This window comes from Microbacterium sp. bgisy203 (assembly GCF_965345155.1).
Classification (GTDB): domain Bacteria; phylum Actinomycetota; class Actinomycetes; order Actinomycetales; family Microbacteriaceae; genus Microbacterium.
This window is the reverse complement of sequence record NZ_CBDRLZ010000006.1, coordinates 1-55605: the sequence shown is the minus strand read 5'-3', so window position 1 is coordinate 55605 and position 55605 is coordinate 1. Positions and strand designations below refer to the sequence as shown.

Genomic DNA, 55605 nt, shown 5'->3' with positions numbered 1-55605 from the left:
ACCGTCTCGTCGCTCATGGCGGGGACGTACGCGCCGCCCGCGGTCGATGACCCCATGACCGACGCGATCTGCGCGATGCCGTCGCGCGACATCCGCGCCTGGTTGTAGAAGATGCGCCCGAAGTGGTCGCGGTCGGGGAACACCTCGTCCTGCAGGGGCAGGAACGCCCCGCCCGAGTCGACGAGATAGATGCAGGGCAGACGGTTCTCGGCGGCGACCTCCTGCGCGCGCAGGTGCTTCTTGACCGTCATCGGATAGTAGGTGCCACCCTTGACGGTCGCGTCGTTCGCGACGACCATCACGTGCCGTCCGTGCACGAGGCCGATGCCCGCGACGACGCCTGCGGACGGCGCGTCGCCGTCGTAGAGCCCGTCGGCGGCGAGCGGTGCGAGCTCGAGGAACGGGCTGCCGCGGTCGAGGAGCGTGTCGATGCGATCGCGCGCGAGGAGCTTCCCGCGAGAGACGTGGCGCAGGCGGGATGCCTCGGGCCCGCCCGCCGCGGCCCGCGCGCGGCGTGCGCGGAGCTCGTCCACGAGGTCGCGGTAGCTCGGCGCCGGACTGGCGGACGCATTCGCGGAGGGATTCGTCGTCATCGACATGGCATCCTCTTTCGGTTATCGACTGATAACTGAACTCAGGGTAGCGCGCGGCGGCTCTCCCGTCCACCCTCGAAGGGATGCCGGCTCCCGCGCCGATCTCGGGTGAGAATGGAGGGGATGAGCACGAGCCCCGAACAACCCGCGTCCTACTGGTACGTCGACGACGACGCGCGCTCGACCTCGGTGATGGAGGCGATGCGCTCCTACCGCGCCGCCGAGGTCGCGATGCGTCGCCGCACCCAGCAGACGATGGACATGGGGGAGAACGAGCTGCTCGTCCTCCGCTTCCTGGCACGCGCGCGCCTCCGCGACGAGCTGGTCACGCCCGTGACGCTCAGTCGCTACCTCGGCATCACGTCGGCCTCGACGACGGCGCTGCTCGACCGGCTCGAGAAGTCCGGCCACATCGTCCGCACGCCGAACCCCCGCGACCGTCGCAGCGTCGTGATCACTTCGAGCGAGAAGTCGGACGACGAGGTGCGTCACACGCTCGCCGCGATGCACGACCGCATGATGTCCGTCGTCCGCGACTTGACCCCCGACCAGCGCGCGACGGTGATCGGATTCCTCGACGCGATGCGCGAGGCGGTCGACCTCATCGACGGGTAGCGTCGGGCAGGCCGCGGCGAGGCCCGTCAGGACGCGAGGTCGCGGCGGGCGAGCGGGGCAGCGGCGACGTCGTCGGATGCCGCGGTGATGGCGTCGAGAAAGGCCACGACCGCGCGGCGGCCGTCGTCGCCGAGGGCGTCGACCGCGGATTCGATGCGCGACTCATAGGCATCCACGAGATCGGCGACCTCGTCGAACGCGCGGTCGGTCGGTGCGATGAGGATGCTGCGTCGATCCGTCGGATGGCTGACGCGCTGGACGCTGCCCTGGCGCTCGAGGCGGTCGAGCAGCGCGGTCGTGGAGGCCGAGCTGATGTCGAGATGACGGGAGATCTCGCTGGGCTTCACATCGAAGCCTTCGCGTCGTCGCAGGAGGAGGAACTGCAGTGCGCGCAATTCGTTGTCGCCCAGAGACGCGATTGTCCGTACGCGCTGGTGCATCTGAGCATCGGAGGCCCGGAAACGCGCCAGGGCGTGCAGAACGCTCGCAGGGTCGCTCGATGTCGTCATGTCCTCACCCATGGTCTTCCGGTCAACCCAATATATCTCCCTTGGTGCGTAGCTCGAAAAATATCTCGCTTGACTAACTACTTTCCTTCGGAATAACCTTTCTCGTGACCGAACCGGCCATAGAGCGAGGAATCATCATGGGACGTCTGTACTACGGCAACAGCATCGACGCGATCGAGGTCGATGACCGCGAGCTCGCCCACCTGAAGATGGTGACGACGACCAAGCTCCGCCGGTCCGAGGGCTTCAGCGTCTCGTTCTCGTCGGCACGGGCCGGGCGGTCGACCGTGTGGGTCCACTGCGCGATCCCTCTCCGATTCGACTTCGACAGCGCCGAGCCCATCCGCCTCGACCCCGCCTACGTCAATGAGCTCGCGCAGGCGGCGGCATCGGCCATGGGCATCGTCATCGACCTCGACGCCGCGGTAGCCGCGACCAAGCCCGAACTGGCGGTCGTCGCGTGACGAGCGTGCTGCCCACGAGGGCCGCGGCGTCCCACGTCACGTGGGCGGCCGTCGAGCCGGGCTTCCACGTCGCGTCGCGGGACGGCGAGTACGTCGGCTACGCGGAACGCACCGTCGACGGCCACTTCGTCGGCTTCGACGGGCGATCGACGCCGGTCGGCCGCTACATCTCTCTGGCCGAGGCCCAGCGCGCCGTCGAATCGGCCCCGGCCAACGAGGATCAGCCGGTGCTCTCCCGTCGCGCCCAGGGTGCGTTCCAGGCGGCGGCCGCGCTCAGCGGCATCGTCGCGATCGGCACGTTCGCCGCGGCGGTGTTCACCCTGCCGATGCTCTGAGGATGACCCGCTGAATCGGCATCCGCTGATCCGGTCGGGCGCGTCCGGTCAGGCCGCCATCGCTTCCTCGGTGCGTCCCTGCAGGTATCCGCACAACTCCGCGAGACCCGCGAGGTCGGCGGCGAGAGCCGCTACCTTTGCGGCATCGAGGTCCATCGCCTCCGACCGCGGTTCGAACGTGACAAGCCACCGCGGTCCCAGGTCGTCGACGACGGCCTGGATGTACGTCACCGTCGACGCGTTGTTGAGCGATACGACCACCATCCCCGATTCGGGACCCGGCGTGAAGTCCTTTTCGAGGACCGTGATCGACGACGAGTAGGCGGGGTGCGCGGCCAGATAGTCGTCGATCCATCCCTGCACCGTGGCCTTGCTGCGGTAAGGCATCTCTCCCCAAATCATCGGGCGCCGAACGGCGCCCTCCCATTATGCCTTGCGGCGCCCGCACGCCCGGCGGCCCTATGCGGGGCCGCACGCTCGGCGGCCGCGTGCTCAGTGACGCCCGTGCGGGTCGATGACGACGATGGAACCGTCGTCGCGGACCGATGCGGCATCCTGCACGGCGCCGAGCGCGGGTGTTGCGACGACGGCGACCAGCGCAGCGGCCGCGACGAGCGGGAGGACAGCGGCGGAGCGGCTCGGCGCGGACGGATGCCGCTGCTCCATCGCGACGAGCGCGGCGGTCGCGACCAGCAGCGCGACTGCTGCCGCCGCGCCGATCACGCTCGAGCGCGCCGGCTGCAGCGCGACGGTGGTGGCGACCGCGAGGATCGCGGTGATCACCGCAGCGGTCGCCGCGCGCGGCGCGATCAGCGTCCCGCGCGCGAGGCTGACGGCGCCCCAGACGAGCGCGGCGACCCCGAGCGCGACGAGGACGATGCCGCTTGAGAGCGACAGCGCCGTCGACGCGCGGACCGCGCTCGCGCCGCCCATCCCGGCGAGGACGAGGCCGCCGCCCCAGGCGAGCGGAGTCGCCCACGACCGACGCCATGCGGCTCGGGCCGTGGACGACGCCACCTCGTCCGTCACGCGCCGACCGCGCGGACGGCGGCGTCGGAGCGTTCCGCCCCCAGGCCGACCGCGAGCAGAACGATCGCGCTCCCGAGGTGGAGGAAGTGGTCCGGCACGTTCAGCGCGAGGAAGTTCGCGCTCGTCCCGACGAGGAAGAATCCCACGATGCCCAGCAGCAGGTATGCGGCCCCGACCACGATGTTCACGATCTTGGCGGCGCGCACGCTCGTCAGGCCGGCGATCAGAAGTGCGCCGCCGATCAGGAGGTGCGCGATGTTGTGGAGCGGGTTGACCGCGAAGATCCCGAGGAGGAGCCCTCCCTCGGTCGCGAGGAAGCCTACCCCGCCGGTCACCGCGAATCCGAGCAGTCCGACGAGGACGTACACGGCTCCGAAGATCGTGGCGACCAGTCGATTGGGTGATGTGCGCATGATGCTCTCCTCAGTCCTGACCCGGCGGATGCCGGATATGAAGACTGTTCGGCGCGGTCCGCCGATCGGATGGGTCGCGGCGATCGGGTGATCGTCGACCGGCGCGACCGCGCGACCGGCGACCGAGCGTCAGGCCATGCGGCGGCGCTCGTCCCGTGCGATCTCGGGAACGGACACCTCGGGGAGGCTGATCGGTGTGGTGCCGGCGACCTCGTCGCTGAACTCCTCGGGTGCGACCACCGTGAGGGGGCGCGTCTCGTCGAGCGAGAGGGCGAAGCGGCGCGACTCGCTGCGGTGCAGGCGGCCCGAGACCACGAGCCACACGAATCCGATCGCACACGCGAGGAACGCGGCTCCGGCGCCGAGCCAGATCGCGGCGCGGGGGCCGTAGGCATCCGCCACCCATCCGACGATGGGGGCTCCGAGGGGCGTCCCGCCCATGAGGATCGCCATGTAGAGCGCGAGGACGCGGCCGCGCAGGGCCGGATCGGTGGTCGTCTGCACGTAGCCGTTCGCCGTGGTCATCGTCGTCACGACCGCGAAGCCGGTGAACATGAGCGTGACGGCATACAGCCAGTAGGAGGGCATGAGGGCCGATACGGCGCCGGCGAGGGCGAACAGGCCGGTCCCGACGATGACCAGGCGGATGCGCGCGCGGTCGCGCCGTGCGGCGAGCAGGGCGCCGGCGAGCGAGCCGATGGCGAGGATCGACGAGAGGAGTCCGTAGCCGTCGGCATCCTTTCCGAACTCGAGCGCCATCGTCGACGCGAAGATCGGGAAGTTCATGCCGAACGCGCCGAGCAGGAACACCATCGCGAACGTGACCATGAGGTCGGGACGCCCGCGCACGTAGCGGAACCCGTCGGCGAGTCGGTTCGAGCCCGTCGCCTTCGCGCGCGGGACGAGCTCGTCGGTGCGGATCAGGCGGAGCGCGACGATCATCGCGAGGAAGGTGACGGCGTTCAGGAGGAACACCCATCCCGTGCCGACCGCGACGATCACGATGCCCGCGACGGCGGGGCCGATCATGCGGGCGGTGTTGAAGGATGCCGCGTTCAGCGCGACGGCATTCGACGCGTTCTCGCGGGCGACGAGGTCGGAGACGAAGGCCTGCCGCGTCGGGTTGTCGAACGCGGCGACCATGCCGAGCACGAACGCGAACGCGTACATGAGGGGGAGCGTCATGACGCCGGTGAGGACGAGCACGCCGATCACGGCGCCGATCGACATGAGGAGCGACTGCGTGACGAGCAGCAGCCGTCGCCGATCGAAGCGGTCGGCGACCCACCCGGTGACGCCGACGAGCAGGAGCGGCGGCGCGAACTGCAGCGCCATCGTGATGCCCATGGCGCCGGCGTCGTTGTCGGTCAGCTGGGTGAGGACGACCCAGCTGAGGGCCGTCGCTTGCATCCACTGGCCGACGTTCGAGACGAGGGCGCCGATGAACCAGACGCGGTAGTTGAAGACGGAGAAGGAACGGAACATGGCGCTCATCTGGCGGCCACCTCCCGCATGATCGCGGCGGCGTCGTGCAGCGTCTCGCGCTGGGCCGGCGTGAGAGCGGCGAGGGATGCCTCGAGCCACTCGTCGCGGCGACGCACGGTCTCGTCGACGACGGTGCGGCCGGCGTCGGTGAGGGCGATGTTGACCTTGCGGCGGTCGTCCTCGTCGGGGGTGCGGCTGAGGTAGCCGCCCTCTTCGAGGCAGTTGACGGTGCGGTTCATCGACGGTGCGGAGACGCGCTCGCGGTCGGCGAGCTCGCCGAGGGTGTGCGGGCCGTGCACGGAGAGGGCGGCGAGTACGGCGAACTGGCCGTCGCTCATCGAGTCGACGGAGCGCTGCGAACGGAGGCGCCGCGCGAGACGGAAGGTCGCCATGCGCAGGTCGGATGCCTCGGTGGCGAGGTTGGGGGAGGTGTCGGCGCGCTCAGGAGTGGGGCTGGGGGGTGTGACAGTGGGACTCATTCTTTTCGTTAGCTTAGCTCATTAGCCTTGCTAAGTAAAGGGCGGGGCGGGAGTGAGGAGTGGTGAAAATAGAAGAAAAATACGATCTGGCTCTGGAGCTGGTGGCGGTGCGGGTTGCGCAGCGTCAGGCGGCGCGCTCGGGTCGGGGGCGCGCCGGCGATGTGGGTGATTCGATCCCGTTGCGTGAGGTGATGGCGGAGCTCGCCGCGGCGATGCGGATCGGGGAGCGGACGATCTCCTCGTGGCTTGGTGACGGCGCCGCGCTCGTAGGCGCCTACCCGGCCACGCTAGAGGCGCTCCGGGAGGGGCGGATCGATGAGCGGCACGCGTCGGCGATCATCGACGCCGGTGCCCCATTGGATGCCGGGAACCGTGGCGTGTTCGAGGAGCTGATCCTGCCGGTCGCCGAGGTCGACACGGCGGCGGCGGTGCGGGAGCACGCCCGGGTGATCGCGGCGCGACTGCAGCCGGAGATCGTCGAGGCGCGGCATCGCGAGGCGCTCGCAGCCCGGCAGGTGAAGACCTACCCTCTGCACGACGGGCTCACCCGACTGCTGCTCGATGGTCCGGCGGCGCTGATCCAGGGTGTGTTCGAGCGTGTCACCGACCTGGCCGCCGCCCTCGCCGGCGACGACAGCGCCGGCGACGGCGAGGGGGACGAGGCCTGCGGCCGAGACGGGCAGCACAGGGGCGACTCAGACGCCGACGGCGACGCCGGCGGGCCGGATGCCGGCGGGCCGGATGCCTGCACGCCCGACGAGCGCACGCTCGACCAGCGGCGCGCGGACGTGGCTCTCGATCTCCTGCTGACCGGTGCTCCGACCGGCCACAATGACGCGGACGACGACGGGAGCGCGTTAGGCGCGATCCGTGCGACGGTGCGGGTCACCGTCCCGATCCTGACCGTCATGGGCGAGAGCGACGAACCGGCGCTCCTCGACGGGCATGGGCCCATCGATGCAGACACCGCTCGCGTCCTGGCCGCGGGCGCGTCGTGCTGGGAGAGGGTGATGATCCACCCCCTCACCGAAGAGCCCCTCCGGCTCGACACCTACCGCCCGAGCGCGAGGCTTCGCCGCCTGCTCGATGCGCGGGATCAGTGCTGCCGGTGGCCAGGATGCCGCCGCCCCGCCGTCGGGAGCGAAGCCGACCACACCGTCGCGTTCTCCGACGGCGGGAAGACCCACGCGGGGAACCTGGCGATCCTGTGCAAGAAGCATCACCGCCTCAAGCACGCCTCGCCATGGACGATCACGCACCTCGGCGGCGAGGTGCTCGAGTTCACGTCCCCGACCCGGCGGCGCTATCGCAACAATGCACCACCGGTGATCCAGGCCGCCACGAACAGGGTGAAGGACCCGCCCTGGCGGCGGCTCCTCGACGCCGCCTACGACTCGGTCGGAGCCCCCGCGCCCTTCTGATCGGACGCGCCCGCCTCGGACGCGCCCGCACCCGCGCCGCGGGCACCCGGCTGACCACGGGTCCTCGCCGCGCCCTCCGCATCTCCCTCGCGCCGCGAGCGTCCCAACGGGATCGTCGCGACGAGACCGATGACCAGGAATCCCGCCGCCGTGAACGCCGCGAGGCGGGTGCCGTCCGAGAACGCCTGCTTCGCGTCGGCGCCGATCTCCGCCGTCTGCGGGTTGTCGGCGAGCCCGGAGATCGCCGCACCGGCGCTGTCGACCACGGTCGACACCACCTGGTCGCGCTGCGCCTCGGGAAGACCCCGATCCTCCAGCGACGACGACAGGATCCCCGCCGTGCTCGAGAAGAGCACCGTCCCGAGGATCGCGATGCCGAGCGCCGAGCCGACCTGCCGAGCCGTCGACTGCGTCCCCGACCCCTGTCCCGACAGCTCGACCGGCACGTCCTGCAGGACGACTCCCGTCAGCTGCGCGGTCGCAAGCCCCACGCCGAACCCGTAGACGAACAGCGCCGGCAGGAGCCAGCCCCAGGCATCCCCCGCTCCGGCATCCCACCCGACGACGACACCGACCCCGGCGACGCCGATGATCTCCGCGACGAGGCCGATCCGCACGACGAGCACCGGGCTCACCTTCCCGCTCGTCGCGCCGGCGAAGCCGCTCGCCACGAACGATCCGATCGCGAGCGCCAGCAGCACGAGACCGGTCTGCAGCGCGCTGAATCCGAGGACGAACTGCAGCCACAGCGGCAGCGACAGGATGATCCCGAACTCCCCGAGCGCCACGACGAGCGCCGCCACGTTGCCGCTGCGGAACGTCGCGATCGAGAACAGCCGGGGGTCGAGCAGCGTCTGCTTGCCCGCCTTCGCGCGGCTGCGCGACCACGCGATGAACGCGACGAGCGAGAGCGCCGCGAGGAGGAACGCGATCGGCACGGGCGATACGTCGAACGGCCACGTCCAGTCCCCGATCGTGAACGGGTCGTTCACCGCCCACCAGCCGAGGGTCCGCCCCTCGATGAGCCCGAAGACGAGCGAACCGAACAGGATCACCGACAGCACCGCGCCGACCCCGTCGATCCGGCCGTACGACTCCGCGCGCGATTCGTTCACCGCCCACAGCACCCCGATGATGATGAGGATGCCGAGCGGCACGTTGATCCCGAACGCCCACCGCCACGAGAAGGCGGTCGTCAGCCACCCGCCGAGGAGGGGCCCGACCGCGGCCATGCCTCCGATCGTCGAGCCCCACACCGCGAACGCGATGCCGCGCTCTCGACCCCGGAACGTCGCGTTGAGCAGCGACAGGGTGCTCGGCAGCATCATCGCCCCGCCGACGCCCTGCACGAGCCGCGCACCGATCAGCAGGTCGGCGCTCGGCGCGAACGCAGCGCCGACGGATGCCGCGGCGAACAGCACCACGCCGATGAGCAGGAGTCGTCGCCGCCCGAACCGGTCGGCGAGGCTTCCGAACAGCAGCAGTAGTGAGGCGAAGACGAGGGTGTACGCCTCTTGCACCCACTGGACCTCGGTCGACGACAGTCCGAGCTCGTCGACGATGGCGGGAACCGCGACGTTGACGATCGTCGAGTCCACGATGATGAGCGCCACGGCGAGGCTGATGAAGACCAGCCCGAACCAGCGCAGCGATGTTTTGTCCCTCACGAAACGCTAGATTAGCTAGCAATCTTCCCGTCCGGAAGTGGATGCTCGAGCTCGTCGCCACGGCATCCGTTCCTCTAAGCTCGCGAGCATGGCAGAGGCGACCGAACGCACCTACACGGACGCTCGCGGCGTCGAGATCGTCTTCGACCACTACGCCGCCGCCACCGAGCCGAGAGCCGTCGTCCAGCTCCTCCACGGCATCGGCGAGCACGCGCGTCGCTACGGCAACCTCATCGACGCGCTCACCGCCGACGGGTACGTCGTCTACGCCGACGATCACCGCGGCCACGGGCGCACGGGCGAGCGCCAGCACGGCGGGGACCCCGACAAGATCGGGCACCTCGGCGTCGGCGGCCTGCGGGCCACGGTCGACGCGCTCTGGCAGTTCACCCAGCTGATCCGTGCCGAGAACCCCGACCTGCCGCTGATCATCCTCGGCCACTCGTGGGGGTCGTTCATGACCCAGCGTTTGTTCGACAAGCACACCGACAGCTACGACGCCGTCGTGCTCAGCGGCTCCGCCTACCGCATGCTCGGCTACATGAACGTCGGCAACCTCAACAAGCGGTGGGAGTCGAAGACCTCCAACGGCACGGAGTGGATGGCGAGCGACCCCGCCGTCGGCGAGGCGTTTCTCGCCGACCCGTACGGCACGACCGAACCCATGCAGCGGCTGTTCAGCCTGCCCGACCAGATGCGCATCCTCGGCCGCCCCGCGAGGGACATCCGCCCCCAGCGCCCGGTGCTGCTGATGGTCGGCGAGGACGACTCGCTCGGCGGACCGCGAAGCATCAACAAGCTCGCCGACGTGTACCGCACCCGCTCCGGGCTCGACGACGTCACCGTCATCGTCTATCCGGGCGCGCGCCACGAGATCTTCAACGAGCCGATCCAGGGAGACGTGCGCGACGACCTGCTCGCGTGGCTCGACAAGCGGATTCCCGTCCGTGACTGAGCGCGCCGGCACACTCGCGACCCGGTACGCGGACCACTGGGCGCGGCCGCTGCGGTGGATCATCGCCCTGACGGTCGTCGGCGCGCTCGCAGGGCTCCTGCCGATGCTCGCTTCGACGGACTCCTTCGACGTCGTCATGCCGATCGTTCTGGCGTTCGGTGCGGCGGGGGGCATCGCCGGAGGGCTGCGCTTCTTCTTCCTGCCCTGGGGAGATGTGGGAGACCCGCGGCTCGGCGGAGATTTCGACGACACCCCCATCTGGGCGGGATACCGCGGGGTGCTGCGCGATTACCTCTGGGCCCTCGCCCTCTGGCTCGTCGGCACCCTCGGCGTGAGCATCGCGGTCGCCGTCATCGCGAAGGACGCGTCCGCGATCGTGTTCCTCCCGCTGCTTTTCGGCTTCGTATGGTCGATGGCGTACGGCCTCGCCGCCCTCGCGGTCGGCCTGCTCGCGATACCGATCGTGACGCTCGTTCGCGCACGGGCGGCGCGGCGCGCGGGCCGCGCGATCAACCCGTGGTGGTACTTCATGACCCTCTATCTCGTTGTCATGCTCACCGCCGTGGCGTCGTACGTCATCCTGCTCTCCCTGGCCCCGCAGCTCATCGGGGTCACCGGCGAGAGCGTCGTCGAGGTCCTGTTCTGGTCCGACACCGCGGATTTCACGCTGGGGCAGACCGTGGCGCTGTGGGCCACCCGCGTGCTCGCGGTGGTCATGCTGGGTCTGATGATCGTCGCGGGCGTGATCGGTGAGCGCCGCCTGCGCGAGGTGATGGCGATGACCGACGAGGCGGCTCGGTAGGCGCACCGTGTACTGACCTAGGCTGAAGACATGCACGGTGAGTACAAGGTCCCCGGGGGCAAGCTCGTCGTCGTCGACCTCGAGGTCGAGAACGGCCGCATCGCCGACTTCCGCCTGGCGGGCGATTTCTTCCTCGAACCCGACGACGCTCTGGCAGACATCGATGCCGCGGTGACCGGGCTGCCGGTGGAATCGGATGCCGCGGCCATCGCCGCCGCCGTCCGCGCCGCGCTCCCCGAGGGGGCGCAGCTACTCGGCTTCACCCCCGAATCGGTCGGCACCGCCGTCCGCCGCGCGCTCGTCACCGCCCCCGGGTGGAAGGACTTCACGTGGGAGATCGTCCACGAGAAGGCGGTCTCACCGCGCATGAACCTCGCCCTCGACGAGGTGCTCACCGCGCGCGTCGGCGCGGGGCTCCGGAACCCCACGCTCCGCATCTGGGAGTGGGACGAGTCGGCCGTCGTCATCGGATCCTTCCAGTCCTACCGCAACGAGGTCGACCCCGAGGGCGCCGCCCGCCACGGCTACGACGTGGTCCGCCGCATCTCGGGCGGCGGCGCCATGATGATGGGCGCCGATTCGATCGTGACGTACTCGCTGTACGTTCCGGCATCCCTCGTCGCCGGCATGACCTTCGCCGACTCGTACGCGTTCCTCGACGACTGGGTGCTGCAGGCGCTGCGCGCCCTGGGCGTCGACGCGACCTACCAGCCGCTCAACGACATCGCCTCGCCGAAGGGCAAGATCGGCGGCGCCGCGCAGAAGCGGCTCGCGGGCGGCGGCGTGCTGCACCACGCGACGATGTCGTACGACATGGACGGTCAGGTCATGACCGAGGTGCTGCGCATCGGTCGCGAGAAGCTGAGCGACAAGGGCACGACCTCGGCCGCGAAGCGCGTCGACCCGCTCCGCGCCCAGACCGGCCTTCCGCGCGAGGCGATCATCGAGAAGCTGAAGCAGACCTTCACGAGCCTCTACGGCGCCCAGCCCGGACGGATCACCGACGAGGAATACGCCGAGGCCGAGGTGCTGGTCGCCTCGAAGTTCGCCACCGACGCGTGGCTGCACCGCGTGCCGTGACCGACGCCCCGCCCGCGCCCGGGGCGGTCGAGATCGTCCACGGCGACAATCTCGCGGTCGCGCGCCGTCTGCCCGACGCCTCGTTCACCCTCATCTACCTCGATCCGCCGTTCAACACCGGCCGGTCGCGCAGGAGGGCGGTCGAGCGCGCGGTCATAACTCCGGAGAATCGCGCGATCGACCCCGGCCAGGACCCCGATCCGGCGGCGCGCGACGCGGATCTCCGGAGTTCTGAACGCGCGCCGGTGAAGACCGGCTTCCGCGGCACGAGCTACGCGCGCCTGCGCGGCGACCTCCGCGCGTACGACGACCGGTGGGGCGACTACTGGGACTTCCTCGAGCCGCGCCTGCGTGAGGCGTGGCGCCTGCTCGCCGACGACGGCACGCTCTACCTCCACCTCGATTACCGAGAGGCCCACTACGCCAAGGTGCTGCTCGACTCCCTTTTCGGGCGCGACTGCTTCCTCAACGAACTCGTCTGGGCCTACGACTACGGCGCGAAGTCTCGCCGCCGCTGGCCGACCAAGCACGACACGATCCTCGTGTACGTGAAGGATCCGGATGCCTACTGGTTCGACTCCGAGGCCGTCGACCGCGAGCCCTACATGGCGCCCGGGCTCGTCACGCCCGAAAAGGCGGCGCGGGGGAAGCTGCCGACCGACGTCTGGTGGCACACGATCGTACCGACCGGCGGGCGAGAGAAGACCGGCTATCCGACCCAGAAACCCGAGGGGATCCTCCGCCGCATCGTCCAGGCATCCAGCCGCCCGGGCGACCGCGTCCTCGACCTGTTCGCCGGCAGCGGCACGACCGGCGCGGTCGCGTCGGCGCTCGGGCGCCACGCGATGCTCGTCGACGACAACCCCGACGCGATCGAGGTCATGCGGCGGCGGATGCCGGACGCGATCGTCCGCTGACCAGCCCATCGCACCCCTCGCGCTGGGCGCCGAGCTTTGCCAGCATGGCCGCATGACCGCTTCGCAGTCCGCACCATCGCACACCTCCGCCCTCGACGACACCGTCGCCCAGCTCACGCGAGAGGAGAAGGCCTCGCTCACTAGCGGTGCGGATTTCTGGCACACCCAAGCGATCGAGCGCGTCGGCATCCCGTCGCTCATGATGACCGACGGTCCGCACGGCCTGCGTAAGCAGGAGGGCGCGGGCGACGCGCTCGGCCTCGGCGCGAGCGTGCCCTCGACCTGCTTCCCGCCCGCGGTGGGCATCGGATCCGCCTTCGACCCCGACCTCACCGCCCGCGTCGGCGCCGCGATCGCGCACGAGGCGATCGTGCAGGACGTGTCGGTCGTGCTCGGCCCCGGCATCAACATCAAGCGCTCGCCGCTGTGCGGGCGCAACTTCGAGTACTACTCCGAAGACCCGCTCGTCGCCGGGGTCGTGGGGGCGGGGTTCATCCGCGGTCTCCAGGCGGAGGGGGTGGGCGGCTGCGTCAAGCACTTCGCCGCGAACAACCAGGAGACCGACCGCATGCGCGTGAGCGCCGACATCGACGAGCGGCCGCTGCGCGAGATCTACCTGCGCGCCTTCCAGCAGGTGATCGAGCTGTCGCATCCCTGGACCGTCATGTGCTCGTACAACCGGATCAACGGCGTCTACTCGTCGGAGAATCCCTGGCTGTTGACGACGGTGCTCCGCGACGAGTGGGGCTTCGACGGATTGGTGATGTCGGACTGGGGTGCGGTCGACAACCGCGTCGCGGGCCTTCCCGCCGGCCTCGACCTCGAGATGCCCTCGTCGGGTGGGGCGAGCCCGGCGCTCATCGTCGCGGCGGTGGAGCGGGGTGAGATCGCCGAATCGGCGCTGGATGCCGCCGCGCGCCGCGCCGTCCAGCTGACGCGCCGCGCGGCGGAACGTCCCGCCGCGGGCGGGGAGATCGACGTCGACGCCCATCATGCGCTCGCCCGTGAGGCGGCCGGCCGCTCGATCGTGCTGCTGAAGAACGAGGGCGATCTGCTGCCGCTCGACCCGAAGGATGCCGCGGCATCCTTCGCCGTCATCGGTGCGTTCGCGAAGCATCCGTGCTACCAGGGCGCAGGTTCCAGCCTCATCAACCCCACACGGCTCGACACCGCGTGGGACGCCATCTCGGAGGCCGCCGCGGGCACCGTCACCTACGCGCCCGGATTCGTGCTCGCGGGCGCCGACAGCGCGAACGGCGACCCCGACACCCTGCGCGAAGAGGCGGTCGCCGCCGCCGGTACCGCGGACGTTGCGATCGTATTCGCGGGACTGCCGGCCGCGGCGGAATCGGAGGGCTACGACCGCACCGACATCGACCTTCCGGCAGACCAGCTCGCCGTGATCGAGGCGGTCGCCGCCGCGAACCCCCGCACCGTCGTCGTCCTCTCCAACGGCGGCGTCGTGCTCCTGCCCTTCCGCGGCGCCGTCCCCGCGATCGTCGAGGGCTGGCTCCTCGGCCAGGCGGGGGGCTCCGCGACCGCCGACGTCCTCTTCTGAGCCGTGAACCCGTCGGGAAAGCTGACCGAGACGATTCCGCTGCGCATCCAGGACACCCCCTCGTACGGCAACTTCCCCGGTGAGGCCGGGCACGTCCGCTACGGCGAGGGCATCTTCGTCGGTTACCGCGGCTACGACCTGAAGCAGCTCGAGGTCGCGTATCCGTTCGGCCACGGACTGTCGTACACGACGTTCCGCTACGGCGACGCGCACGCGGAGGTGACGGATGCCGGCGACATCGTCGTCACGGTCCCGGTGAGCAACGGGGGCAATCGTCCGGGCCGCGAGATCGTGCAGGTCTACACGTCGCTCCCGGGCTCGGCGATCGAGCGCGCGGTGCGGGCACTCTCGGGCTTCGCGACCGTCGAGATCGCGCCCGGTGACGAGGCGCAGGTCGAGATCACGCTTCACCGGAACGACCTGACCGCGTGGGACGTCCGCCAGGGCCGCTGGGTGCTCGAGGGCGGCGACTACACGATCGAGGTCGGGGCATCGAGCCGCGACATCCGCGCGACGACGACCGTGACGGTCGCCGGCGATGACACCTCCGTGCCGCTGACGCTCCACTCCTCGGTCACCGACGTGCTCGCCGACCCCGTCGCGGGGCCGCCGACGCGGAAGGCGATGGGCTCGTTCCTCTCCGGTGACGAGGCATCCGACGCGGCCACGCTGAAGGCGATGGAGGGCTTCCCCGTCGGCCGCATCGTCGGCTTCACCGGCCCCGAGGTGACCGTTGAGAGCCTTCAGACGCTCCTCGACGAGGCCAACGCGGCCGCCCGCCCCGCGACGAAGTCGTAGAAGGTCAGCGCGAGGCGGAGAGGGCCGAGTTCGAGCGGCCGGTAGTCGCGCGTCGGACGGAGCCGCCGCCACAGTTGCGGCTCGAGGGCGCGCAGATATTGTCGCGCGCGTCGCGCGTGGGCGGTGTTCGACGCGATGCGGATCGTCCGCGCGCCCTCCAGCCACGGCAGTGACAGCGTCAGGTTCTCGTGCGTCGAGGTCGCGTGCGGCTCGATCGCGATGTCTGCGGGGCGGATGCCGAGGCGCTCCGCGCCGAAGCGTGCCATGACCTCGGCCTCCGGCGCCGACCCGCGCACGGCGCCGCCGGAGAAGACGTAGAGCGCTCCCGGCGGCGCGGAGCGCACGGCGATGCGCGTCCGCCACGCCTGCAGTGCGTTCGGGCGCCCGTCCTCGCGGGAGCGGAATCCGAGGACGAGGACGACGTCCCGCCCGTCCCGTGGCCCTGTGGTCGCCCCGGTGGTCGCGTCGGCTGGGGTCGGGTAGTCGGCGCGCGACGCGCGGAACGCCTGCGCCTCACCGAAACCCAGGAGTGCCGCGCCGAGGCCGGCCGCCGCGAACCACGGCATCCCCCGCCGCAGACGCGCGGACGCGCGGCGCGTCACGAACGCAGGAACGCCAGCAGCGCCTCGTTCACCTCGGCGCCGTGCGTGCGCAGGAGCCCGTGCGGTGCGCCCTCGATCTCGACGTAGGTGAGCGGGGTCGCGTCGGGCACGAGGTCCTTGAACCGCCGCGCCGTCGCATCGATGGGCAGGATGTTGTCGGCCGTCCCGTGCACGATCAGGGTCGGGACGGTGATGGAGGGGATGTCGCCGCGGAAGTCGGTCGGCCAGGTGAGGGGAGCGGCGGCGATCGCGGCGTTCCCCGCCTGGTTCGCGACCTGCACGCTCGCGTCGACGGCTTCCTGCGAGATGCGCTCGCCGAGGAGGTCGTCGAGGTTGTAGAAGTCGCGGAAGAACCCGGTGAGGAACGCGTACCGGTCCTCCGCGACCGCCGCGGCCGTGCCGTCGAAGAACGCCTGATCGCCGGCTCCGTCGGGATTGTCGGAGGTGATGAGCAGGTAGGGCTCGAGCGAGCCGAAGAACGCGACCTTCGCGATGCGGCCCGCGCCGTAGCGGGAGGTAGCGGGCGATCTCGCCCGTTCCCATCGAGAACCCCACCAGCACGGCATCCTCGAGTTCGAGCTCATCGATGAGCGCGTGGAGGTCCGCCGCGAACGTGTCGTAGTCCGAACCCGACGCCGTCTTCGAGGAGGCGCCGAACCCGCGCCGGTCGTACGCGATCACGCGGTAGCCCGCCGCGAGGAGCGCGCGCGCCTGCAGGTCCCACGATTCGCCGTTCAGCGGGAACCCGTGGATGAGGACGACCGGCTGACCGTCCGAGGGGCCCTGATCGGTGTAGAAGATCTCGACGTCGGTCGAGTTCTCGGTCGCGACGGTGACGTAGGCCATGGTCAGTGCTCCCTCGGGGGTGTGCGGGTGATGGTGTGCGGGCGATCGTGTACGGGCAGTGGTGAGACAGCCGGGCGGATGCCGGCGACTGGATTCGACGCTACGGGCGACGCCGCGAGGATGCCAGGGGGTTGCGTCATCTGACGCGCCGCGCCCATGGTCCTGTCAGGCGTCGCGTCGTGCCCCGTCGGAGGGGTGCACGGTGAAGATGTGCGGCGCCGTGAAACCGGCGTCGGCGAACGCGGTCTCGATCGCGCTCGTCGCCGCCGGGACGAGCTCGTGATCGATGAGGGCGATCGCGGCGCCCCCGAATCCGCCGCCGGTCATCCGTGCCCCGACGGCCCCCGCGGCGCGGGCGGTGGTGACGGCGAGGTCGAGTTCGGGCGTCGAGATCCCGAAGTCGTCGCGCATCGACGCGTGCGATGCGTCGAGGAGGGGCCCGACCGCACGGGGGCCGTCGCCCTGCAGCGTCCGCACGGCATCCAGCACCCGCTGATCCTCGGTGACGACGTGGCGGACGCGGCGGAAGGTGACGTCGTCCATCAGCTCTTCGGCGCGGGGGAGGTCGTCGACGGATACGTCACGCAGCGCGGGAACGCCGAGGAGCGCCGCGCCCCGCTCGCACGCCTCGCGGCGCTCGCGGTACCCGCCGGTGGAGTGCGCGTGACTCACCCGCGTGTCGATGACGAGCACCTCGAGGCCCGCCGCGGCGAACCCGAGGGGGATGATCTCGGCATCCAGCGTGCGGCAGTCGAGGAAGATGCCGGCATCCGCCCGCCCGCGCATCGCGGCGGTCTGGTCCATGATGCCGGTGGGTGCGCCGACGGCGTCGTTCTCGGCGCGGCGCCCGATGCGGGCGAGCGCGACCGAGTCGAGGCCGAGATCCCAGACGTCGTTCAGGGCCGCGGCGGTCGCGCCCTCGATCGCGGCGGACGATGAGAGCCCCGCTCCGACGGGCACGTCGGAGGAGAAGAGGAGGTCGACACCGGTGACGGATGCCGGGTCGGTCTGCGTCTCGTCGAGGAGCGCCCAGGCGACGCCGAGGGGGTAGCGTGCCCACTCCGTGATCTCGTCGCGGCGGGCGGGGAAGAGCGCGTCGAGCTCGGCGAGCGGCAGCTCCACCGGGTCCGGCGCGAACGAGGACCGCACGCGGATGACGCCGTCGCGACCGGTGGTGAGGTCGACGCGGGTGCGGTGTTCGATCGCGAAGGGGAACACGAACCCGTCGTTGTAGTCGGTGTGCTCACCGATGAGGTTGACGCGCCCCGGCGCCGACCAGGTGCCGGCGGTGGGGACTGCGGGGGAGGGCGACGTCGCGGTCACAGGGTCACTCCTTCGATGGCCGCGCGGAGGCGCTCGGCCGCGGTCTCGGGGACGAGATCGCCGATCCAGGCGCCCATGGCGGCCTCCGACCCGGCGAGGAACTTGAGCCTGTCGGCGGCGCGGCGCGGGCTCGTGAGCTCCAGCCGCAGCCGCACGGTGTCACGGCCGACGCGCACGGGCGCCTGGTGCCAGGCAGCGATGTACGGCGTCGGGGTGTCGTACAGGGCATCCACTCCTCGCAGCAGGCGCAGGTAGAACGGGGCCAGCTCGTCGCGTTCGGCGTCTGTGAGACCCGCGAGGTCGGGGACGTGCCGGTGAGGGAGGACATGCACCTCGATCGGCCAACGGGCCGCGAACGGCACGAACGCGGTGAAGTGCTCACCGCGCAGCACGACCCGCGGACCCCGCTGCTCGAACTCGAGGATGCGCTGAAACAGGTCGGGCGGGGTGCTGTCGATCTGCTCGAGCAGGCGCTGCGTACGCGGGGTGATGTACGGGTACGTGTAGATCTGCCCGTGCGGGTGCTGCAGCGTCACCCCGATCGCCTCGCCGCGGTTCTCGAACGGAAAGACCTGCCGGATGCCGGGGACCTCCGACAGCACCCGGGTGCGGTCGGCCCACGCCTCGATCACGGTGCGGGCGCGGGTGACCGACTGCGTGCCGAACGACCCGGTGCGCTCGTGGGAGAAGCAGACGACTTCGCAGCGCCCGACGCTCGGCCGGGCGAGACCGAGAGCCGTGTCGCCGGTGTCGTCGTCGCGGGCATCGGCCGGGTCGCCGAGCGCCGGACCGAAGGAGGGGGAGCGGTTCTCGAAGACCGCGACGTCGTAGAGCGACGGGATCTCCGACGGGTTCGACGGCGTCTGCGGGGCGAGCGGGTCGAGCTCGGCGGGAGGCAGGAACGCCCGGCCCTGCCGCGCCGCGGCGATCGAGATCCAATCCCCGGTGAGCACGTCGCGCCGCATCGTCGCGGTCTCGGGCCGCGCATCGAGCACGCGCGTATCGGCGGCACGCTCAGGTCCGAGCGTCGTGTCCGGGTCGTCGTAGTAGATCAGCTCGCGGCCGTCGGCGAGGTGCGTCACGCGCTTGACGACACCGGCACCGAGCCGCGCGGATGGCGTCGTCTCGGCGGTCGGGTCGGCGGCATCCGACGGAAACAACGGAGGCTTGTTCACGTCAACATCGTAGATTCTCGCCGTGTTATCGTCAACACAGAGCAGTTCTCCTGAGTTGTGAACGGAGCGACCGATGAACCGACGGGTCTCGATGGCCGACGTCGCCGCCGCCGCCGGCGTCTCCGGCCAGACCGTCTCACGGGTCGTCAACGACAGCCCGCGGGTCGACCCCGTCACGCGCGCCCGCGTCGCGGCGGCGATGGAGCGCCTGGGTTACCGCCCGCACCGCGCCGCGCGGGCCCTCCGCACGGGCCGGAGCGACACGATCGGGCTGCTCGTGTCGACGCTCGCCACCGTCGGCAATTCGCGCATGCTGCAGGCGATCGCGGCGGCGGCATCCCTGCGCGGGTTCGCGCTCACGGTCGTGACGGCGGAAGGCCCGGATGCCGTGGCCGACGGCTTCGCGCGTCTGCGCGAACAGGGGGTCGACGGCGCGATCATCCTCAACGAGGCGACGCGCGCGGCTCGCGAAGTCGCGGTGCCGGGTGGGCTCGCGGTGGTCGTCGTCGACTCGCCGCCCGACGGTCGGTACGCGATCGTCCAGACCGACCACGCGGCGGGAGCGCGCGCCGCGACCGCGCACCTGCTCTCCCTCGGCCGGGGAGCGGTGTGGCATCTCGCCGGCCCGGACGGGTCGTATGCGGCGTCCGAGCGCGAGCGCGGGTGGCGGGAGGCCCTCGCGGATGCCGGGATGAGCGCCCCCGATCCGCTCCCCGGCGACTGGACGGCGGCCTCCGGATACGCGGCGGCGCTCTCCCTGCCGCCCGATGCCCGCGCCCTCTTCGTCGCGAACGACCAGATGGCGCTCGGGGCCCTCCGTGCGCTCGCCGCGCAGGGCCGTGCGGTTCCCGACGACGTCGCCGTCGTGGGCTTCGACGATGTCGCCGACGCGGCCGACTACCGCCCGCCGCTCACCACGGTCCGTCAGGACTTCGACGCGCTGGGGGCTGCGGCCGTGGCTGCGCTCGTCGCGCGGATCGCCGGCGAGGCCGCGTCACCGGTGATCCTGACGCCCACCCTGGTCCGCCGCGCGAGTGCGTAGCGGAGGTCAGAGCGCTGCGCGCCGGGCCTCCCAGCCAGTCCGCACCATCTCGTCGACGGTGTAGCGGTTCTGCCACTCCAGGTCACGGGCGGCGAGCTCGCCGGTCGCGACGATCCGGTCGGGGTCGCCCGCGCGCCGCGGCCCGATCTCCGCGGTGAAGGGGATGCCGGTGACCCGCGCCATGGCATCCATGATCTGCTTCACGCTCAGGCCGTTCTGCGAACCGAGGTTGTACGCCGGCTCGACGGGCTCGCCCGCCGCGAGGCGCTGCGCCGCGACGACGTGGGCGGCGGCGATGTCACCGACGTGCACGTAGTCGCGCACGTTCGTGCCGTCGGCGGTGTCGTAGTCGTCGCCGTTGATGCGCGGCGTCTCCCCGGCCAGCAGTTTCTCGAACACGATCGGGAAGAGGTTGTGCGGACTCGTGTCGTAGACGCTCTCGTCCGCGGAGCCCACGACGTTGAAGTAGCGCAGCGACGTGTGGCGGAGGGGGTGGGCGGAGGATGCCGTGGCGACGCCCTGATCGCGCAGCAGCCACTCGCCGATGAGCTTCGACTCGCCGTACGGCGACGCGGGGCGCTTGGGCAGGTCCTCCGTGACGAGGGGGAAGTCGGGGGTGCCGTAGACCGCGGCGGAGGAAGAAAAGACGATGTTGTGCACGCCGGCATCCGCCATCGCCTGCAGCACCACCCGTGTGCCCTCGACATTCTGCTCATAGGTATGCAGCGGCCGCTCGACCGAGACCCCCGCGTACTTGAAGCCGGCGACGTGGATGACGCCCTCCACGTCGTGCTCGCGCATCGTGGCGACCAGGAGCTCGCGATCGAGAATCGTGCCGCGCACGAACGGCACGCCGTCGGGCACGAACGACGCGTGGCCGCTCGAGAGATCGTCGACGACGATCGGGTCGATCCCCGCCGCCGCAAGTGCGCGCACGACGTGCGCTCCGATGTACCCGGCGCCGCCGGTGACCAGCCAACTCATGTGTCCATCCTGCCCGATGGGGGCCGGCCGCCCTGCCGGGGCGCCTCGTAGGATCGCCACATGACCGATCGCCGGAGCACGCGCCGCGTCGTCATCGGGCGGATCGCCGCGGATGCCGACACCCGAGTCTTCACGGCATCCCTCTCGCTCACCGATCTCGCCGGGTCGGCGGAGGCGAGCCTGCTCGACCCCGTCAGGTGGTTGCGTGTCGCCGGTGCGCGACTCGCCGCCGCAGCGCCGTAAGCCCGTACGCCGCCATGAGCGCGAGCCACAGGATCGCGCTGTAGACGCCGATCCGCTCGAAGCCTCCGCGCCCGAGCCCGAGGTTCACCACCCCGCTGGCGCCCTGAAGCACGAGGCCCACGGGTGCCGCGAGCCCGAGCACCAGGCTCGCGATGCCGAACCCGCGCCGCGCGGCGGATCGGCGGCTCAGCTCCCACACGCCGAACACGATCGCGTGTACGGCTGTACCCAGGATGCCGAACAGCGCGCCGAGCGAGTGGACGACCATCTGCACCTGGTCGTTCGTGAGGTCTTCGGCGAACGAGCCCGGTGCGAAACCGACCATTGCGACGCCGACACCCTGCAGGAGCGCGAACGCCATCGTGACGACGCGGCGCGCCCCGGTGAAGAGCGTCCCGAGGGCGAGGAGCCCGACGAGGGTCGCCGCGCCGACGACGAAGAATCCGGTGTTCATCACGCCGTACGCGGGGGAACAGACGAACCGGTCGCCGGTCTCGCCACATACGGCGGCGGGCGGGACTCCGAGGTCGGAGACGTAGTTGTCGCGGTAGCTGTAGCCCGGCGCGGGCCACGCGGCGGCGGTCACCGCCTCGAAGACGAAGTAGGAGAGGGCGCCGACGCCGAGGATCCAGAAGCAGACCCGACGCCAGGCGTCGGCCGCGGTGCCGGTCACGCGCGCGTCACTGATCCCCGAGTGCCTGGGCGACCACGGCGCGCGCCTCGGCCTGCACCTCGGCGAGGTGCTCGGGGCCGCGGAGCGACTCGGCGTACAGCTTGTAGACGTCCTCCGTGCCGGACGGGCGCGCGGCGAACCAGGCGTGCTCGGTCTGCACCTTCAGGCCGCCGATCGGTGCGCCGTTGCCGGGGGCGTGCGAGAGCTTCGCCGTGATGGGCTCACCGGCCAGGTCGGTCGCGGTCACGGCATCCGGCGACAGCTGCGCGAGCTGCGCCTTCTGCGCCGGCGTCGCGGGCGCATCGACGCGCTGGTAGGCCGACGCGCCGAACTCGGTCTCGAGCTCCGCATAGCGCTGCGACGGGGACTTGCCCGTGACCGCGAGGATCTCCGAGGCGAGCAGGCACAGCAGGATGCCGTCCTTGTCGGTCGTCCAGACGGTGCCGTCGAACCGGAGGAAGGACGCACCCGCCGACTCCTCGCCGCCGAAGGCGACCGACCCGTCGAGCAGACCTGGCACGAACCACTTGAACCCGACCGGCACTTCGAGGAGCGTCCGCCCGAGGGCCGCCGCCACCTTGTCGATGATCATCGAGGAGACGAGGGTCTTGCCGACCGCGGCATCCGCCGACCACTGCGGCCGGTGGCCGTACAGGTAGTCGATCGCGACGGCGAGGTAGTGGTTCGGGTTCATGAGACCCGCGTCGGGCGTCACGATGCCGTGCCGGTCGGCGTCGGCGTCGTTGCCGGTGAGGATGTCGTAGTCATGCCGGTGGGCGATGAGGGATGCCATCGCCGAGGGCGACGACGGGTCCATGCGGATCTTCTCGTCCCAGTCGAGCGTCATGAAGCGCCACGTCGGGTCGACCTCGGGGTTCACGACCGTGAGGTCGAGCCCGTACCGCTCGCCGATCAGCGCCCAGTACTCGACCGACGCACCGCCGAGCGGGTCGGCACCGATGCGGACGCCCGCCTTCCGGATCGCCGCGACGTCGATGATGCTCCCGAGCGCCGCGACGTAGTGCTCGCGGAAGTCGTAGGTGCCGAGCGTTTCGGTGTCGATGTCGGCGAAGCGCGTGCGGTGCACGCCGCCGAGGCCTGCGGCGATGAGGGCGTTGGCGCGGTCGGCGATCCACCCGGTCGCGTCGGTGTCGGCGGGGCCGCCGTGCGGAGGGTTGTACTTGAACCCGCCGTCGCGCGGCGGGTTGTGCGACGGCGTCACGACGATGCCGTCGGCGCGCCCCGGATCGTGGTTGCCGTGGTCGGCGTTGTACGTCAGGATCGCGTGGCTGAGCGCGGGGGTGGGTACCCACGAATCGCGGGAGTCGACGCGCACATCGACGCCGTTCGCGACGAGCACCTCGATCGCCGTCCGCTCCGCGGGACGGGAGAGGCCGTGCGTGTCGCGCCCGAGGAAGAGGGGGCCGGAGATCCCCTGCGACGTGCGGTAGTCGACGATGGCCTGCGTCGTCGCGAGGATGTGGTCCTCGTTGAAGCTCGTCGACAGGCTCGAGCCGCGGTGGCCACTCGTGCCGAAGACGACCCGCTGCGCGGGGATCGACACGTCGGGCTTCCGGTCGTAGTAGGCGGCGATCAGCTCATCGATGTCGATGAGGTCGGATGCTTCGGCGGGCTGTCCTGCGCGGCTCATGGCTTCAGTCTGGCACTGACGCGGCTCGCGGGCACGACCGAACCTCGCGGGCGCGGCCGGTTCAGCGCCGGGTGAACACCGAGTTCGCCGGCGAGCCGCCGATCTCGGACACGAGGGTGAGGGTGTCGCCCTCGCACGTGTAGGCCGAATCGGCGACGGGGGCGCTCGCGACCTGGTCGCTGAGCTCACCGGCATCCGTCGGGGCACCGTCGATCGTGGCGGAGACCTCCAGTCCGTCCGCCGACACGGTGTCGCTCGTCAGTCGGTCGGCGGTCGCCGTGTACGTGCCCGAGGTCGACCCGCCGACCGTGACGACGATCGGGGTGCCGGCGACCTCGGCGGTGAGCTCGAGCGCGGGAGCCCACGAGAAGGCGCCGTCGGCGCCGAGGGTGAGCTCCGCCGACCCCTTCGGGGTGAAGCTCACGCCGGCGCCCGAGAGGGCGGCATTGACGTCGCCGTAGAAGCGGTCGAGGCTCGCCTGGTCCATGACCCACGTGCCGGGGAGGCAGTCGGCGGCGGCGGGCGGGGCCGAGGTGGGAGCCTCCGAGGGAGTCGCCGATCCGCTCGCGCTCGCCGAGCCGGTCGCGCTGGGCTTCGTCGTCCCCGACGCCGAACCGCTCGGGCTCGGCGACGCCTCGGGCGCGCACGCGGCGAGGGTGAGCGCGAGGAGGGCGGCGGAGGTCACAGCGAGCGCGGAGGCGAGGCGGCCGGTCATGCGCTCCACAGTACGGGATGCCCTGACTAGGCTGAGCGGGTGACCCCCGAGCCTGTGGATGCCGCGGCATCCGTCCCGACCCGCCGCGCCTACAGCTACCTCGGGCCCGCCGGAACCTTCACGGAGGCCGCGCTCAGCCAGGTGCCCGAGGCGCGCGACCAGATCTGGCGACCGGTGCGCAACGTCGGCGAGGCGCTCTCGGACGTCGTCGAGGGGCGGTCGGATGCCGCGATGATCGCGATCGAGAACTCCGTCGACGGCGGGGTCTCGACGGCGCAGGACGCCCTCGCGACCATGCCGGGCCTGCGGATCGTGGGGGAGTACCTCGTGCCCGTCGACTTCGTGCTCGTCGCGCGGCCCGGCGTGCGCATCGAGGACGTGAAGCTCGTCGCCGCGCACCCCGTCGCCTACGCCCAGTGCCTGCACTGGCTGACCGAGCACCTGCCCGAGCACGCGCACCTGCCCGCGGCATCCAACGTGGCGTCGGCCGTCGGGATCGTCGACGGTGTGAGCGATGCGGATGCCGCGATCGCACCCCCCGGCATCCTCGAGCACTACGACCTGGAGCTTCTCGCCGAGAAGATCGGCGACAACGCGAACGCCGTGACCCGTTTCGTGCTCGTGAGCCGCACCGTGCCGGCGCCCGCGCCGACCGGCGCCGACAAGACGTCGCTCATCGTCGAGCTGCCCGAGGAGTACCCGGGCGCGCTGCTGGAGCTGCTCGAGCAGTTCGCGACGCGCGGCATCAACCTGTCGCTCCTCGCCTCGCGCCCCGTCGGCGACGCCCTCGGCCGCTATCGGTTCGTCATCGACGCCGACGGGCACATCGAGGACGAGCGGATGGCCGACGCGCTCCTGGGCCTGCGGCGTTTCAGCCCGAAGGTCATCTACCTCGGGTCGTACCCGCGCGCCGACCGGCAGATCGTGCACTACCCGGAGCGGTACTCCGACGAGGTGTTCATCGAGGCGCGGGATTGGCTGCGCGGCCTCATCTCCGGCGCGCCGCAGGACTGACGCCCCGCGTCCCTCCGGTCGTCGAGCGAGCGGAGCGCGTCGAAACGCCCTAACCCGCCAGGAGCTCCAGCGTCTGCACGCGGCCGTCGGCGGAATCCAGCGGCTCCGACGCGTACGCCCCCGCGACCGGCGAGATCATGATCTCGCCGACGCCGTGACGCGCGGCGAACGCGACCAGACGGGCGCGGGTCTCCGCGGGCTCGCCGACGAACCAGCGCTCGCGCATCGCCCCGAGCACCGGCGCGGCGAGGTGGTCGCTCGCCTCGGCATCCCGCGCCTCTTCCACCGCCTCAAGGGCCGTGAGCGGCCGGCCGGTGCGCAGCCGCGCCATCATCCGCGCCTGCGGAAGCATGCGCTCCTCCGCCTCGTCGAGCGTCGGCGCGACGACGGCGTTCGCTGTCAGGAAGGTGCGGGGCGCGTCGAGGTGCGCCGACGGCTGGAAGTTCTGGCGGTAGAGATCGAGCGCGCGGTCGAGGCCCTCGCCGGAGAAGTGGTTCGCGAAAACGTACGGCAGGCCGAACGCCGCGGCGAGCTGCGCCGAGTAGTCCGACGATCCGAGCAGCCAGAGCTCGGGGCGTCCCTCGGCCGACGGGGTCGCATGCACGCGATACTCGTCGTTCCCCTCGGGGCGTCCCCCGATGCGGTACCCGGCCCCCTCGGGGGACGTGAGCGCAAGGATGTCGCGGACGTGGTCGGGGAACCGGTCGACCTCGCTCGTCGTCCCCGACATCCGGAGGAGCTGCGTGATCACCGGGTCGCTGCCGGGCGCGCGCCCGATGCCGAGGTCGATGCGGCCGGGGGCGATCGCCTCGAGCGCCGCGAACTGCTCCGCGACGATGAGCGGCGAGTGGTTCGGCAGCATGACGCCGCCCGACCCGACGCGAATCCGTTCGGTGCGGCTCGCGGCCGCAGCGGCCAGCACGGGCGGCGTCGTGGATGCGACGGCGGGCATGTTGTGGTGCTCCGCGAACCAGTAGCGGGTGTAGCCGAGCGCATCGGCGCGCTGAGCGAGGGCGAGCGAGGCGGCGATCGCCTGGGCGCTGGTCTGCCCGGTGCGGACGGAGACGAGGTCGAGGACGGAGAGTGCGGGGGTCATCACCGATTCCAACCCGCGCGCCTCCCCAGGAATTCCGCCGGCCTCGGCCGGATCACCCCCGCTCACCCGGCCTTCACCCGGCCTTCACCCGGCGCGCTTGACCGCTTCGTAGGCGTCGAGGGCGGCTCGGCGGGTCTCGGCGAGGTCGACGATCGGCTCGCGATCGGCGGAGTCCGGCGCCCACTCCGACACGTAGAGTCCCTGCGGGTCGAACTTCTGCGCCTGCAGCTCGGGGTTGAAGATCCGGAAGTACGGCGCCGCGTCTGCGCCCGATCCGGCTACCCACTGCCAGTTGAACGGGTTGCTGGCCTCGTCGGCATCCACGAGCGTGTCCCAGAACCATTCCTCGCCGCGCCGCCAGTCGATGAGGAGGTTCTTGATGAGGAAGGATGCCGTCACCATCCGCACCCGGTTGTGCATGTAGCCCGAGCTCCAGAGCTCTCGCATCCCGGCGTCGACGAGCGGGACGCCGGTCTCGCCCTTCTGCCAGGCGCGGAGCATCGCGGGCTTCAGGCGCGGCCACGGGAACGCGTCGAACGCGCTGCGGAGATTCTTCGTCGCGAGGTCGGGGAAGTGGAAGAGCGTGTGCCACGCGAACTCGCGCCAGCCGAGCTCGGAGAGGAAGCCGCCGACCCTCTCCTCTGACGCCACGGCGGCGTGCCAGACCTCGAAGGGACTGAGCTCGCCCCAGCGCAGACGAGGGGAGAGGAGCGAGGTGGCGCCGGCGGACGGCTCGTCGCGGGCGCGGTCGTAGCCTGCGGCATCCTCGCGCAGGAACTCGCGCAGTCGTGCCTTCGCGGCGACCTCGCCCGGCGTCCACCGTTCGCGCAGGCCGCCGGCCCAGTCGGGATCGGTCGGCAGCAGGCGCCATGTGTCGAGGTCGTCGGATGCCGGAAGGCTCCGCGGCCGCGCCAGTTCGCGCGGCTCGGACACCGGGTTCCGCGGCGCGGGGAGCTGTCGGCACGCCTTCCAGAACGGGGTGAAAACGCCGTACGGCGTGCCCGCGCCGGTGCGGACGGTCCACGGCTCGAACAGGACCGACGCCTGGAACGACGACACCTCGACGCCGTCCCGACGCAGCGACTCCTTGAGCCCGGCGTCGACATCGCGCTCGGCGCCGCCGTAGCGGCGGTTCCAGAAGACCGCTCCCGCGCCCGTGTCACGGACGAGAGCCGGAAGGACATCGGCGGCGGCGCCGCGGCGGAGGACGAACCCCCCGCCCTTCTCACGGAGTCTCTCGCCGAGCTCGGTGAGCGAATGATGCAGCCACCACTTCGCGGCGCCCCCGAGCGGGCGGATGCCGGGGGACTGTTCGTCGAGGATGTACACGCCGATCACCGGTTCGTCGCGGTCGGCGGCGGCTCGGAGCGCCGGGTGGTCGGCGAGGCGCAGGTCATCGCGGAACCAGACGATCGAGGGGGAGCTCATGCTCTCATCGTGCCGGGGCGGCGCACGCGCCCGCACCCCCTTGACGGCGGTGCGTCAGAGGTTCGGCGACGTGTGGCCCGACGGTACCGCGAGCTGCAGGGCGCGCGGCGCGAGCCTCACGTTCACGGCCGTCGCCTCGCCGAACTCGTCGCCGTCGAGCTGCACCGGCTGGGGCTCGCCGGTCGCGACCTGCACCGCGGGGCCCTTCGCGTAGCGCACCGAGTTGTCCTTCGTGCGCAGGCGCAGGATGCTCCGCCCCGCGCGGAAGCGTCGGAGCACGCTGTTGTCCCACGCGACGCGCCGCCACACGGCGAGCCAGCCGAACGCGGTCTTCGGCTGGAAGATGACGATGTCGAGGTCGCCGTCGGCGACGGATGCCTCGGGAATCAGCTCGAGCCCCGCCGGCAGCGACCCGCAATTCGCGAACAGAACGCTCTGCACGTTCGCGCGGTGCATGCGGTGCCCCTCCACCTGGTACATGAGCGTGAACGGCTTCGCCTTCACGAGCGATCGCGCCGCCCCGTCGACGTACGCGACCCAGCCGACCTTCTTCTTGAGGTCCCCCGAGGTGTTCGCGATCATCGCGGCATCCAGCCCCATGCCGCCCATGACGACGAAGGCGCGCTCCTCACGCTCGCCGTCGGGCCGGGTGAACTCGGCGAACCCGACGTCGATGCCGTGCACGTCGCCCGCGAAGGTCGCCGCGACCATGATCGCGACGTCGTCGAGGGGGAGGTGCAGGTTCCGGGCGAGGAGGTTACCGGTGCCGCTCGGGAGGATCGTCAGCGGCACAGGGGAGTCGACCATCGCCTCGCTCACTGCGCGGACGGTGCCGTCGCCGCCGGCGACGAGGACCGCTTCCGCTCCGGCATCCAACGCCTCGCGCGTCACGCCGTCGCCGAGGTCCTCCACGGTCGTCTCGTAGAAGCGGGGCTCACCCCAGCCCGCCTCGGCGGCGTGCTCCGTGACGAGGGCGCGCAGTGCGTCGGCGTCGACCTTGATCGGGTTGTAGATCAGTGCCGCGTGACGCACCGCGCCCGGCGCGGTGTCGTCCGTGTCGGAGCGGGGCATGCGGCCACCCTACCGGGAACGGAACGGTAAGAACTCCGGATTTTTCCGCCGTTGACGGTGGCGCGCGGGCACGCTACGGGGGGATGCTCGAGGCATGGACACACCGGACTGGGTCGAGAACGAGGAGCTCGTCGCCTGGGTCGCATCGATGGCGCGCCTGTGCACGCCGAAGGCGATTCACTGGTGCGACGGCTCCGACGAGGAGTACGCCGCGTTGTGCGAGGAGCTGGTTGAGGCGGGGACGTTCATCCGCCTGAACGAGCAGAAGCGGCCTCGGAGCTTCCTCGCGCGCAGCGATCCCGGCGACGTGGCGCGCATCGAGGAGCGGACGTTCATCTGCTCACGCAGCGAGGAGGACGCCGGGCCCACCAACAACTGGATGGACCCGCGGGAGATGGCCGCGACCCTCAAGGGCCTGTTCCAGGGGTGCATGGAAGGGCGGACGATGTACGTCGTCCCCTTCAGCATGGGTCCGCTCGGTTCGCCGATCGCCCAGATCGGCGTGCAGGTCACCGACTCGCCCTACGCCGTCGTGAGCATGAAGATCATGACGCGGATGGGTCGCCCCGCACTCGACGTGCTCGGCGCGGACGGCGAGTTCATCCCCTGCGTGCATTCCGTCGGCGCGCCGCTCGCGCCGGGCCAGGAGGACGTGCCGTGGCCGTGCAACGACGAGAAGTACATCGTGCACTTCCCCGAGACGCGGGAGATCTGGTCGTACGGGTCGGGCTATGGCGGCAACGCGCTCCTCGGAAAGAAGTGCCTCGCTTTGCGCATCGCGTCCGTGATGGCGCGCGATGAGGGGTGGCTCGCCGAGCACATGCTGATCCTCGGCGTGACCGACCCCGAGGGTGAGAAGACCTACGTCGCGGCGGCGTTCCCGAGCGCGTGCGGCAAGACGAACTTCGCGATGCTCGTGCCGCCGCCGGCGTTCACGGATGCCGGATGGAAGGTCACGACCGTCGGCGACGACATCGCCTGGATCAAGCCGGGCGAGGACGGGCGGCTCTACGCGATCAACCCCGAGGCCGGGTATTTCGGCGTCGCTCCGGGGACGTCCTACGAGACGAACCCGAACGCGATGGAATCGTTCCGCTCCGACACGATCTTCACGAACGTCGCCCTCACCGACGACGGCGACGTGTGGTGGGAGGGGATGACGAAGGAGAAGCCCGCGCACCTCATCGACTGGCAGGGGAACGACTGGACGCCCGAGTCGGGCACCAAGGCGGCGCACCCGAACTCGCGGTTCACCTCGCCCGCGACCCTCAACCCCGCCCTCGACGAGTCGTGGGACGACCCGCAGGGCGTGCTGGTGCGCGCGTTCGTCTTCGGCGGGCGCCGTGCGGGGACGATCCCGCTCGTCGTGCAGAGCTTCAACTGGGCCTACGGCGTGTACATGGCCGCCACGATGGGTTCGGAGACGACCGCCGCTGCGGCGGGCGCGCAGGGCGTCGTCCGCCGTGACCCGTTCGCGATGCTGCCGTTCGCGGGCTACCACATGGGCGACTACATCAACCACTGGCTCGGGTTCGGGCGCAAGCTCCGCAACCCTCCCCGCATCTTCCAGGTCAACTGGTTCCGCCGCGACGAGGAGGGCAACTTCCTCTGGCCCGGGTTCGGCGAGAACATGCGCGTGCTGCAGTGGATGGTCGCCCGCTCCCGGGGGCGGGCGCTCGGGCTCGAGAGCCCCATCGGGTGGATGCCGCGGTACGAGGACATCGATTGGACCGGTCTCGACTTCTCCGAGGAGGAGTTCTTCCAGTGCATGGCGATCAACCGGCGCGACTGGTCGGACGAGCTGCTCGACGTCGAGGCCCTCTTCATGAAGCTGTACAACCGGCTGCCGAAGGAGATGGAAGGGGTGCGCTCGCTGACCACGAGCGCGCTGTGGCGCTCGCCGACGCACTGGGAGATGAACGCCGACCCGACGTGAGGCGGATGGCCGGGCGTCTACGCCGGATCGACCGCCCGCGATCGTCGGCATCCACCTAACTAGGATTGACCCGTGATCGATCTGGCACTGCTCCGCGACAACCCTGACCTCGTCAAGCGCTCGCAGGTGGCACGCGGCGAGTCGCCCGACACCGTCGACGAGGCCGTCGCCGCCGACCGCGCCCGCCGTGCGGCTCTCACGGCGTACGAAGAGCTCCGCGCCGAGCAGAACGCGCACGGCAAGAAGGTCGCGCAGGCGCCGAAGGACGAGAAGCCGGCGCTCGTCGCGCAGGCGAAGGACCTCAGCGACCGCGTCAAGGCCGCGCAGCTCGCCGTCACCGAGGCGGAAGAGACAGCGGATGCCGCGCTCTCGCGCATCGAGAACATCGTCATCGACGGGGTTCCCGCCGGCGGTGAGGAGGCGTTCGTCACGCTCCGCACCCACGGGCAGACCCCGACGTTCGATTTCGAGCCGCTCGACCATCTCGCCCTCGGCGAGAAGCTCGACGCCATCGACATGGAGCGCGGCACGAAGGTGTCGGGCTCGCGTTTCTACTTCCTCACCGGCATCGGCGCACGCCTCGAGTACGCCCTGATGTCGCTCGCGCTCCAGCGCGCGGTCGACGCCGGGTTCATCCCGATGATCCCGCCGACGCTCGTCCGCCCCGAGGTCATGCGCGGCACCGGATTCCTCGGCCAGCACGCCGACGAGATCTACCGCCTCGAGGCAGACGATCTCTACCTCGTCGGAACGAGCGAGGTGCCCCTCGCCGGATACCACATGGGCGAGATCATCGACCTCGCCGCCGGCGCCAAGCGCTACGCCGGCTGGTCGACCTGCTACCGGCGCGAGGCGGGGTCGTACGGCAAGGACACTCGCGGCATCATCCGCGTGCACCAGTTCAACAAGCTCGAGATGTTCGTCTACACGACGCCCGAGGATGCCGAGGCCGAGCACCTGCGCCTCGTCGCCCTGCAGGAGCAGATGCTGCAGGACCTCGGACTCAGCTACCGCGTCATCGACGTCGCCGCCGGCGACCTCGGCTCATCCGCGGCGCGCAAGTACGACATCGAGGCGTGGGTTCCCACGCAGGATGCCTACCGCGAGCTCACCTCGACCTCGAACTGCACGACCTACCAGGCACGTCGTCTCGACGTGCGTTACCGTCCTGCACCCGACGCCAAGACCGCGCCCGTCGCGACCCTCAACGGCACGCTCGCGACGACCCGCTGGATCGTCGCGCTCCTCGAGACGCACCAGCGAGCCGACGGCTCGGTCGTCATCCCCGAGGTGCTGCGGCCGTACCTGGGAGGGCTCGAGGTCGCGGAGCCGGTCGCGTGACCTCCGACGAGTTCCCCGAATCGCTTCCCGAGACCGGATCGGTCGAGGTCGTCCCGCAGCGCGAGGCGGCGGCGATCGTCGAGGAGATCGCGGAGGATGCCGGTGATCCGGCCGTCGGAGTCGGGCCGCTCCTCATCGCGCTCGACGTCGACGGCACCGTGCTCCTCGAGGACGAGACGCTCAGCCCCGGGGTCGTCGAGGCCGTCGCCCACGCGCACCGCGCGGGGCACGAGGTCATGCTCGCCACCGGCCGGTCGTGGGAGAGCACCCGAGGCATCCAACACGTCCTCGCCCTCGCGCCCGAGTACGCGGTCTGCTCCAACGGCGCCGTCATCATGAAGCGTGTCGGGGGAGACCTCGGCGAAGAGAGCGTCTACGAACGTTTCCACGTCGAGACCTTCGACCCGACCGAGGTGCTGGGGCTGCTCCGCGACCACCTTCCGCACGGCCGCTACCTCGTCGAACTCGCCGACGGACAGCGGCTCTACACCGAGCCGATGGACGACTGGAACCTCGTCCACGCCCGCCGTGTCACCTTCGAGGGACTCTCGGCGCAGCCCGTCTGCCGCGTCGTCGTCGTCTCGCCGGAGGAGACCGATCAGGACTTCCTGGCGCTCGTCGGGCGCATCGGCCTCAGCGAGGTCTCGTACGCCGTCGGGTGGTCGGCGTGGCTCGACATCGCGCCGGAGGGCGTCGACAAGTCGACCGCTCTCGAGCGCGTGCGCACCTGGCTGGGCGTTCCGCCCGAGCGCGTTCTCGTCATGGGCGACGGTCGCAACGACGTCGGCATGTTCCGGTGGGCGAGGGAGAACGGCGGACGCGCGATCGCGATGGGGCAGGGCCCCGACGAGGTCCGCGGCGAGGCGGGCGAGGTCACGGCATCCGTGCACGCCGGCGGCGTCGCCGACGTGTTGCGCGCTCTGTAGCTCCATCCACGAACCCATTCCTGGCGCGCCATACAGGGTGTGCTCAGGCGTCGGCGGGATGATGGAGCGTCCTCGACTAGACTCGACGCCACCGCAGGGAGGGTTGTCCGAGCGGCCGATGGACCTGGTCTTGAAAACCAGTGGGCAGCAATGTCCCGTGGGTTCGAATCCCACACCCTCCGCTTTGCCGGATGTGGCGAAACCGCATCCGGGGCTTTTCGAAAGGATTCCCGTGGGCGCACGCACCGATCGCGCACGGCGGCAACCCGTCGCGCGTCACGGCGTTCTTTCGTCTCCGAACCCGTTCGTCCAGGTCCTGACGGTGCTGGGTGCGATGGTCGTCGTCGTGGTGCTCAGCGTCACTGCTGTCGGAGCGTTCTACGTATGGGATGCCGCGCGTGCCGTCGAGGACAATGCGGTCGCGCTCGACGGCGACGACGCCTCCACCCTCCCGCCGTCGATCGGCGAGATCGAGGGCGGCGTCAACATGCTCATCATCGGTACGGACTCGTGCGAGGGCGCGAACGCCGCACTGTCGGGGGCATGTCAGGCGAAGACCACCGAAGGCGAGCGCAACGACGTCACGATGCTCGTGCACATCAGTGACGAGCCGCGCCGCGTCACCGTCGTCTCGTTCCCGCGCGACATGATCGTCCCGATCCCCGCGTGCACGGGGGAGGACGGGCGGCAGTACTCCGCGATGAGCGCGCAGATGCTCAACGCGTCGTACATGTACGGTGGCATGAACTGCACCGTTCTGACGGTCGAGAAGCTCACGGGCATCGACATCCAGTTCGCCGGAGCGATCCGCTGGACCGGCGTCATCAACATGTCGGATGCCATCGGGGGTGTCGAAGTGTGCGTCGCCGACGACATCAGTGACACCCACACGGGCCTCAACCTGACTGCCGGCACCCACACGCTCGAGGGGGCCGAGGCGCTGCAGTTCCTGCGCATCCGGCACGGGATCGGCGATGGGTCGGACCTCGGTCGCATCTCGAACCAGCAGCAGTTCATGAGCTCGATGGTGCGCAAGCTCCAGTCCGACGGTGTGCTCAGCAATCCTGCGACGCTCTTCAACCTCGCCACCACCGCCGTCACGCAGGTCAACGAGAAGCAGCTCATCCTCAGCCAGTCCCTCGCGAACCCGCAGCGCATGGTCCAGATCGCGATGGCTGTGAAGAGCGTGCCGTACGAGGACATCGTGTTCGTTCAGTACCCCACCGCCTACGCCGACGGCGGCGATCGCGTCGTCCCGCTCACGGCGGATGGTGACGTGCTGTTCGAGGCGCTTGCCAACAACCAGCCGCTGCAGCTCACGGGCTCGACGAGCGACGGGTACGGAACCGAGGTGGTCGGCCAGGCCGAGCATCCGGGCGTCGGGACTCCCGCGCCGACCCCCACGGCGGACGCGGGCGCCACGGAAGCGCCGGCCGACCCGGCCACCACACCCGAGCCGACGTCCACGTCTGTCGCCCTGCCCTCGACGATCCCCGGTCAGACGGCCAAGGACGTCACCTGCACGCAGAAGCAGCGCTGACCCGCGGCGGGGGGCGCCGGGTGGGGCGCCTGGCCGCCCGTCGCGCCTGGCCGCCTGTCGCGCCTGGCCGCCCATCGGGCCCGACGCGCCTGCCCCGCCGCGCCTGCCCGTGACACGAGACGTCTGTGTTGAGACGGCACGTCGCGCGTCCCGTCTCAGCAAGAACGTCCCGTCTCGCGGGTGTGAGGCATCCTGGTGCCGCTGTCGGTTCGGTGCGCGGGGCGCGAGCGGCTATGATTGCCGGGTGCCTCCGTGCGGTTTCGTCGCCGGATGCCGGGAGACGTCGCATAGTCAGGCCTAGTGCACCACCCTGCTAAGGTGGAGTCCCCTTACGGGGACCGAGGGTTCAAATCCCTCCGTCTCCGCTCTGAGATCCAGCCTCGAAACCCGCGGAATTCCGCGGGTTTTCTGCTTGTCGGGCGAGGCGACGAGGGCGCTTCTGCCACGTTTCTGCCACGAAGTGTCACCGAAGTCCTGAGACATGACAATGGACTACATGGCGCGGAGGCCCCACGCTGACCCTCGCCCATTGGTTGTTCGCTCCCGACGCGGTGGTTGGACGCGATCCCCCCTCGACGGCCAACGATTGTTCTGAGTGTCAGACCATCTGGGTATCGTGGCATCGGCTCGCGTTCACAAAGGGATACGCGCTGAGCCAGGCCTGAAAGGAACAGCCGTGCGGCCGATATCGACGCAGGATGACAAGCGAATGCTCGCAAGCGAACTACTCGCTGTCCAGGCGGCCAAGACGTTTGTCGTGCTCCGCGATCGAAACGCGTGGCACGGCACCACCAGCCGTATGTACAAGGGTCAGGTCTCGGTGACAGCAGACCTGGCTACCGCTCGGAGCGTCGCGGTCAAGTCCCGCGTAGTGGTGTAGCGCGGCGTCCTTCGATTTGAGGGGTTAGGCGCTGAGTTCGAGGACGGTGTCGGTCACCTCCTCGATGTCGGAGTCGGCGATGAGGGTGAGCCTGCTCTTGGTGAGGATCTCGAGCCCGAGGTAGCGGCGGCCTTCGGCCCATTCGTCGGTGATCTCGGCGAGGACGGCGCCGACGAGGCGGATGATCGCGTCGCGGTTGGGGAAGATGCCGACCGAGTCGGTGCGGCGGCGGATCTCCCTGTTGAGGCGCTCGTTGGGGTTGTTCGACCAGATCTGCTGCCAGAGCCCCTCTGGGAACCCGGTGAACGCGAGGATGTCCTCCCTCGCGGCGTCGAGGTGCTCGTGCGCGTCGGGGAGCTTCCCGTCGACGTAGTCCAGGAGCCGGTCGAACTGGGCGTTGACGGCATCGGCGTCGGGCTGGTCGTAGACCGAGTGCAGCATCGCCTTCGCCGCCGGCCACATGGTCTTCGGCGTCACCGACATCAGGTTCGCGGCGTAATGGGTGCGGCAGCGCTGCCAGACAGCGCCGGGCAGGTTCGCAGCAATCGCCTCGACCAGTCCGGCGTGGGCGTCGCTGGTGACGAGGCGGACCCCGCCCAGGCCGCGGGCGACGAGGTCGGCGAAGAAGCTGTTCCAGGCCGCCCCGGTCTCGCTGGTCGCCACCCGCAGGCCGAGGACCTCGTGGCGCACGTCGGCGTTGACGCCGGTCGCGACCAGCACGACCGCATTGATCACCCGGCCGCCCTCGCGGACCTTCATCGTGAGCGCGTCGGCGGCGACGAACGTGAACGGGCCGACGTCGCCGAGCGGGCGGTGCCGGAACTGGTCGACGTGCTCGTCGAGGTCGGCGGCCATCCGTGAAACCTGCGACTTCGACAGCGAGTGGATCCCGAGAGTCTTCACCAGTTTGTCCATCCGGCGGGTGCTCACTCCGGCGAGATAGCAATCCGCGACAACGGTGATCAGCGCGGTCTCGGCCCGTTTGCGGCGCTCCAGCAGCCATTCCGGGAAGTACGTCCCTTGCCGGAGCTTCGGGATCTGAACATCGATCGTCCCGACGCGGGTGTCCAGGTCCCGGTGCCGGTAGCCGTTGCGTTGCGCGGTGCGGTCGGGTGAGGGCTTGCCCCATTCCGCGCCGACGACGGCGTCCGCGTCAGCGGACAGCAGCGCGTTGATCATGGTCTGCAGCAGACTGCGCATCAGATCCGGCGACGCGTCGGACAGGGCTTCAGCGAGCACGCTCGCAGGGTCGATAATATGAGGTGCGGTCATCGTGATGATGCCTTTCGAGTGAGATGTGAGAGTTTCCTCGAAGGATCACACGGTGACCGCGCTCACGTCATAGCGACGAGGCGGGCCACCGCGGGCTACACCACGATACGGGGCACTACTATGGCCCGCCGATTCCTCACCGACGCAGACGTGGACTCGAAGACCCGTGCTGCGGGCCTGCTCGTGCTCCTCTACGGCATCCAGCTCACCCGCATCATCACCCTCACCCGCGATCAGGTCGACGCGACATCCCCGCCCGTGAAGCTCACTATCGGGGCGGAACCTATCGAGCTCCCCAAGATCCTCGGAGACGCGATCGTCGACCTCGTCGACGCGTCGATGCGCTACCCCGAAGGATGGCTATTCCCCGGCAGAAACCCGGGACTCCACCTCACCCCAGGGCTGATCAGCCGCCGACTCCGCGCCGAAGGGCTCCGCTCCGAAAGCGCGCGGACAACCGCTCTCATCGAACTCACCCGGCAGATGCACCCGCGGATCGTGTCCGACTTGCTCGGCATAACGCCTGCGTCGGCCGCCGCGTGGTCGCGCCTCGCCAGTGGGGACTGGTCCGACTACCCAAAGCTCCGCGCAGTGTCCGACTGACAACGAAGCTCACCCCAGCAGCGCCTTCGCCGCGTCGGCGAGCGTGCCGGTGGTCGGCTGGTAGTAGGCCCATTTCCCGCGCTGCTCGCGGGTGACCAGGCCTGCTTCGACGAGCAGCTTCATGTGGTGAGAGACCGTCGGCTGCGACAGGCCCACGGGCTCGGTGAGGTCGCAGACGCACATCTCGCCTGCGCTGCTGCCGACAATCATCGAGAGCAGCTTCACCCGCGTCGGGTCGCCGAGGGCCTTGAAGACCTTCGCGAGGTCGTGGGCGGTGCCGTCGTCCATCGCCTGGCCGGGGGTGCAGCAGGCACTAGTGGTAGAGGCGATGGTGACGGGCAGTGCGTTCATGGCTCTATTCTGCCCGACATATTGACATCTGTCGATATGAGCGTCAGGATCGTCTTGTCTCACATCGAAGAACGTCAATGCATGGAGGTCGCAGTGAACCCTGTCGTCGTCATCGGTGCCGGTCCGCAGGGACTGGCCGCCGCAGCCCACCTGATCGAGCGGGGGCTCGCCCCAATCGTCCTGGAGTCCGGCGACACGGCTGCCTCCTCGGTGGCCGAGTGGGGCCACGTGCGCCTGTTCTCTCCGTGGACTGAGCTCACGGACGCGGCGTCGAGACGCCTGCTGGAGCCCACCGGATGGTCGGCCCCGACTCAGGGCTACCCGACGGGTGCGCAGTGGATCGAGCAGTACCTCGCGCCCCTCGCAGAGGCCCTCGGCGACCGCGTGCGCTACGGAGCGCGAGTGGTCGGCGTAGGCCGCAAGGGCCGCGACCTCTCCGTCGACGCGGGCCGCGCCGAGCAGCCCTTCGTCGTCCACGTCGAGCGCGCGGACGGCACCGAGGAGCGGATCGAAGCGAGTGCCGTGGTCGACGCCTCGGGCACCTGGCGGACGCCCAGTCCCGCCGGAGCCGACGGGCTCCCTGCCCTCGGCGAGAGCGCAGCGACAGGCGCAGGCCTCCTGGAGCACCGCATGCCCGCGATCGAGGACGCCAGTGCCCTGGCGGGCCAGCACGTCGTGGTGGTCGGCAACGGGCACTCCGCGGCGACGACGATCGGGATCCTGTCGCGGGTGGCCAAGCGCGAGCCGGGGACGCGGATCACGTGGGTGCTGCGCCGCGGCGCGGTCGGCAACACCTTCGGCGGCGGCAGCGCCGACGAGCTGCCCGAGCGCGGGGCTCTGGGCCAGCGCGCGAAGAAGGCCGTCGAGGACGGGCTCGTCGATCTCGTGACCGGGTTCCGCACCGAGCAGGTCGTCGTCGACGGCGGCCAGGCGGTGCTGGTGGCAGAGGACGGCCGCTGCCTCGAGCCTGCCGCTCGGGTCTTCGTCACCACCGGCTTCCGTCCCGACCTGTCCTTCCTCTCCGAGATCCGTCTCGACCTCGACATGCGCCTGCAGGCCCCATCGAAGATCGCCGCGGAGGTCGACCCGAACGTGCACTCCTGCGGTTCCGTCCGGGCCACCGGCGCGGCCGACCTCGAGCAGCCCGAGCCGGGGTTCTACATCGTGGGAGCGAAGTCCTACGGGCGTGCGCCGACGTTCCTCGCCCTGACCGGCTTCGAGCAGGTGCGCAGCGTCGTCGCCGCGATCGCCGGGGACAGCGAAGCCGCCGAGCGCGTGGAGCTCGCCCTGCCAGACACCGGCGTGTGCGGCGGCTCCGGCCTCTTCGACGCGCCCGACGAGTCCGCCAGCGCGGGATCGTGCTGCGCTCCAGCCTCGCAGCTCATCCAGCTCGGCGTGGGTTCGGCATCGTAGGTTCACTGCCTATTCGGCTCATGTCAGTGTAGGCTGTATAGTCAGTGTGTGCTGACTATTGCTTCTCGTCTTGACGTCATGAACCGGCTCGGCCGGGCGATGGCGGACCCGACGCGCTCTCGGATCCTGATGACCCTGCTCGTGGGCCCGAGCTACCCGGCCGTGCTCTCGCGCGAGCTGGAGCTGACGCGCTCGAACGTGTCGAACCACCTGACATGCCTGCGCGACTGCGGGATCGTGGTCGCGGAGCCCGAGGGGCGGCAGACGCGTTACGAGATCGCCGACCCGCACCTGGCGGCGGCGCTGACCGCTTTGGTGGACGTGACGCTGGCCGTCGACGAGCACGCGCCGTGCGTCGACGCCGAGTGCGCCGTGCCCGGTTGCTGCGGGACGGGAGCGGGCGAGTGAGCGCGGCGTGCGGCTACGAGCACGACGAGCCTGCGGCCACTGTCGCCGAAGAGGCTGAGGAGGCGGAGCGCCCTTGGTGGCGGGACCGCGGGATCATGGTCCCGGTATTCTCCGGCGTCGCCTTCCTGACCGGTCTCGTCCTGGAGTGGTCCGGGATGGAGATCCCGGCGCTGGTGGCGTTCTGGGTCGGCCTGCTGCTGGGTGCGTCGACGTTCACGCCGGGCGCGATCCGGAAGCTGTTCACGGGCAAGCTGAGCATCAGTCTGCTGATGACGATCAGCGCGATCGGTGCGGTCATCCTCGGCTACGTCGAAGAAGCCGCGGCACTGGCGTTCCTCTACTCGATCGCCGAGGCCCTGGAGGACAAGGCGATGGACCGCGCCCGCGGCGGGCTCCGGGCGCTGCTCAAGCTCGTCCCCGAGACCGCGACCATCCGGCGCGACGGGGCCTCGGTCGAGGTCGCCGCGAAGGACCTCGCCGTCGGCCAGCTGATGCTGGTGCGCCCGGGCGAGCGGATCGCGACCGACGGGATCGTCCGCACGGGCCGCTCCAGCCTGGACACCTCCGCGATCACCGGGGAGTCGATCCCGGTGGAGGTCGAGCCTGGGGACTCAGTGTCGGCCGGCGCGATCAACACCGCGGGAGCGCTGGAGGTCGAGACGACCGCGGCGGGCACCGACAACTCGCTGACCACCATCGTCGAGCTCGTGGAGCAGGCACAGGCGGAGAAGGGGGACCGCGCTCGTCTCGCGGACCGCATCGCCCGCCCGCTCGTGCCGGGTGTGCTGATCCTCGCCGTCCTGGTCGCCGTGATCGGTTCGCTCTTCGGTGACCCGGAGCTGTGGATTACCCGCGCCCTCGTGGTGCTCGTGGCGGCGTCGCCGTGCGCGCTGGCGATCTCGGTGCCTCTCACTGTTGTCGCTGCGATTGGTGCGGCGAGCAAGTTCGGCGTGATCATCAAGTCGGGTGCCGCGTTCGAGCGGTTCGGCGTGATCCGCCACGTTGCCGTCGACAAGACCGGCACCCTCACCCGCAACGAGCCCGCCGTCGCCGCCGTCCTCACCGTGGACGGTGTGAGCGAGGCGGAGGCGCTGGCGTGGACGGCCGCCCTGGAGCAGCGCAGCACCCACCCGCTCGCGGCCGCGATCACCGCCGCAGCGCCGGATGCGCCTGCGGCGGAGGGCGTGACCGAGCAGGCCGGGCACGGCATCGAGGGCGAGCTCGATGGCGCGCGGATCACCGTCGGCAGTCCCCGCTGGCTGCACGCCGGCACGCTCGACGACCGGGTCGCGGGGCTGGAGGAGCAGGGCATGACAGTCGTGATCGTCCACCGCGGCGGCGTCCCGGTCGCCGCGATCGGCGTCCGCGACGAGCTGCGCCCCGAGGTCCCTGAAGTGGTCCGCACCCTCGCGACCCAGGGCATCGGGGTGACCATGCTCACCGGCGACAACGCCCGCACCGCCCGCGCCCTCGCTGCGCATGCAGGGATCGATGACGTCCGCGCCGAGCTGCGCCCGGAGGACAAGGCCGCCGCGATCGCAGAGCTCGGTGCGAAGGGGCCGGTCGCGATGATCGGCGACGGCATCAACGACGCCCCTGCGCTGGCCGCCGCGGACATCGGGATCGCGATGGGCGCGACGGGCTCCGACGCCGCGATCGAGTCGGCCGACGTGGCCTTCACCGGTCACGATCTGCGGCTTCTCCCGCGCGCGTTCGCCCATGCCCGTCGGGGGCGGCACATCATCAACCAGAACATCATCTTGTCGCTGCTGATCATCACCGTGCTGCTCCCGCTGGCCCTGTTCGGCGTCCTGGGCCTCGCCGCCGTGGTCCTGGTGCACGAGATCGCCGAGGTCGTCGTCATCCTCAACGGCCTGCGCGCCGCCGGGACTCGGAAGGAGCCGAGCGCATGAAGGTCGAACTCCTGCACATCGTCGACTGCCCGAACACGGACATCGCCGAAACCAACGCACGCGCAGCGCTGGACGCTCTCGGGCTCGGGGGCGTTCCTGTAGAGCTGGTGACGATCCGAACGGAGGCCGAGGCGGCGAACACCCAGTTCGGAGGCTCGCCCACGATCCTCCTCGACGGCGTCGACCTGTTCCCGACGACCCCGGCTCGCTCGCTGGCGTGCCGGGTCTACGCGACAGGAAGCGGGTACGCCGGAGCGCCCACGCAGGAGCAGATCGAAGCAGCGCTGCGAGGCGCATCCCGGTAGAGCGAGAACGACCGGTGACGCGATCACTGGGTCACACCTCACGGCAAAGCGGTGTTCGCCGTAAAGTTCGCGGACCCGGAAACACACCGGAGGGGCAGGGCCATTGGCCTCTGCCCCTCCGGTGCTCGCAGCTCGTCAGGCGAGTAGTTCGGCGAGGAGAGTCTCGACGCGGGCCTTGATGTCGTCGCGGATCGGGCGCACCGACTCGATGCCCTGCCCCGCCGGGTCCTCGAGCTTCCAGTCCTCGTACCGCTTGCCCGGGAAGAACGGGCACGCGTCGCCGCAACCCATGGTGATCACGACGTCGGAGTCCTGCACCGCTTCGGTGGTGAGCACCTTCGGCTGCTCGGCGGTGATGTCGATGCCTTCCTCGCGCATCGCCTCGACCGCGACGGGGTTGATCTGGTCGGCGGGCATGGACCCGGCGGAGCGGACCTCGACGCGGTCGCCCGCGAGCTCGCGGAGATAACCGGCGGCCATCTGGGAGCGGCCGGCGTTGTGGACGCAGACGAAGAGGACGGAGGGCTTCTGGTCGGTCATTGTTGTTCGCTTCTTTCAGTCGGTGAGGGTGGCGAGGAGGTCGCGGACGCGGCCCTCGATGTCGTGGCGGATCGCGTCGACCCCTTCCGGGGAAGCGAGAGCCGGGTCGCCGACGGCCCAGTCCTCGTACCGGACCCCGGGGATGATCGGGCAGACGTCCCCGCAGCCCATGGTGACCACCACGTCGGCCGCGCGCACAGCGTCGTCGGTGAGGGGCTTCGGGAACGCATCCCCGGCGTCTTGCTCGCCTTCGATCTCTACGAGCAGCGACCTCACGTGCGGATGCACGTCGACCGCCGGCGTCGACCCAGCGGACCGCGCGACGACCTTGCCACCTGCGAGCTGGTTGACGATCGCGGCGGCGAGCTGCGAGCGGCCCGCGTTCTGCACGCAGACGAACAGCACCTGCGGCACCCCGGCCGAGCGGTCCCGCGTCAGGTCGGCGAGGCGCTGCCGGGCGAACCGTTCGGTCAGCGGGATCATGTGCGCCGTCAGCTTCGCCGAACGCACCAGGCCGGCGTAGGACTCGCGCACGATCGCGATCACGAGATCCCGGTTCAGCCCGGTCAGCTCGTCGGCGAGCTCATTGGCGAGGCGGGTCACGCGGGCGTCCATCTGCTGCAGGGCCTCGGCCCGTGCTGCGGTGTCCTCGGGCTCGTCGGTGACGGCCGCGGCGGGAGCGAACGCGTCGAGCAGGGCCGCGACGGCGCGCTGCTTGCCCGGGGCGATGCGGTAGTAGACCCAGGTGCCGCGCCGCTCGGACAGCAGCATCCCGGTCTCCTTCAACACCTTCAAGTGGTGCGAAACGGTCGGCTGCGACACCTCGGCGAGGTCCGCGAGGTCGCACACGCAGGACTCGCCGCGCGGGTCGGTCGCGATCGCGGAGAGCATCCGCAGCCGCAGCGGGTCAGCGAGCGCTTTCAGTGCCCCGGCCACGGTCGTGGCGGCCTCGGTGCCGATCGCGTGCGCCGTGGACGGTGCGCACGCGTCGGCGTCAGAGATGACGGTCGTGTCGGTCATGACGTCCTCGATTCGGTGGCGTAGGGATCGGTGTGGAACCAGGCCTTCGCGGCCCAGAGTGAGACGTAGACCAGGCCCACGAGCACGGGCACTTCGATGAGCGGGCCGACGACCCCGGCCAAGGCCTGGCCGGATGCCGCGCCGAAGGTGCCGATCGCGACCGCGATGGCGAGCTCGAAGTTGTTGCCCGCGGCGGTGAACGCGAGCGTCGTGGAGCGCGCGTAGCCCAGACCGAGTGCCTTGCCCAGCAGGATGCCGGCGAACCACATCAGTGCGAAGTAGACCAGCAGCGGCAGCGCGATCCTGGCGACGTCCATCGGGTGGGAGGTGACCTGTTCGCCCTGCAGGGCGAACAGCAGCACGATCGTGAACAGCAGCCCATAGAGCGCCCACGGCCCGATCCTCGGGAGGAACTTCTCCTCGTACCAGTCGCGCCCCTTGCGCTTCTCGCCGATGAACCGGGACGCGAAGCCCGCGACGAGCGGGATGCCGAGGAACACGAGCACGTTCAAGGCGATCTGCCAGACCGAGATCTCCAGACCCTGCGCGTCCAGGCCCAGCCAGCCCGGCAGCACGGTCAGGTAGAACCAGCCCAGCACCGAGAACATCACGACCTGGAAGACCGAGTTGATCGCGACCAGCACCGCGGTCGCCTCCCGGTCACCGCACGCGAGATCGTTCCAGATCACGACCATCGCGATGCAGCGGGCGAGACCCACGATGATCAGCCCGGTCCGGTACTCCGGCAGGTCCGGCAGGAAGATCCACGCGAGCGCGAACATCACCGCAGGCCCCACCAGCCAGTTCAGCAGCAGCGAGGAGACAAGAAGCTTCTTGTCTCCGGTCACGGCGGCGATCTTGTCGTAGCGGACCTTCGCGAGCACCGGGTACATCATCACCAGCAGGCCCAGCCCGATCGGGATCGAGATCCCGCCGACCTCCATCGCGGACAGCGCGTCCGAGAGCGCGGGCACGAAACGGCCGAGCAGGAGGCCGACGACCATCGCGAGGCCGATCCAGAGCGGAAGCCACTTGTCGAGGGTGGAGAGCCGCTTCGGGGCGGTCCGGGTCAAGGTGTCGGTCATGCGAGCAGCTCCTCGATCTTCGCGATGTAGACGGGCTTCGGGTGCGCGCCGATCAGCACGTCCACGCGTTCCCCGTCCCGGTAGAACCCGAGGGTCGGGATCGAGGTCACCCCTGCCGCGGCCACGGTCTCGGGGTTCTGGTCGGCGTCGACCTTCACGATCTTCACCCGGCCCGCGTACTCGACGGCGAGCTGGTCCAGGATCGGGGCGATCGCCCTGCACGGGCCGCACCAGGTCGCCCAGATGTCGACCACGACGGGCAGCCCGGACTCGATCACCTCAGCCCGGAAAGTAGCGTCGGTGACAGGGGTGACGGTGCTCATGCGGAGACCTCCAAAGCAAGCTCGGAAACGGTGGCGGGTGCGAGGTTCGACAGGTAGTGCTGGGCGTCCTGCGCGGCCGCGCAGCCGGTGCCCGCGGCGGTGATCGCCTGCCGGTACGTGTGATCGACGAGATCCCCGGCCGCGAACACCCCGGCCAGGTTCGTCCGCGTCGACGGGTGCGCGACCCGCACATACCCGTCCGCGTCGGTGTCGACCTGCCCGGTCACGAGCTCGGAACGCGGGTCGTGCCCGATCGCGACGAACACCCCCGTCGCGTCGAGCGTGCGCTCGGCCCCGGTGACGGTGTCGCGCAGCGTGAGCCCGGTGACCTGCTCATCGCCGAGGATCGCAGCGACCTCACTGTTCCAGGCGACCTCGATCTTCGGGTCCTCCAGCACGCGCTGCGCCATGATCCTCGACGCGCGGAACTCGTCCCGGCGGTGCACGACGGTCACCTTCGACGCGAACCGGGTGAGAAACAGGGCCTCCTCCATCGCGGAGTCCCCGCCGCCGACCACGACGATCTCCTGCTCGCGGAAGAAGAACCCGTCGCACGTCGCGCACCAGGACACTCCGTGCCCCGACAGCCGCTCTTCTTCGGAGAGGCCGAGCTTGCGGTACGCGGAACCCATCGTGAGGACCACCGCCCGCGCCCGGTACGTCGCCCCGGCACCGGTCTCGATGGTCTTCACGTCGCCGTCGAGCTCGAGGCGGATCGCGTCGTCGTAGACGATCCGAGCGCCGAATCGCTCGGCCTGCGCCCGCATCGACTCCATCAGCTCCGGTCCCTGCACGCCATCGACGAAGCCCGGGAAGTTCTCCACCTCCGTCGTCGTCATCAACGCACCGCCCGCGGTCACCGAGCCCGCGATCACGACCGGCGCGAGACCCGCACGCGCCGCGTAGACCGCCGCCGTGTATCCGGCGGGACCGGACCCGACGATGACCAGTTCGACTTCTTGATTCGACATGCTTCTATATTGACATCTATCGAATCAATCCGCGAGTTCGCGATGGCTTTGTCACCGGATGTTCACCTACCGGCTCAGGCAGGGGCCGCCAACACCCTTCGCGCGTGACCTCCGCATCATCGATGAAAAAGGCGCGAAAAGTGCACTCTTCAACAATCGGACCTACCAGTAAGGGGAGGCCGCTGTCTGCGACGCTTCGAGACTTCAACGACAAGGTGGTGAAGGGTGCGATCTCCGTCGGGGGCAAGGCGACCGACTACCTTGAGGATCGCCCGAAGGTCGCGAGCGCCGTTGCTCACAGCAGGAAGACCGTTGCGAAGGGCGCTAGGAAGGTTGGAGCCGCAGCGGCGAGGGTGAGCGATGCGGTGCCCGATGGTGTCGCGGATTGGGCTGGGGCGGCGCTCGATTCCGCAAAGACAACGGCCGCGCGTGCTTCGCGCGCGGGCCTGTCGGCAAAGCGAGTGGTCGATCTCCACAAGCGCAAGGGGCACGAGGTCGAGGATCTGGCGGATGTACGACGTCTGGATCTGAAGCAGGTAGACAAGGTCGGCCGCCACGGTACGGACCTCTACTATCCAGGTATCGCGGCGCTCTCAGGCGCGGGCACCGGACTCGTAATCTCGGGTGGTCAGCTGGTCACCGTGGCGCGTCCGCGGGCGCGGGAGCCGCACCCTCTGCCGGAGCGGTCGTTGGTGCGGTTGCCGCCGATGCGGCCGCCGTCCTCACGCTCGCCACGCGAGCCGTCGGACACGTCGCCCTGCTGTATGGCTACGACCCCGAAGACCCGAACGAGAAAATCTTTGCTCTATCGGTTGTGAATACCGGGACCGCCGTTTCTGCGACCGCCAAGACTGCAGCCCTGGCGGATGTCTCTCGGCTCACCCAGGCCCTCGTGCGTGGCAAGACGTGGGACGCACTCAACAAGAGCGTGATCTCCAAAGTCAGTGGACAGTTCGCGAAGGCATTCGGGGTTCGTCTCACGAAGAAGAGTTTGGGCAAGTTCGTCCCGGTCGTGGGCATCCTGCTCGGTGGTACATTCAACTGGGCGACGTTGGAGGGAATCTTCGACGCGGCGGACGTCGCGTACAGGCGCCGATTCCTCGCCGAGAAGTATCCACAGTTGATCGCAGAAGCCCCGATCGATATGCGAGTCGTTGAAGATGAGGAACATGACGTGGACGACGAGCGCATTAGCGTGCTCGAGGAGCTAGCAGATGCCGGGGGACCAGATCTGCTCGGCCGTGAGGGACCGCGGGCGTAGGTGGCGCCACCGCTGCCACGTTTTTGCCACAAATTGAACTCAACTCACCTGATCGAGGGGCCTATCGCGACATCAGATTCCGCGCATTCATGCGATTTCGATCAGCCCAATTGCCATCGGCGCGATTTCAAATCCCTCCGTCTCCGCTCTAAAAAAGCCTGATCAGGGGCTATTGCTTTCCGCTTCTGCCACGAGATCTGCCATTCCTGCCACGGTCCCGGCGGAGTCCGCGTTCGGCAGATCGCCAACCAGGGCTCGCACCGTTGAGCAGTCTGCTGATTCCGAGCTCGGCCCTATCGTCGTTTCGCGCGTTCAGGCGCAAGACCGAGAGTGCGAATCCCTCCGTCTCCTGTGCGATCCGAGCAATGGAGCGTTCGCCAAACGTCGGCGAGTCGAGAGCGCGGGTAGGCTCCCCGAGTCGGTCCTGCAGTACCGGTCGCGTACGGGGGACGCATTCAACGCAGGATGCCGCGCTCGCGCGCGCGCGAGACCGCGGCCGTGCGGGATGAGACCCCGAGCTTCGTGAAGATGTGGGCGAGATGCGACTTCACGGTTGTGTCGCTCACGAACAGTTCCGCGGCTATATCGGAGTTCGAGCGTCCTGCGGCGACGAGCTCGAGCACCTGGAGCTCTCGCGCGCTCATGCTGGCTTGCGGCGCGCGCATCCTGTCCATCAGTCGCGTCGCGATGACGGGTGCGAGCGCGCTCTCTCCCGCCGCGGCTGCGCGGACGGCAGTGATGAGCTCGTGAGGGGGAGCGTCCTTGAGCAGGTATCCGCTGGCGCCCGCTTCGACGGCGCCCAGGATGTCGCGGTCCGAGTCGTAGTTAGTGAGCACGAGCACGTACGGAGCGGCATCGAGCGCGCGGATGCGGCGCGTGGCATCTGCTCCGCCGGAATTCGCGGATGCCCCGAACTGCAGGTCCATCAGCACGACGTCGGGACTCATCCGCTCGGCAGCTGCAACCGCTTCATCGGGCGTCGCCGCCTCCGCGACGACGTCGATGTCGTCCTCGGGTGCGAACAGCGCGATGATGCCGGTTCGGACGATGGGGTGATCGTCGGCGATGACGATGCGGATCATGCCGCCTCCTCGAGGGTGAGATCGATCGTCAGCGCGGTGCCCTCGCCTGGTGCGGAGGTCACGGTGAGCGTGCCGCCCAGCTGATCGACACGCTCTCGGGTGGCCCGAAGTCCGAACGAGTCGGATCGACCGGTCGGCGCGCCCGGGGACTGGGCGGGGTCGAACCCCCGGCCGTCGTCGGCGATCGTGAACTGCAGCCGGTCGCCACCGACGGTCAGAGTGATCGTCGCGCTGTCGGCGTCGGCGTGCTGAATGACGTTGGCGATCGCTCCCTGCGCGATGCGCAGCAGCGCCGTCTGCACGTGCATCGGAAGGTCGACGGCATCCGACACCCGCACTTCCACCGGCAACCCCTGCGCGGCCCACTGCGTCGACGCGAGGCGGCGAAGCGCTCCGCCGAGACCGCGTCCGTCGAGGTCGGGTGGGGTGAGCTCACGGATGAAGTGGCGCGCGTCGGCGAGCGCGGAGGCCGCCGTCTCGCGGGCGAGGGCGACGTGTTCGACCCCGGCACCATCGGGATCGGCCCGCTCGGCGGCGTGCAGCAGCATCTGGATGCTCGAGAGCCCCTGGGCCACGGTGTCGTGGATCTCTCGCGCGAGCCGGGCGCGCTCGGCGAGCACCCCCGACTCGCGCTCCGTCGCGGCGAGCTGTCCACGCGTCGCGAGCAGCTCCTGCATCAGCGCCTCGCGCTGCTGCGCCTCGCGGGCGAGTGCCTCGTAGCCGAGCCCGATAAGCAGTGCGACCCCGGCGCCCACGATCGGCCCGACAACGCCCCCGGCCGTCCATCCGCCGTGGATGCCGAGGGCGCAGATCGCGATCGCCGTTGCGACCACGATGGCGACCGATCCCCACAGCCTGCCCAAGAGATGCAGGTAGAGGAAGAACAGCGGGAAGACGAGATAGGCCGCCTCAGGGGTGAGCCACAGCAAAGCGATCCACTCGAGCGTGATGACACCTAGCCACACGGCGCCCGCGACCCGGCGGCTGCGCGGCGCCCAAGTGATGAGCGTTCCTACCGCATAGGTGCCGAGCAGTATCACCGCGAGGCAGATGGCGGCGATGCTCGCCTGCGTCGGCGCGATCACCGCCCGGACGATCACGAGGACGGTGAGTGCAACGAACAGCATGTGAAGACCGGTGCGCAGGCCCACGAAGACGGGCGTGAGCGCGGTATGCGGCATGGTCCGAATCCTACGCGTCGTGGGTCAGCGAGCATCGTCCGAAAGGAGGATCCTGCACGCCATCGTTCGGCCTTGGAATGGTGTGCCGACGGCCGATGACGCGCCAGGGAGAAGTGGGGAGAGTGGAAGCGTCACCAGAACCGGCGACCAGAAAGGACCCTCATGTTCGTCGCGCTTCGCGACCTCCGCTTCGCCCGCGGCCGATTCGTCCTCATCGGCTCCGTGGTCGCCCTCATCACCATCCTCGTCGGGTTTCTCAGTGGACTCACCGGCGGGCTGGCCACACAGAACATCTCCGCCGTGCTGGCGATGCCCGGCGACCGCATCGTCTTCTCGACGCCGTCCGTTGGAGGCAGCGCCAGCTTCGCGGACTCCGCCATCACCGAGCGGCAAGCCGCCGAGTGGGCATCCACAGACGGCGTCACCGACTCCCAACCGATCGGCATCGCGCAGACGCGCGCCGAGGCCGGCGACCGGCGTATCGCCATCGCCGCGTTCGGCGTGCAGAGCGGCTATAGCGCCGACGCGCCGACCACGGACGGCCACCTGGCGGTGTCAGCCCCCGCCGCGAAGGACCTCGACGTCGCCGTCGGCGACGACGTCACCATCGCCGGCACTGTCTTCACCGTCGAGACCATCGGAGGCGACGAATGGTACAGCCACACACCCGTCGTGAAGATGACGCTGACCGACTGGCAGGCCTACTCCGCCGCGACGGGCAACCCCGAAGCGTACGCCACGGTGCTCGCCGTGACCGGAGGTCCCGACTGGGCCGCCGCCGACTCCGCGAACGAGACCGTCTCGGAGTCGATCCTCGGTTCGCTGACCGCGCTCAGTGCCTTCCGCTCCGAGATCGGGTCGCTGCTGCTGATGGTCGCCATGCTGTTCGGCATCTCGGGGCTCGTGATCGGCGCGTTCTTCACCGTCTGGACGATGCAGCGCAAGGGCGATATCGCCACGCTCAAGGCCCTCGGTGCGAGCACCCCCTCGCTCGTGCGCGATGCACTCGGACAGGCTCTGGTCGTGTTGGTGCTCGGAATCGGCATCGGGATCGGCGTGGTGGCTCTCTTCGGTACGCTCGCTGGAACCGCTCTGCCCTTCCTGCTCAGCCCGGTCACGACCCTGCTGCCCGGCGTCATCATGATCGCCCTGGGTCTCGCCGGAGCCGCCTTCGCTCTTCGCTCCGTCACCTCCGCCGACCCCCTCACCGCACTCGGGAGCAACCGATGATCAGCCTGAACGACATCACCCTCACCTTCCCCGACGGAGACGAGCGCATCACCGCCGTCGACAACGTCTCCCTCACGGCCCATCCGGGCACGGTCACCGGGGTCACCGGACCCAGTGGGTCGGGCAAGTCCAGTCTGCTGGCCGTCGCGGCGACACTGATCCGCCCCGACTCGGGGCAGGTCCTCATCGACGGCGTGGATGCCGCCGCCCTGGCTCCCCGTGAGGCGACCGAGCTGCGGCGGGACCAGATCGGCATCGTGTTCCAGCAGTCCAACCTGATCCCCTCGCTGACGGCGCATGAGCAGCTGACCGTCATGAACGAGCTCGGCGCGCGGCACTCTCGCGGGCGTCGCACCGCCGTGGCGAAGCGTTCGCGCGAACTGCTGGATGCCGTCGGACTCGCCCCCCACGCCGACAAGCGCCCGCACCAACTCTCGGGCGGCCAGCGGCAGCGGGTCAACATCGCCCGCGCGCTGATGAACGAGCCCAGCGTCCTGCTGATCGATGAGCCGACGAGCGCCCTCGACCAGGAGCGCGGCGCCAGCATCATCGAGCTGATCTTGCGACTCACCGGCGACCTGAAGACCTCGACATTGCTCGTCACCCACGACCTCGTGCACCTTCCCCAGATGCACGGCGTCGTCACCCTCGTCGACGGCAGGATCGTCGCCGACCCGCCGCGCACGGCATCCACCCCGCTCCGCGCCGACCTGGGCGCCGTCGCCTCATGAGTGCCGCGGCCGACAGCGCAGTGACCGCTCCCACGCGTCGCGAGTGGCTCGCCCTCGCGGTGCTGTCGGTCGGTCTGGGCATGATCGTCCTCGACGGAACGATCGTCGGCGTCGCCCTGCCCGACATCATCAAAGACCTCCACCTCGACCTGACCGACGCGCAGTGGGTCAACAGCCTCTATGCGGTGCTCCTCGCGGCTCTGCTGCTGTCCACGGGCAAGCTCGCCGATCGGTGGGGGCGCAGACTCCTCTTCCTCGTCGGTCTCGTCGTGTTCGTCGGCGGCAGCATCCTCGCAGGCATGTCCGACGCGGCGGGCCCGCTCATCGGCGCGCGCGCCGTGCAGGCTGTTGGCGCGGCGCTCATCATGCCCTCGACGCTGTCGACCGTGAGCGCGGTGTTCCGTGGCCGTTACCGGGCCGCCGCCTTCGGGGTCTGGGGAGCAGTCATCTCGGGCGCCGCCGCCGTGGGACCTCTCGCCGGCGGTGCGCTCACTCAATGGGGGTCGTGGCACTGGATCTTCTGGGTGAACGTTCCGCTCGGTGCCCTCGTGTTCATCGCCGGCATCCTCGTCGTGCCCGAGACCCGCGGTGCCAAGGGGCGGCCCGGGGCCGACGTCGACGGGGCGCTTCTGTCGGCTATCGGGTTCGGCGCACTGGTCTTCGCGGTCATCGAGGGGCCCGACCTCGGGTGGTGGAAGCCGCAGGGCCCGTTCAAGATGCTCGGTTGGACCTGGCCGGCGGATGCCGCGATCTCGGTCGTGCCGGTCGCGATGGCGATCGCCGTCACCGCCCTCACCCTGTTCGTGTTCTGGGAGAGGCACCGCGAGAAGGTGCGGCGGTCGGCGCTCCTCGACCTCAACCTGTTCACGCTCCCCACGTTCTCGTGGGGGAACGTCACGGCCGCGATGGTCGCCGTCGGTGAGTTCGCGATCATCTTCGTGCTGCCGCTGTACCTCGTCAACGCGCTCGGCCTCGACGTCATGGGGGCGGGCCTCGTGCTCGCCGCGATGGCGATCGGCGCGTTCTTCTCCGGTGCCGTCGCGCGTCACGTGGCCGCACGGTTCGGATCTCCTGGCACGGTGCTCATCGGACTGGGCCTCGAGGTGATCGGCGTCGTCGCACTCGCCTTCCTCATGGGCGCCACAACGCCAGGCTGGCTCGTCGCGCTCCCCCTGGTCGTCTACGGACTGGGCCTCGGGCTCGCGTCCGCTCAGCTGACAGGGACCGTGCTGCGCGACGTGCCCGTCGAGGTGTCGGGGCAGGGCTCGGCTACGCAGAGCACGGTGCGCCAGATCGGATCGGCGCTCGGCACCGCTTTCGCGGGCGCGACGCTCTCCGTCGCGCTCGCGCTGACGCTGCCCGCCGCCCTGAACGCGGCGGGACTGACGGGTGACGCAGCGGACAAACTCGCCGCCGCGACGCGTCAGTCGGCCGGCACGACGATCACTCAACTGCGGGCGGGCGGTGACGCCGGCTCGTTCGGCGACCAGGCCGCCGGCGCTGCGGATGCCCTCGCGGCAGGGTTCGCGGACGCGACCCGCTGGTCGCTGCTCGTCGCGTCGGTCTTCCTGCTGCTCGGGTTGCTCGGCGCCGCCCGGCTTCGTCGCGCCGCGAAGGCGGGCCATGCGGATATCGCGGCCTGAACCCTCGCTGGATTCTCGACGTGCCGCGCAATACGGTCGCCGGCTAAGGGACCATGGGTGTGATCACAATAGGACGGCACATCCCTGCCGCGTAGTCGGCCACTTCTGCCACGTTCTCGATGTGGTCCGCGTTGAGCAGTCGTACGGCTCTGCGGAGGTGTCGCTAGCGTTCCGCTCGTGTGGCGCGCGCCAGAGGCCTGGTTCCGGCCGTGTGAACATGCTGGCAGGCTGAAGGTATGCGAGCAGATCGGACACAACGCGTCGCGCGCGGGGTGTCGGTCGCTTCCATCGCAACTTTCACGGCGTTGCTGTCGCACGTGGTCGCCGGGGGTGTCGTCCCGGGCTGGGCCGGAATCTTCACGCCGTGGGTGCTTGCCGTAGCAGTGAGCAGCCTGCTGGCGGGTAGGAACCTCTCTCGCGTGCGGCTGGCGTTGAGCGTCGGGGCGAGTCAGCTGTTCTTCCACGCGCTGTTCGTGATGGGTGCTCCGTCCGCGGGGGTCACGTCGATGACGATGCATCAGCACATGCACGGCGCCATGACGACCATCCCCGCGGCCACCGATCCCACGGTGGCCGCGCTATGCGCCGACCCGTGGATGTGGATCGGTCACGGCATCGCTGCGGCAGTCACCATCGTCGCGCTCTACCACGGAGAGCGCGCCGTCCGTGTGCTGCTCGAGCTCGCGCGCGATCTGCGCGCGTGGGCGCGCGCCGCTGGCGGCGGGTGACGAGGCGACCTTCACGCTGACCTTCTCCGACGACTCGACCTACGAGTTCACGGCGCCCATCAAGGACTACTCGGGCGCCAACGAGACCTACGAGGGCGGCGACATGGACATGGACATGTCGCCCACCCCGACGCCGAGCAACTGATGGGCGCGCCCGACAGGGGCGCACGTCGATCCGGGTCGACCCGGCGGCAGTTCCTCTTCGGAGGGGCTGTCGCCGGTGTCGGCGCCGCCGCTGCCGTCGGCATCGACCTCGCCCTCACCGCGCCCTCCGGCACGACCGCCGCGCCCTCCACCCCGCTGAACGGTGCCGAGATCGTGCCGTTTCACGGTATCCAGCAGGCGGGCATCGACACGGACGCCCAGGCCCACGGCACCTTCGTCGCCCTCGACCTCCGCGACGAGGTCGATCGTGACGGCCTGCGACGCCTCATGCGCATCCTCACCGACGACGCCGAGCGGCTCACTCAAGGTCGCGGCGCCCTCGCCGACTCCGAACCCGAGCTCGCTCTGACGCCCGCCCGGCTCACGGTCACGTTCGCATTCGGCCCCGCATTCGTCGCCCGCGCCGCCGGCACGGCGCCAGCCTGGCTGCAGCCCCTGCCGGCGTTCGCGGTGGACCGGCTGCAGGAAGAGCTCAGCCACGGTGATCTGCTGATTCAGGTGGCCGCCGATGATCCACTCACCGTCGCGCACGCGACGCGCATGCTGCTGAAGGATGCGCGCGGTTTCGCGACGGTCCGGTGGACGCAGCAGGGCTTCCGCCGCGCCTACGGATCCGTCGCCCCCGGCACGACGATGCGGAACCTGTTCGGTCAGGTCGACGGGACATCCAACCCGAAGCCCGGGACGACCGAGTTCGACACGGTCGTCTGGGCGGACGAGGGATGGCTCGCGGGTGGGACCGGGATGGTCGTGCGCCGCATCCACATGAACCTCGACAAGTGGGACAAGCTCGACCGCTCCGGCCGCGAGCAGTCCGTGGGGCGCTCGCTCTCCAACGGTGCGCCGCTCACCGGCACCAGTGAGCACGACGAACCCGACTTCGAGGCGAAGACGTCGATCGGCTTCCCGGTGATCCCCGAGTTCTCCCACATGCGGCGCGCGCGACCCGACGACACGACGCAGCGCATCTTCCGACGCGCCTACAACTACGACGAGCGACCCGCCGGGTCCGAAGTCTCCGACTCCGGACTCGTCTTCGTCTCGTTTCAGGCCGACGTCGATGCGCAGTTCACGCCCATCCAGCGCCGACTGGACGACCTCGACCTGCTCAACGAATGGACAACTCCCATCGGATCGGCGGTGTTCGCCGTGCCGCCGGGCTGCGCCGAGGGCGGGTACATCGGGGAAACCCTGCTCGCGTGATAGCGGAGTGAAGGCTCTTAATCGCTGCCACGTTTCTGCCACGAATGGAACCGAATCGACCTGATCCATGCGGATGCCGGCGGCGTCAGAATCCGCGGAATCACGCGGTTTCACCGGGTCTCGGTTACCATCGGCGCGATTTCAAATCCCTCCGTCTCCGCCAAGAAAAGTCCTGAGCAGAGGCAATTTTCTTCCGCTTCTGCCACGAAATCTGCCATTTCTGCCACGTTTTCGATGTGGTTGGCGTTGAGCAATCTTGCGGTTCTGCGGGATTCTGCTGAGCGTTCTGCTCACTGTGAGTTGCTCGGCGCATGGTTGCGGCTACTCAAGGGTGAGACCGAGCGCGCGAATCCCTCCGTCTCCTCCCCGACTCGGCGTGCCCGCTCGGGCGCTCGCTTCCGCTCGCTGTGCTCGCGCCGTCGGCGGCTGTCGTCGCGTTGTCCGCACCGGCACGTCGTGTCATCAGATCGGGTCCAGGTGGTGGATCGTGAACTCGAACGGGAGGAATGAGCAATACAGACGTGAGCACAGACAACGAGGTGATCGAACGTTCGGCGGATGAGCCGGGTGC

Annotated in this window: 56 protein-coding genes, 2 tRNA genes and 1 pseudogene (1 of these 59 only partly in view); 31 read left to right on the top strand and 28 right to left on the bottom strand. The window is 70.0% G+C overall.

Annotated features, from left to right (window positions below):
* Nucleotides 1-593: the 5' end (the start) of a carboxyl transferase domain-containing protein gene (locus ACRVYW_RS10605; RefSeq protein ID WP_431804511.1), read on the bottom strand. The gene continues 1000 nt to the left of window position 1, outside the view; only the first 593 of its 1593 coding nucleotides appear in the window; its start codon is at nucleotides 591-593; its stop codon lies off the left edge, out of view.
* 123 nt (nucleotides 594-716) lie between these two features.
* On the opposite strand from ACRVYW_RS10605, the gene ACRVYW_RS10600 reads away from it, so the two are divergent.
* A complete protein-coding gene (locus ACRVYW_RS10600; protein ID WP_431804389.1) occupies nucleotides 717-1208 on the top strand; it encodes a MarR family winged helix-turn-helix transcriptional regulator in 492 nt (163 codons plus the stop codon).
* A gap of 26 nt (nucleotides 1209-1234) precedes the next feature.
* On the opposite strand, the gene ACRVYW_RS10595 is transcribed toward ACRVYW_RS10600, so the two are convergent.
* The gene (locus ACRVYW_RS10595) at nucleotides 1235-1717 is read right to left on the bottom strand and encodes a MarR family winged helix-turn-helix transcriptional regulator (RefSeq protein ID WP_431804387.1); all 483 of its coding nucleotides are present in this window, start codon (nucleotides 1715-1717) and stop codon (nucleotides 1235-1237) included.
* Between the two features lie 137 nt (nucleotides 1718-1854).
* On the opposite strand from ACRVYW_RS10595, the gene ACRVYW_RS10590 reads away from it, so the two are divergent.
* Nucleotides 1855-2181 carry an RNA polymerase subunit sigma gene (locus ACRVYW_RS10590; protein WP_431804385.1) on the top strand — a complete coding sequence of 109 codons (327 nt, stop codon included), beginning with the start codon at nucleotides 1855-1857 and terminating at the stop codon, nucleotides 2179-2181.
* A 5-nt stretch (nucleotides 2182-2186) separates the two neighbouring features.
* A complete protein-coding gene (locus ACRVYW_RS10585; protein ID WP_431804383.1) occupies nucleotides 2187-2516 on the top strand; it encodes a peptide ABC transporter permease in 330 nt (109 codons plus the stop codon).
* A 48-nt stretch (nucleotides 2517-2564) separates the two neighbouring features.
* Here ACRVYW_RS10585 and ACRVYW_RS10580 read toward each other — a convergent pair whose 3' ends face one another.
* The 5 genes from ACRVYW_RS10580 to ACRVYW_RS10560 form a co-directional block, all read right to left on the bottom strand.
* The gene (locus ACRVYW_RS10580) at nucleotides 2565-2903 is read right to left on the bottom strand and encodes a protein-L-isoaspartate carboxylmethyltransferase (RefSeq protein ID WP_431804382.1); all 339 of its coding nucleotides are present in this window, start codon (nucleotides 2901-2903) and stop codon (nucleotides 2565-2567) included.
* Nucleotides 2904-3008: 105 nt separating this feature from the next.
* Entirely contained in the window at nucleotides 3009-3545 is a 537-nt protein-coding gene (locus ACRVYW_RS10575) for a hypothetical protein (RefSeq protein ID WP_431804380.1), read from the bottom strand.
* On the bottom strand, nucleotides 3542-3958 hold the full coding sequence (locus ACRVYW_RS10570) for a DUF4383 domain-containing protein (protein WP_431804378.1): 417 nt from the start codon (nucleotides 3956-3958) through the stop codon (nucleotides 3542-3544). Before ACRVYW_RS10570 ends, ACRVYW_RS10575 begins: the two co-directional genes overlap by 4 nt.
* A 129-nt stretch (nucleotides 3959-4087) precedes the next feature.
* A complete protein-coding gene (locus ACRVYW_RS10565; protein WP_431804376.1) occupies nucleotides 4088-5452 on the bottom strand; it encodes an MFS transporter in 1365 nt (454 codons plus the stop codon).
* Nucleotides 5449-5922 carry a MarR family winged helix-turn-helix transcriptional regulator gene (locus ACRVYW_RS10560; protein ID WP_431804374.1) on the bottom strand — a complete coding sequence of 158 codons (474 nt, stop codon included), beginning with the start codon at nucleotides 5920-5922 and terminating at the stop codon, nucleotides 5449-5451. The genes ACRVYW_RS10565 and ACRVYW_RS10560 overlap by 4 nt, the downstream gene beginning before the upstream one ends.
* A gap of 59 nt (nucleotides 5923-5981) precedes the next feature.
* Here ACRVYW_RS10560 and ACRVYW_RS10555 point away from each other — a divergent pair, with 59 nt between their 5' ends.
* The gene (locus ACRVYW_RS10555) at nucleotides 5982-7343 is read left to right on the top strand and encodes a DUF222 domain-containing protein (RefSeq protein ID WP_431804372.1); all 1362 of its coding nucleotides are present in this window, start codon (nucleotides 5982-5984) and stop codon (nucleotides 7341-7343) included.
* Here the strand turns inward: ACRVYW_RS10555 and ACRVYW_RS10550 are convergent.
* On the bottom strand, nucleotides 7310-9010 hold the full coding sequence (locus ACRVYW_RS10550; RefSeq protein WP_431804370.1) for a DHA2 family efflux MFS transporter permease subunit: 1701 nt from the start codon (nucleotides 9008-9010) through the stop codon (nucleotides 7310-7312). The two genes, ACRVYW_RS10555 and ACRVYW_RS10550, sit on opposite strands and share 34 nt — an antisense overlap.
* An 88-nt stretch (nucleotides 9011-9098) precedes the next feature.
* Here ACRVYW_RS10550 and ACRVYW_RS10545 point away from each other — a divergent pair, with 88 nt between their 5' ends.
* The 6 genes from ACRVYW_RS10545 to ACRVYW_RS10520 are packed head-to-tail and all read left to right on the top strand — an operon-like array spanning nucleotide 9099 to nucleotide 15120.
* On the top strand, nucleotides 9099-9965 hold the full coding sequence (locus ACRVYW_RS10545) for an alpha/beta hydrolase (RefSeq protein WP_431804369.1): 867 nt from the start codon (nucleotides 9099-9101) through the stop codon (nucleotides 9963-9965).
* The gene (locus ACRVYW_RS10540) at nucleotides 9958-10767 is read left to right on the top strand and encodes a hypothetical protein (protein ID WP_431804367.1); all 810 of its coding nucleotides are present in this window, start codon (nucleotides 9958-9960) and stop codon (nucleotides 10765-10767) included. Before ACRVYW_RS10545 ends, ACRVYW_RS10540 begins: the two co-directional genes overlap by 8 nt.
* 30 nt (nucleotides 10768-10797) lie before the next feature.
* Complete coding sequence (locus tag ACRVYW_RS10535) at nucleotides 10798-11847, top strand: lipoate--protein ligase family protein (protein WP_431804365.1); 1050 nt, start codon at nucleotides 10798-10800, stop codon at nucleotides 11845-11847.
* Nucleotides 11826-12764, top strand: a complete 939-nt coding sequence (locus ACRVYW_RS10530; RefSeq protein WP_431804363.1) for a DNA-methyltransferase — start codon at nucleotides 11826-11828, stop codon at nucleotides 12762-12764. The genes ACRVYW_RS10535 and ACRVYW_RS10530 overlap by 22 nt, the downstream gene beginning before the upstream one ends.
* 52 nt (nucleotides 12765-12816) lie before the next feature.
* Entirely contained in the window at nucleotides 12817-14322 is a 1506-nt protein-coding gene (locus ACRVYW_RS10525) for a glycoside hydrolase family 3 C-terminal domain-containing protein (protein ID WP_431804361.1), read from the top strand.
* Between the two features lie 3 nt (nucleotides 14323-14325).
* Nucleotides 14326-15120, top strand: a complete 795-nt coding sequence (locus ACRVYW_RS10520) for a fibronectin type III-like domain-contianing protein (protein WP_431804359.1) — start codon at nucleotides 14326-14328, stop codon at nucleotides 15118-15120.
* Here ACRVYW_RS10520 and ACRVYW_RS10515 read toward each other — a convergent pair.
* From ACRVYW_RS10515 to galT, 4 genes and pseudogenes are all read right to left on the bottom strand, one after another.
* Complete coding sequence (locus ACRVYW_RS10515; protein ID WP_431804357.1) at nucleotides 15066-15722, bottom strand: YdcF family protein; 657 nt, start codon at nucleotides 15720-15722, stop codon at nucleotides 15066-15068. The two genes, ACRVYW_RS10520 and ACRVYW_RS10515, sit on opposite strands and share 55 nt — an antisense overlap.
* A pseudogene (locus ACRVYW_RS10510) lies at nucleotides 15719-16568 on the bottom strand (alpha/beta fold hydrolase). Before ACRVYW_RS10510 ends, ACRVYW_RS10515 begins: the two are co-directional and overlap by 4 nt.
* A gap of 165 nt (nucleotides 16569-16733) precedes the next feature.
* The gene (gene galK / locus ACRVYW_RS10505; RefSeq protein WP_431804356.1) at nucleotides 16734-17891 is read right to left on the bottom strand and encodes a galactokinase; all 1158 of its coding nucleotides are present in this window, start codon (nucleotides 17889-17891) and stop codon (nucleotides 16734-16736) included.
* Nucleotides 17888-19051, bottom strand: coding sequence for a galactose-1-phosphate uridylyltransferase (gene galT, locus ACRVYW_RS10500; protein WP_431804509.1), 1164 nt, complete (start codon nucleotides 19049-19051; stop codon nucleotides 17888-17890). Before galT ends, galK begins: the two co-directional genes overlap by 4 nt.
* A 106-nt stretch (nucleotides 19052-19157) precedes the next feature.
* Between galT and ACRVYW_RS10495 the strand changes: the two genes are divergently transcribed.
* Nucleotides 19158-20108, top strand: coding sequence for a LacI family DNA-binding transcriptional regulator (locus ACRVYW_RS10495; RefSeq protein ID WP_431804507.1), 951 nt, complete (start codon nucleotides 19158-19160; stop codon nucleotides 20106-20108).
* Between the two features lie 6 nt (nucleotides 20109-20114).
* On the opposite strand, the gene galE is transcribed toward ACRVYW_RS10495, so the two are convergent.
* Nucleotides 20115-21092, bottom strand: coding sequence for a UDP-glucose 4-epimerase GalE (gene galE, locus ACRVYW_RS10490; protein ID WP_431804354.1), 978 nt, complete (start codon nucleotides 21090-21092; stop codon nucleotides 20115-20117).
* A 60-nt stretch (nucleotides 21093-21152) separates the two neighbouring features.
* Here galE and ACRVYW_RS10485 point away from each other — a divergent pair, with 60 nt between their 5' ends.
* Nucleotides 21153-21335 (top strand): hypothetical protein, encoded by a 183-nt coding sequence (locus ACRVYW_RS10485; protein WP_431804352.1) that lies wholly within the window; start codon nucleotides 21153-21155, stop codon nucleotides 21333-21335.
* Here ACRVYW_RS10485 and ACRVYW_RS10480 read toward each other — a convergent pair.
* The 3 genes from ACRVYW_RS10480 to ACRVYW_RS10470 form a co-directional block, all read right to left on the bottom strand.
* On the bottom strand, nucleotides 21286-22008 hold the full coding sequence (locus tag ACRVYW_RS10480; RefSeq protein ID WP_431804350.1) for a DUF998 domain-containing protein: 723 nt from the start codon (nucleotides 22006-22008) through the stop codon (nucleotides 21286-21288). The genes ACRVYW_RS10485 and ACRVYW_RS10480 overlap by 50 nt on opposite strands.
* A 7-nt stretch (nucleotides 22009-22015) precedes the next feature.
* Nucleotides 22016-23659, bottom strand: coding sequence for a phosphoglucomutase (alpha-D-glucose-1,6-bisphosphate-dependent) (pgm, locus tag ACRVYW_RS10475; RefSeq protein WP_431804348.1), 1644 nt, complete (start codon nucleotides 23657-23659; stop codon nucleotides 22016-22018).
* A 61-nt stretch (nucleotides 23660-23720) separates the two neighbouring features.
* Nucleotides 23721-24374, bottom strand: a complete 654-nt coding sequence (locus tag ACRVYW_RS10470; RefSeq protein ID WP_431804346.1) for a hypothetical protein — start codon at nucleotides 24372-24374, stop codon at nucleotides 23721-23723.
* Between the two features lie 39 nt (nucleotides 24375-24413).
* Between ACRVYW_RS10470 and pheA the strand changes: the two genes are divergently transcribed.
* On the top strand, nucleotides 24414-25388 hold the full coding sequence (gene pheA, locus ACRVYW_RS10465; RefSeq protein ID WP_431804344.1) for a prephenate dehydratase: 975 nt from the start codon (nucleotides 24414-24416) through the stop codon (nucleotides 25386-25388).
* A 49-nt stretch (nucleotides 25389-25437) separates the two neighbouring features.
* Here pheA and ACRVYW_RS10460 read toward each other — a convergent pair whose 3' ends face one another.
* The 3 genes from ACRVYW_RS10460 to ACRVYW_RS10450 all read right to left on the bottom strand — a co-directional run bounded on the left by ACRVYW_RS10460 (nucleotide 25438) and on the right by ACRVYW_RS10450 (nucleotide 28983).
* A complete protein-coding gene (locus tag ACRVYW_RS10460; protein WP_431804342.1) occupies nucleotides 25438-26484 on the bottom strand; it encodes an LLM class flavin-dependent oxidoreductase in 1047 nt (348 codons plus the stop codon).
* An 84-nt stretch (nucleotides 26485-26568) separates the two neighbouring features.
* Nucleotides 26569-27912, bottom strand: coding sequence for a cryptochrome/photolyase family protein (locus ACRVYW_RS10455; protein ID WP_431804340.1), 1344 nt, complete (start codon nucleotides 27910-27912; stop codon nucleotides 26569-26571).
* 54 nt (nucleotides 27913-27966) lie between these two features.
* Entirely contained in the window at nucleotides 27967-28983 is a 1017-nt protein-coding gene (locus ACRVYW_RS10450; protein ID WP_431804338.1) for a diacylglycerol/lipid kinase family protein, read from the bottom strand.
* 94 nt (nucleotides 28984-29077) lie between these two features.
* Here ACRVYW_RS10450 and ACRVYW_RS10445 point away from each other — a divergent pair, with 94 nt between their 5' ends.
* The 6 genes from ACRVYW_RS10445 to ACRVYW_RS10420 all read left to right on the top strand — a co-directional run bounded on the left by ACRVYW_RS10445 (nucleotide 29078) and on the right by ACRVYW_RS10420 (nucleotide 35091).
* Nucleotides 29078-30919, top strand: coding sequence for a phosphoenolpyruvate carboxykinase (GTP) (locus ACRVYW_RS10445; protein ID WP_431804337.1), 1842 nt, complete (start codon nucleotides 29078-29080; stop codon nucleotides 30917-30919).
* A 72-nt stretch (nucleotides 30920-30991) separates the two neighbouring features.
* Complete coding sequence (gene serS, locus ACRVYW_RS10440; RefSeq protein ID WP_431804335.1) at nucleotides 30992-32260, top strand: serine--tRNA ligase; 1269 nt, start codon at nucleotides 30992-30994, stop codon at nucleotides 32258-32260.
* Complete coding sequence (locus tag ACRVYW_RS10435) at nucleotides 32257-33186, top strand: HAD family hydrolase (protein WP_431804333.1); 930 nt, start codon at nucleotides 32257-32259, stop codon at nucleotides 33184-33186. The genes serS and ACRVYW_RS10435 overlap by 4 nt, the downstream gene beginning before the upstream one ends.
* Nucleotides 33187-33283: 97 nt before the next feature.
* A tRNA-Ser gene (locus ACRVYW_RS10430) sits at nucleotides 33284-33368 on the top strand.
* 50 nt (nucleotides 33369-33418) lie between these two features.
* Nucleotides 33419-34726, top strand: a complete 1308-nt coding sequence (locus tag ACRVYW_RS10425; RefSeq protein ID WP_431804331.1) for an LCP family protein — start codon at nucleotides 33419-33421, stop codon at nucleotides 34724-34726.
* Nucleotides 34727-35002: 276 nt separating this feature from the next.
* Nucleotides 35003-35091: transfer RNA gene (locus ACRVYW_RS10420), tRNA-Ser, on the top strand.
* Between the two features lie 539 nt (nucleotides 35092-35630).
* Here ACRVYW_RS10420 and ACRVYW_RS10415 read toward each other — a convergent pair.
* Nucleotides 35631-36878: an IS256 family transposase gene (locus ACRVYW_RS10415; protein WP_431804330.1), complete on the bottom strand. Its 1248-nt coding sequence runs from the start codon at nucleotides 36876-36878 to the stop codon at nucleotides 35631-35633.
* A 120-nt stretch (nucleotides 36879-36998) separates the two neighbouring features.
* Here ACRVYW_RS10415 and ACRVYW_RS10410 point away from each other — a divergent pair, with 120 nt between their 5' ends.
* Entirely contained in the window at nucleotides 36999-37481 is a 483-nt protein-coding gene (locus ACRVYW_RS10410) for a hypothetical protein (protein ID WP_431804328.1), read from the top strand.
* 9 nt (nucleotides 37482-37490) lie between these two features.
* On the opposite strand, the gene ACRVYW_RS10405 is transcribed toward ACRVYW_RS10410, so the two are convergent.
* Nucleotides 37491-37832: an ArsR/SmtB family transcription factor gene (locus ACRVYW_RS10405; RefSeq protein ID WP_431804326.1), complete on the bottom strand. Its 342-nt coding sequence runs from the start codon at nucleotides 37830-37832 to the stop codon at nucleotides 37491-37493.
* Between the two features lie 81 nt (nucleotides 37833-37913).
* Between ACRVYW_RS10405 and ACRVYW_RS10400 the strand changes: the two genes are divergently transcribed.
* Genes ACRVYW_RS10400 through ACRVYW_RS10385 form a run of 4 tightly spaced genes read left to right on the top strand, consistent with a single transcriptional unit; the run spans nucleotide 37914 to nucleotide 41871 of the window.
* Nucleotides 37914-39245, top strand: coding sequence for an NAD(P)-binding domain-containing protein (locus ACRVYW_RS10400; protein ID WP_431804324.1), 1332 nt, complete (start codon nucleotides 37914-37916; stop codon nucleotides 39243-39245).
* Nucleotides 39246-39293: 48 nt separating this feature from the next.
* The gene (gene cmtR / locus ACRVYW_RS10395; RefSeq protein WP_431804322.1) at nucleotides 39294-39653 is read left to right on the top strand and encodes a Cd(II)/Pb(II)-sensing metalloregulatory transcriptional regulator CmtR; all 360 of its coding nucleotides are present in this window, start codon (nucleotides 39294-39296) and stop codon (nucleotides 39651-39653) included.
* Nucleotides 39650-41566, top strand: coding sequence for a heavy metal translocating P-type ATPase (locus ACRVYW_RS10390; RefSeq protein WP_431804320.1), 1917 nt, complete (start codon nucleotides 39650-39652; stop codon nucleotides 41564-41566). Before cmtR ends, ACRVYW_RS10390 begins: the two co-directional genes overlap by 4 nt.
* Complete coding sequence (locus ACRVYW_RS10385; RefSeq protein WP_336626336.1) at nucleotides 41563-41871, top strand: hypothetical protein; 309 nt, start codon at nucleotides 41563-41565, stop codon at nucleotides 41869-41871. Before ACRVYW_RS10390 ends, ACRVYW_RS10385 begins: the two co-directional genes overlap by 4 nt.
* Before the next feature lie 135 nt (nucleotides 41872-42006).
* Here ACRVYW_RS10385 and ACRVYW_RS10380 read toward each other — a convergent pair whose 3' ends face one another.
* From ACRVYW_RS10380 to trxB, 5 genes are read right to left on the bottom strand one after another with little or no spacing between them, the layout of a single operon-like run.
* Nucleotides 42007-42411, bottom strand: coding sequence for an arsenate reductase ArsC (locus ACRVYW_RS10380; protein WP_336626335.1), 405 nt, complete (start codon nucleotides 42409-42411; stop codon nucleotides 42007-42009).
* Nucleotides 42412-42426: 15 nt separating this feature from the next.
* Entirely contained in the window at nucleotides 42427-43431 is a 1005-nt protein-coding gene (locus tag ACRVYW_RS10375; RefSeq protein WP_431804318.1) for a metalloregulator ArsR/SmtB family transcription factor, read from the bottom strand.
* Nucleotides 43428-44516 (bottom strand): ACR3 family arsenite efflux transporter, encoded by a 1089-nt coding sequence (gene arsB / locus ACRVYW_RS10370; protein WP_431804316.1) that lies wholly within the window; start codon nucleotides 44514-44516, stop codon nucleotides 43428-43430. Before arsB ends, ACRVYW_RS10375 begins: the two co-directional genes overlap by 4 nt.
* A complete protein-coding gene (trxA, locus tag ACRVYW_RS10365; protein WP_336626332.1) occupies nucleotides 44513-44839 on the bottom strand; it encodes a thioredoxin in 327 nt (108 codons plus the stop codon). Before trxA ends, arsB begins: the two co-directional genes overlap by 4 nt.
* On the bottom strand, nucleotides 44836-45810 hold the full coding sequence (gene trxB / locus ACRVYW_RS10360; protein ID WP_431804313.1) for a thioredoxin-disulfide reductase: 975 nt from the start codon (nucleotides 45808-45810) through the stop codon (nucleotides 44836-44838). Before trxB ends, trxA begins: the two co-directional genes overlap by 4 nt.
* 385 nt (nucleotides 45811-46195) lie before the next feature.
* Here trxB and ACRVYW_RS10355 point away from each other — a divergent pair, with 385 nt between their 5' ends.
* A complete protein-coding gene (locus ACRVYW_RS10355; protein ID WP_431804311.1) occupies nucleotides 46196-47071 on the top strand; it encodes an EcsC family protein in 876 nt (291 codons plus the stop codon).
* A 455-nt stretch (nucleotides 47072-47526) separates the two neighbouring features.
* Here ACRVYW_RS10355 and ACRVYW_RS10350 read toward each other — a convergent pair whose 3' ends face one another.
* Both ACRVYW_RS10350 and ACRVYW_RS10345 read right to left on the bottom strand, forming a co-directional pair.
* On the bottom strand, nucleotides 47527-48153 hold the full coding sequence (locus tag ACRVYW_RS10350) for a response regulator (protein ID WP_294981117.1): 627 nt from the start codon (nucleotides 48151-48153) through the stop codon (nucleotides 47527-47529).
* Nucleotides 48150-49334 carry a sensor histidine kinase gene (locus ACRVYW_RS10345; RefSeq protein ID WP_431804309.1) on the bottom strand — a complete coding sequence of 395 codons (1185 nt, stop codon included), beginning with the start codon at nucleotides 49332-49334 and terminating at the stop codon, nucleotides 48150-48152. Before ACRVYW_RS10345 ends, ACRVYW_RS10350 begins: the two co-directional genes overlap by 4 nt.
* A gap of 162 nt (nucleotides 49335-49496) precedes the next feature.
* Here ACRVYW_RS10345 and ACRVYW_RS10340 point away from each other — a divergent pair, with 162 nt between their 5' ends.
* The 6 genes from ACRVYW_RS10340 (at nucleotide 49497) to ACRVYW_RS10315 (ending at nucleotide 55034) form a co-directional block, all read left to right on the top strand.
* A complete protein-coding gene (locus ACRVYW_RS10340) occupies nucleotides 49497-50564 on the top strand; it encodes an ABC transporter permease (RefSeq protein WP_431804307.1) in 1068 nt (355 codons plus the stop codon).
* Nucleotides 50561-51295, top strand: coding sequence for an ABC transporter ATP-binding protein (locus ACRVYW_RS10335; protein ID WP_294981125.1), 735 nt, complete (start codon nucleotides 50561-50563; stop codon nucleotides 51293-51295). Before ACRVYW_RS10340 ends, ACRVYW_RS10335 begins: the two co-directional genes overlap by 4 nt.
* The gene (locus ACRVYW_RS10330) at nucleotides 51292-52938 is read left to right on the top strand and encodes an MFS transporter (protein WP_431804305.1); all 1647 of its coding nucleotides are present in this window, start codon (nucleotides 51292-51294) and stop codon (nucleotides 52936-52938) included. Before ACRVYW_RS10335 ends, ACRVYW_RS10330 begins: the two co-directional genes overlap by 4 nt.
* A 272-nt stretch (nucleotides 52939-53210) precedes the next feature.
* Nucleotides 53211-53666, top strand: coding sequence for a hypothetical protein (locus ACRVYW_RS10325; RefSeq protein WP_431804304.1), 456 nt, complete (start codon nucleotides 53211-53213; stop codon nucleotides 53664-53666).
* A complete protein-coding gene (locus tag ACRVYW_RS10320; protein WP_431804302.1) occupies nucleotides 53605-53811 on the top strand; it encodes a hypothetical protein in 207 nt (68 codons plus the stop codon). Before ACRVYW_RS10325 ends, ACRVYW_RS10320 begins: the two co-directional genes overlap by 62 nt.
* Nucleotides 53811-55034 carry a Dyp-type peroxidase gene (locus tag ACRVYW_RS10315; protein WP_431804300.1) on the top strand — a complete coding sequence of 408 codons (1224 nt, stop codon included), beginning with the start codon at nucleotides 53811-53813 and terminating at the stop codon, nucleotides 55032-55034. The genes ACRVYW_RS10320 and ACRVYW_RS10315 overlap by 1 nt, the downstream gene beginning before the upstream one ends.
* Nucleotides 55035-55605 lie beyond the last annotated feature (571 nt).

Bases quoted from the DNA above. Each gene is read 5' to 3' on its own strand.
- ACRVYW_RS10600 (WP_431804389.1), top strand. From the start codon at position 717: ATGAGCACGAGCCCCGAACAACCCGCGTCCTACTGGTACGTCGACGAC.
- ACRVYW_RS10595 (WP_431804387.1), bottom strand. From the start codon at position 1,717: ATGACGACATCGAGCGACCCTGCGAGCGTTCTGCACGCCCTGGCGCGT.
- ACRVYW_RS10590 (WP_431804385.1), top strand. From the start codon at position 1,855: ATGGGACGTCTGTACTACGGCAACAGCATCGACGCGATCGAGGTCGAT.
- ACRVYW_RS10580 (WP_431804382.1), bottom strand. From the start codon at position 2,903: ATGCCTTACCGCAGCAAGGCCACGGTGCAGGGATGGATCGACGACTAT.
- ACRVYW_RS10570 (WP_431804378.1), bottom strand. From the start codon at position 3,958: ATGCGCACATCACCCAATCGACTGGTCGCCACGATCTTCGGAGCCGTG.
- ACRVYW_RS10565 (WP_431804376.1), bottom strand. From the start codon at position 5,452: ATGAGCGCCATGTTCCGTTCCTTCTCCGTCTTCAACTACCGCGTCTGG.
- ACRVYW_RS10560 (WP_431804374.1), bottom strand. From the start codon at position 5,922: ATGAGTCCCACTGTCACACCCCCCAGCCCCACTCCTGAGCGCGCCGAC.
- ACRVYW_RS10545 (WP_431804369.1), top strand. From the start codon at position 9,099: ATGGCAGAGGCGACCGAACGCACCTACACGGACGCTCGCGGCGTCGAG.
- ACRVYW_RS10535 (WP_431804365.1), top strand. From the start codon at position 10,798: ATGCACGGTGAGTACAAGGTCCCCGGGGGCAAGCTCGTCGTCGTCGAC.
- ACRVYW_RS10525 (WP_431804361.1), top strand. From the start codon at position 12,817: ATGACCGCTTCGCAGTCCGCACCATCGCACACCTCCGCCCTCGACGAC.
- ACRVYW_RS10495 (WP_431804507.1), top strand. From the start codon at position 19,158: ATGGCCGACGTCGCCGCCGCCGCCGGCGTCTCCGGCCAGACCGTCTCA.
- galE (WP_431804354.1), bottom strand. From the start codon at position 21,092: ATGAGTTGGCTGGTCACCGGCGGCGCCGGGTACATCGGAGCGCACGTC.
- ACRVYW_RS10485 (WP_431804352.1), top strand. From the start codon at position 21,153: ATGACCGATCGCCGGAGCACGCGCCGCGTCGTCATCGGGCGGATCGCC.
- pgm (WP_431804348.1), bottom strand. From the start codon at position 23,659: ATGAGCCGCGCAGGACAGCCCGCCGAAGCATCCGACCTCATCGACATC.
- ACRVYW_RS10470 (WP_431804346.1), bottom strand. From the start codon at position 24,374: ATGACCGGCCGCCTCGCCTCCGCGCTCGCTGTGACCTCCGCCGCCCTC.
- ACRVYW_RS10460 (WP_431804342.1), bottom strand. From the start codon at position 26,484: ATGACCCCCGCACTCTCCGTCCTCGACCTCGTCTCCGTCCGCACCGGG.
- ACRVYW_RS10455 (WP_431804340.1), bottom strand. From the start codon at position 27,912: ATGAGCTCCCCCTCGATCGTCTGGTTCCGCGATGACCTGCGCCTCGCC.
- ACRVYW_RS10450 (WP_431804338.1), bottom strand. From the start codon at position 28,983: ATGCCCCGCTCCGACACGGACGACACCGCGCCGGGCGCGGTGCGTCAC.
- ACRVYW_RS10445 (WP_431804337.1), top strand. From the start codon at position 29,078: ATGGACACACCGGACTGGGTCGAGAACGAGGAGCTCGTCGCCTGGGTC.
- ACRVYW_RS10415 (WP_431804330.1), bottom strand. From the start codon at position 36,878: ATGACCGCACCTCATATTATCGACCCTGCGAGCGTGCTCGCTGAAGCC.
- ACRVYW_RS10410 (WP_431804328.1), top strand. From the start codon at position 36,999: ATGGCCCGCCGATTCCTCACCGACGCAGACGTGGACTCGAAGACCCGT.
- ACRVYW_RS10405 (WP_431804326.1), bottom strand. From the start codon at position 37,832: ATGAACGCACTGCCCGTCACCATCGCCTCTACCACTAGTGCCTGCTGC.
- ACRVYW_RS10400 (WP_431804324.1), top strand. From the start codon at position 37,914: ATGGAGGTCGCAGTGAACCCTGTCGTCGTCATCGGTGCCGGTCCGCAG.
- ACRVYW_RS10385 (WP_336626336.1), top strand. From the start codon at position 41,563: ATGAAGGTCGAACTCCTGCACATCGTCGACTGCCCGAACACGGACATC.
- ACRVYW_RS10380 (WP_336626335.1), bottom strand. From the start codon at position 42,411: ATGACCGACCAGAAGCCCTCCGTCCTCTTCGTCTGCGTCCACAACGCC.
- ACRVYW_RS10375 (WP_431804318.1), bottom strand. From the start codon at position 43,431: ATGACCGACACGACCGTCATCTCTGACGCCGACGCGTGCGCACCGTCC.
- arsB (WP_431804316.1), bottom strand. From the start codon at position 44,516: ATGACCGACACCTTGACCCGGACCGCCCCGAAGCGGCTCTCCACCCTC.
- trxA (WP_336626332.1), bottom strand. From the start codon at position 44,839: ATGAGCACCGTCACCCCTGTCACCGACGCTACTTTCCGGGCTGAGGTG.
- trxB (WP_431804313.1), bottom strand. From the start codon at position 45,810: ATGTCGAATCAAGAAGTCGAACTGGTCATCGTCGGGTCCGGTCCCGCC.
- ACRVYW_RS10350 (WP_294981117.1), bottom strand. From the start codon at position 48,153: ATGATCCGCATCGTCATCGCCGACGATCACCCCATCGTCCGAACCGGC.
- ACRVYW_RS10345 (WP_431804309.1), bottom strand. From the start codon at position 49,334: ATGCCGCATACCGCGCTCACGCCCGTCTTCGTGGGCCTGCGCACCGGT.
- ACRVYW_RS10340 (WP_431804307.1), top strand. From the start codon at position 49,497: ATGTTCGTCGCGCTTCGCGACCTCCGCTTCGCCCGCGGCCGATTCGTC.
- ACRVYW_RS10335 (WP_294981125.1), top strand. From the start codon at position 50,561: ATGATCAGCCTGAACGACATCACCCTCACCTTCCCCGACGGAGACGAG.
- ACRVYW_RS10330 (WP_431804305.1), top strand. From the start codon at position 51,292: ATGAGTGCCGCGGCCGACAGCGCAGTGACCGCTCCCACGCGTCGCGAG.
- ACRVYW_RS10315 (WP_431804300.1), top strand. From the start codon at position 53,811: ATGGGCGCGCCCGACAGGGGCGCACGTCGATCCGGGTCGACCCGGCGG.